Origin of the sequence: Gemmatimonas phototrophica (assembly GCF_000695095.2) — a bacterium.
GTDB classification, from domain to species: Bacteria; Gemmatimonadota; Gemmatimonadetes; order Gemmatimonadales; family Gemmatimonadaceae; genus Gemmatimonas; species Gemmatimonas phototrophica.
In genome coordinates, this window is sequence record NZ_CP011454.1 from 227065 (window position 1) to 284058 (window position 56994).

Annotated in this window: 53 protein-coding genes (1 of these 53 only partly in view); 34 read left to right on the forward strand and 19 right to left on the reverse strand. The window is 65.1% G+C overall.

Features of this window, described 5'->3' with window-relative positions; translation table 11 throughout:
- Positions 1-72: 72 nt before the first annotated feature.
- Genes GEMMAAP_RS01000 through GEMMAAP_RS01010 form a run of 3 tightly spaced genes read left to right on the forward strand, consistent with a single transcriptional unit; the run spans position 73 to position 6161 of the window.
- Positions 73-2583 (forward strand): DUF1592 domain-containing protein, encoded by a 2511-nt coding sequence (locus GEMMAAP_RS01000; RefSeq protein ID WP_053333899.1) that lies wholly within the window; start codon positions 73-75, stop codon positions 2581-2583.
- A 20-nt stretch (positions 2584-2603) separates the two neighbouring features.
- Positions 2604-4007 carry a DUF1552 domain-containing protein gene (locus tag GEMMAAP_RS01005; RefSeq protein ID WP_043580101.1) on the forward strand — a complete coding sequence of 468 codons (1404 nt, stop codon included), beginning with the start codon at positions 2604-2606 and terminating at the stop codon, positions 4005-4007.
- A gap of 15 nt (positions 4008-4022) precedes the next feature.
- Positions 4023-6161, forward strand: a complete 2139-nt coding sequence (locus GEMMAAP_RS01010; protein ID WP_026849070.1) for an ankyrin repeat domain-containing protein — start codon at positions 4023-4025, stop codon at positions 6159-6161.
- Positions 6162-6238: 77 nt separating this feature from the next.
- Here GEMMAAP_RS01010 and GEMMAAP_RS01015 read toward each other — a convergent pair whose 3' ends face one another.
- On the reverse strand, positions 6239-7282 hold the full coding sequence (locus tag GEMMAAP_RS01015; protein ID WP_026849071.1) for a hypothetical protein: 1044 nt from the start codon (positions 7280-7282) through the stop codon (positions 6239-6241).
- A 210-nt stretch (positions 7283-7492) separates the two neighbouring features.
- Here GEMMAAP_RS01015 and GEMMAAP_RS01020 point away from each other — a divergent pair, with 210 nt between their 5' ends.
- The 3 genes from GEMMAAP_RS01020 to GEMMAAP_RS01030 are packed head-to-tail and all read left to right on the forward strand — an operon-like array spanning position 7493 to position 11690.
- Complete coding sequence (locus GEMMAAP_RS01020) at positions 7493-8440, forward strand: creatininase family protein (protein ID WP_082820956.1); 948 nt, start codon at positions 7493-7495, stop codon at positions 8438-8440.
- A 59-nt stretch (positions 8441-8499) separates the two neighbouring features.
- A complete protein-coding gene (locus GEMMAAP_RS01025) occupies positions 8500-11208 on the forward strand; it encodes a DUF5916 domain-containing protein (protein ID WP_053333901.1) in 2709 nt (902 codons plus the stop codon).
- A 29-nt stretch (positions 11209-11237) separates the two neighbouring features.
- On the forward strand, positions 11238-11690 hold the full coding sequence (locus tag GEMMAAP_RS01030) for a hypothetical protein (protein WP_026849072.1): 453 nt from the start codon (positions 11238-11240) through the stop codon (positions 11688-11690).
- A 9-nt stretch (positions 11691-11699) separates the two neighbouring features.
- Here GEMMAAP_RS01030 and GEMMAAP_RS01035 read toward each other — a convergent pair whose 3' ends face one another.
- The 3 genes from GEMMAAP_RS01035 to murB all read right to left on the reverse strand — a co-directional run bounded on the left by GEMMAAP_RS01035 (position 11700) and on the right by murB (position 17844).
- Positions 11700-13022: a hypothetical protein gene (locus tag GEMMAAP_RS01035; protein ID WP_145978934.1), complete on the reverse strand. Its 1323-nt coding sequence runs from the start codon at positions 13020-13022 to the stop codon at positions 11700-11702.
- Positions 13023-13068: 46 nt separating this feature from the next.
- Complete coding sequence (locus GEMMAAP_RS01040; RefSeq protein WP_026849074.1) at positions 13069-16815, reverse strand: TonB-dependent receptor; 3747 nt, start codon at positions 16813-16815, stop codon at positions 13069-13071.
- A gap of 102 nt (positions 16816-16917) precedes the next feature.
- Positions 16918-17844 (reverse strand): UDP-N-acetylmuramate dehydrogenase, encoded by a 927-nt coding sequence (gene murB, locus GEMMAAP_RS01045; protein ID WP_026849075.1) that lies wholly within the window; start codon positions 17842-17844, stop codon positions 16918-16920.
- Between the two features lie 243 nt (positions 17845-18087).
- On the opposite strand from murB, the gene GEMMAAP_RS01050 reads away from it, so the two are divergent.
- From GEMMAAP_RS01050 to GEMMAAP_RS01085, 8 genes are all read left to right on the forward strand, one after another.
- The gene (locus GEMMAAP_RS01050; RefSeq protein WP_053333902.1) at positions 18088-18486 is read left to right on the forward strand and encodes a helix-turn-helix domain-containing protein; all 399 of its coding nucleotides are present in this window, start codon (positions 18088-18090) and stop codon (positions 18484-18486) included.
- The gene (locus tag GEMMAAP_RS01055; RefSeq protein ID WP_026849076.1) at positions 18483-18971 is read left to right on the forward strand and encodes a hypothetical protein; all 489 of its coding nucleotides are present in this window, start codon (positions 18483-18485) and stop codon (positions 18969-18971) included. The genes GEMMAAP_RS01050 and GEMMAAP_RS01055 overlap by 4 nt, the downstream gene beginning before the upstream one ends.
- 130 nt (positions 18972-19101) lie before the next feature.
- On the forward strand, positions 19102-20541 hold the full coding sequence (locus GEMMAAP_RS01060; protein ID WP_053333903.1) for a M16 family metallopeptidase: 1440 nt from the start codon (positions 19102-19104) through the stop codon (positions 20539-20541).
- A complete protein-coding gene (locus GEMMAAP_RS01065; protein ID WP_026849077.1) occupies positions 20538-21935 on the forward strand; it encodes a M16 family metallopeptidase in 1398 nt (465 codons plus the stop codon). Before GEMMAAP_RS01060 ends, GEMMAAP_RS01065 begins: the two co-directional genes overlap by 4 nt.
- 165 nt (positions 21936-22100) lie before the next feature.
- Positions 22101-22814 (forward strand): DUF429 domain-containing protein, encoded by a 714-nt coding sequence (locus tag GEMMAAP_RS01070; protein ID WP_043580108.1) that lies wholly within the window; start codon positions 22101-22103, stop codon positions 22812-22814.
- Between the two features lie 42 nt (positions 22815-22856).
- A complete protein-coding gene (locus GEMMAAP_RS01075) occupies positions 22857-24368 on the forward strand; it encodes a Gfo/Idh/MocA family protein (protein ID WP_026849079.1) in 1512 nt (503 codons plus the stop codon).
- Positions 24368-25879 carry a M20/M25/M40 family metallo-hydrolase gene (locus GEMMAAP_RS01080; RefSeq protein WP_053333904.1) on the forward strand — a complete coding sequence of 504 codons (1512 nt, stop codon included), beginning with the start codon at positions 24368-24370 and terminating at the stop codon, positions 25877-25879. Before GEMMAAP_RS01075 ends, GEMMAAP_RS01080 begins: the two co-directional genes overlap by 1 nt.
- A gap of 48 nt (positions 25880-25927) precedes the next feature.
- Positions 25928-26830: a D-hexose-6-phosphate mutarotase gene (locus GEMMAAP_RS01085; RefSeq protein WP_053333905.1), complete on the forward strand. Its 903-nt coding sequence runs from the start codon at positions 25928-25930 to the stop codon at positions 26828-26830.
- Positions 26831-26865: 35 nt separating this feature from the next.
- On the opposite strand, the gene GEMMAAP_RS01090 is transcribed toward GEMMAAP_RS01085, so the two are convergent.
- From GEMMAAP_RS01090 to hisG, 10 genes are all read right to left on the reverse strand, one after another.
- Positions 26866-27642: a DUF4397 domain-containing protein gene (locus tag GEMMAAP_RS01090; protein WP_026849081.1), complete on the reverse strand. Its 777-nt coding sequence runs from the start codon at positions 27640-27642 to the stop codon at positions 26866-26868.
- Positions 27643-27835: 193 nt separating this feature from the next.
- On the reverse strand, positions 27836-28453 hold the full coding sequence (gene hisIE / locus GEMMAAP_RS01095) for a bifunctional phosphoribosyl-AMP cyclohydrolase/phosphoribosyl-ATP diphosphatase HisIE (RefSeq protein WP_026849082.1): 618 nt from the start codon (positions 28451-28453) through the stop codon (positions 27836-27838).
- Complete coding sequence (hisN, locus tag GEMMAAP_RS01100) at positions 28450-29262, reverse strand: histidinol-phosphatase (RefSeq protein WP_026849083.1); 813 nt, start codon at positions 29260-29262, stop codon at positions 28450-28452. Before hisN ends, hisIE begins: the two co-directional genes overlap by 4 nt.
- Positions 29259-30044, reverse strand: a complete 786-nt coding sequence (gene hisF, locus GEMMAAP_RS01105) for an imidazole glycerol phosphate synthase subunit HisF (RefSeq protein WP_026849084.1) — start codon at positions 30042-30044, stop codon at positions 29259-29261. The genes hisN and hisF overlap by 4 nt, the downstream gene beginning before the upstream one ends.
- A gap of 1 nt (position 30045) precedes the next feature.
- A complete protein-coding gene (locus GEMMAAP_RS01110; protein WP_026849085.1) occupies positions 30046-30594 on the reverse strand; it encodes an imidazoleglycerol-phosphate dehydratase in 549 nt (182 codons plus the stop codon).
- Positions 30591-31304: a 1-(5-phosphoribosyl)-5-[(5-phosphoribosylamino)methylideneamino]imidazole-4-carboxamide isomerase gene (gene hisA / locus GEMMAAP_RS01115; protein WP_026849086.1), complete on the reverse strand. Its 714-nt coding sequence runs from the start codon at positions 31302-31304 to the stop codon at positions 30591-30593. Before hisA ends, GEMMAAP_RS01110 begins: the two co-directional genes overlap by 4 nt.
- Entirely contained in the window at positions 31301-31972 is a 672-nt protein-coding gene (hisH, locus tag GEMMAAP_RS01120) for an imidazole glycerol phosphate synthase subunit HisH (RefSeq protein ID WP_238588169.1), read from the reverse strand. The genes hisA and hisH overlap by 4 nt, the downstream gene beginning before the upstream one ends.
- The gene (locus GEMMAAP_RS01125) at positions 31969-33042 is read right to left on the reverse strand and encodes a pyridoxal phosphate-dependent aminotransferase (protein WP_053333906.1); all 1074 of its coding nucleotides are present in this window, start codon (positions 33040-33042) and stop codon (positions 31969-31971) included. Before GEMMAAP_RS01125 ends, hisH begins: the two co-directional genes overlap by 4 nt.
- Positions 33039-34370, reverse strand: coding sequence for a histidinol dehydrogenase (gene hisD, locus GEMMAAP_RS01130; RefSeq protein ID WP_026849088.1), 1332 nt, complete (start codon positions 34368-34370; stop codon positions 33039-33041). The genes GEMMAAP_RS01125 and hisD overlap by 4 nt, the downstream gene beginning before the upstream one ends.
- Positions 34367-35245, reverse strand: a complete 879-nt coding sequence (gene hisG, locus GEMMAAP_RS01135; RefSeq protein ID WP_026849089.1) for an ATP phosphoribosyltransferase — start codon at positions 35243-35245, stop codon at positions 34367-34369. Before hisG ends, hisD begins: the two co-directional genes overlap by 4 nt.
- A gap of 381 nt (positions 35246-35626) precedes the next feature.
- On the opposite strand from hisG, the gene GEMMAAP_RS01140 reads away from it, so the two are divergent.
- The 8 genes from GEMMAAP_RS01140 (at position 35627) to GEMMAAP_RS01175 (ending at position 41545) form a co-directional block, all read left to right on the forward strand.
- Positions 35627-36127: a plastocyanin/azurin family copper-binding protein gene (locus GEMMAAP_RS01140; protein WP_026849090.1), complete on the forward strand. Its 501-nt coding sequence runs from the start codon at positions 35627-35629 to the stop codon at positions 36125-36127.
- Between the two features lie 69 nt (positions 36128-36196).
- Complete coding sequence (locus tag GEMMAAP_RS01145; RefSeq protein ID WP_026849091.1) at positions 36197-37870, forward strand: GumC domain-containing protein; 1674 nt, start codon at positions 36197-36199, stop codon at positions 37868-37870.
- Positions 37871-37895: 25 nt separating this feature from the next.
- Positions 37896-38330, forward strand: a complete 435-nt coding sequence (locus GEMMAAP_RS20805) for a DUF6992 family protein (protein ID WP_026849092.1) — start codon at positions 37896-37898, stop codon at positions 38328-38330.
- A 42-nt stretch (positions 38331-38372) separates the two neighbouring features.
- Entirely contained in the window at positions 38373-38882 is a 510-nt protein-coding gene (locus GEMMAAP_RS01155; RefSeq protein WP_026849093.1) for a GAF domain-containing protein, read from the forward strand.
- A 51-nt stretch (positions 38883-38933) separates the two neighbouring features.
- Positions 38934-39530, forward strand: a complete 597-nt coding sequence (locus tag GEMMAAP_RS01160; RefSeq protein WP_043580110.1) for an HD domain-containing protein — start codon at positions 38934-38936, stop codon at positions 39528-39530.
- Between the two features lie 231 nt (positions 39531-39761).
- On the forward strand, positions 39762-40070 hold the full coding sequence (locus GEMMAAP_RS01165) for an Ig-like domain-containing protein (RefSeq protein WP_145978935.1): 309 nt from the start codon (positions 39762-39764) through the stop codon (positions 40068-40070).
- Positions 40030-40374: an LVIVD repeat-containing protein gene (locus GEMMAAP_RS01170; RefSeq protein ID WP_145978936.1), complete on the forward strand. Its 345-nt coding sequence runs from the start codon at positions 40030-40032 to the stop codon at positions 40372-40374. The genes GEMMAAP_RS01165 and GEMMAAP_RS01170 overlap by 41 nt, the downstream gene beginning before the upstream one ends.
- A gap of 10 nt (positions 40375-40384) precedes the next feature.
- Complete coding sequence (locus tag GEMMAAP_RS01175; RefSeq protein WP_053333907.1) at positions 40385-41545, forward strand: YncE family protein; 1161 nt, start codon at positions 40385-40387, stop codon at positions 41543-41545.
- 233 nt (positions 41546-41778) lie between these two features.
- Here GEMMAAP_RS01175 and GEMMAAP_RS01180 read toward each other — a convergent pair whose 3' ends face one another.
- Entirely contained in the window at positions 41779-42216 is a 438-nt protein-coding gene (locus GEMMAAP_RS01180) for a hypothetical protein (RefSeq protein WP_158514683.1), read from the reverse strand.
- 246 nt (positions 42217-42462) lie between these two features.
- Positions 42463-43704, reverse strand: coding sequence for a flavodoxin-dependent (E)-4-hydroxy-3-methylbut-2-enyl-diphosphate synthase (ispG, locus tag GEMMAAP_RS01185; RefSeq protein ID WP_026849099.1), 1242 nt, complete (start codon positions 43702-43704; stop codon positions 42463-42465).
- 80 nt (positions 43705-43784) lie between these two features.
- Here ispG and GEMMAAP_RS01190 point away from each other — a divergent pair, with 80 nt between their 5' ends.
- The 6 genes from GEMMAAP_RS01190 to GEMMAAP_RS01215 all read left to right on the forward strand — a co-directional run bounded on the left by GEMMAAP_RS01190 (position 43785) and on the right by GEMMAAP_RS01215 (position 48065).
- On the forward strand, positions 43785-44249 hold the full coding sequence (locus GEMMAAP_RS01190) for a hypothetical protein (protein ID WP_202969175.1): 465 nt from the start codon (positions 43785-43787) through the stop codon (positions 44247-44249).
- Between the two features lie 60 nt (positions 44250-44309).
- Positions 44310-44867, forward strand: coding sequence for an outer membrane protein (locus GEMMAAP_RS01195; RefSeq protein ID WP_026849101.1), 558 nt, complete (start codon positions 44310-44312; stop codon positions 44865-44867).
- Positions 44868-44957: 90 nt separating this feature from the next.
- Positions 44958-46244 carry an FAD-dependent oxidoreductase gene (locus tag GEMMAAP_RS01200; protein ID WP_043580111.1) on the forward strand — a complete coding sequence of 429 codons (1287 nt, stop codon included), beginning with the start codon at positions 44958-44960 and terminating at the stop codon, positions 46242-46244.
- Between the two features lie 9 nt (positions 46245-46253).
- Positions 46254-46856, forward strand: coding sequence for a hypothetical protein (locus GEMMAAP_RS01205; RefSeq protein WP_026849103.1), 603 nt, complete (start codon positions 46254-46256; stop codon positions 46854-46856).
- Positions 46856-47428, forward strand: a complete 573-nt coding sequence (locus tag GEMMAAP_RS01210; protein WP_026849104.1) for a hypothetical protein — start codon at positions 46856-46858, stop codon at positions 47426-47428. Before GEMMAAP_RS01205 ends, GEMMAAP_RS01210 begins: the two co-directional genes overlap by 1 nt.
- Before the next feature lie 70 nt (positions 47429-47498).
- Positions 47499-48065 (forward strand): hypothetical protein, encoded by a 567-nt coding sequence (locus GEMMAAP_RS01215; protein WP_026849105.1) that lies wholly within the window; start codon positions 47499-47501, stop codon positions 48063-48065.
- Here the strand turns inward: GEMMAAP_RS01215 and GEMMAAP_RS01220 are convergent.
- From GEMMAAP_RS01220 to argR, 3 genes are all read right to left on the reverse strand, one after another.
- On the reverse strand, positions 48062-48721 hold the full coding sequence (locus GEMMAAP_RS01220) for an HAD family hydrolase (RefSeq protein WP_026849106.1): 660 nt from the start codon (positions 48719-48721) through the stop codon (positions 48062-48064). The two genes, GEMMAAP_RS01215 and GEMMAAP_RS01220, sit on opposite strands and share 4 nt — an antisense overlap.
- Before the next feature lie 23 nt (positions 48722-48744).
- Positions 48745-50142 carry an argininosuccinate lyase gene (gene argH, locus GEMMAAP_RS01225; RefSeq protein ID WP_043580112.1) on the reverse strand — a complete coding sequence of 466 codons (1398 nt, stop codon included), beginning with the start codon at positions 50140-50142 and terminating at the stop codon, positions 48745-48747.
- 234 nt (positions 50143-50376) lie between these two features.
- Positions 50377-50844, reverse strand: a complete 468-nt coding sequence (gene argR / locus GEMMAAP_RS01230; protein ID WP_026849108.1) for an arginine repressor — start codon at positions 50842-50844, stop codon at positions 50377-50379.
- 161 nt (positions 50845-51005) lie between these two features.
- On the opposite strand from argR, the gene argC reads away from it, so the two are divergent.
- The 6 genes from argC to GEMMAAP_RS01260 all read left to right on the forward strand — a co-directional run.
- Positions 51006-52025 (forward strand): N-acetyl-gamma-glutamyl-phosphate reductase, encoded by a 1020-nt coding sequence (gene argC / locus GEMMAAP_RS01235; RefSeq protein WP_026849109.1) that lies wholly within the window; start codon positions 51006-51008, stop codon positions 52023-52025.
- Positions 52022-52777: an acetylglutamate kinase gene (argB, locus tag GEMMAAP_RS01240; protein WP_053333909.1), complete on the forward strand. Its 756-nt coding sequence runs from the start codon at positions 52022-52024 to the stop codon at positions 52775-52777. The genes argC and argB overlap by 4 nt, the downstream gene beginning before the upstream one ends.
- Positions 52778-52818: 41 nt before the next feature.
- A complete protein-coding gene (locus GEMMAAP_RS01245; RefSeq protein ID WP_145978937.1) occupies positions 52819-54045 on the forward strand; it encodes an aspartate aminotransferase family protein in 1227 nt (408 codons plus the stop codon).
- A 625-nt stretch (positions 54046-54670) separates the two neighbouring features.
- Positions 54671-56257 carry an alkaline phosphatase family protein gene (locus GEMMAAP_RS01250; RefSeq protein WP_026849110.1) on the forward strand — a complete coding sequence of 529 codons (1587 nt, stop codon included), beginning with the start codon at positions 54671-54673 and terminating at the stop codon, positions 56255-56257.
- A 26-nt stretch (positions 56258-56283) separates the two neighbouring features.
- Entirely contained in the window at positions 56284-56874 is a 591-nt protein-coding gene (locus tag GEMMAAP_RS01255; protein WP_026849111.1) for a hypothetical protein, read from the forward strand.
- Between the two features lie 100 nt (positions 56875-56974).
- Positions 56975-56994, forward strand: the beginning of a protein-coding gene (locus GEMMAAP_RS01260; protein WP_053333910.1) for a M20/M25/M40 family metallo-hydrolase. The gene runs 2113 nt beyond the window's last position; the window shows 20 of its 2133 coding nt (coding positions 1-20); its start codon is at positions 56975-56977; its stop codon lies off the right edge, out of view.

The following is a 56994-nucleotide window of genomic DNA, read 5'->3' on the forward strand; positions in this document are numbered from 1 at the left end:
CAGGTAGACGACGCTCGCTGTTGTTCATCGCCCCGCGATGCATGACACGGGCGCACTCTGTGGAGTCGCTGCATGAAGGTTCTGCTCGCATGGTCGGGACTGACGGCATCGGTAACGATGATCTCATCGTTGCTGACGTCCGATCCGTTGCCGCCAACTCGTGAACGCGCTGCCTCCGCCACGCCCGCGCGTGGTCCGGCGGCCGCAACGCATCCGGTACTCTCCCGGTCCATTACGCCGACCCGCGCGCCGGCCAAGTTTGGCGCCCGCGGCATGGCCATCGCTGCCCTCGACAGCACGGTACAGCGCTATTGTGGCCAGTGCCACAATCCCACCATGCGTCGGGGCAATCTCAATCTCCGCGGCTACAGCATTGCCAAGGCCACTGGGAGCGATGCCACCGAAAAGATGATCCGTAAGCTGCGCGCCGAGATGATGCCGCCGCCGGGGTCCAGGCGCCCCACTGGCGACACCCTGCTCGCGCTCGTGGAAACGCTGGAACAGACCATGGACGCCGTGCCCACCAACCCGGGAACGCGCTCCTTCCAGCGGCTCAATCGCGCCGAGTATGAGCGCGTGTTGCGTGATCTGGTCGGCCTCGATGTCGACGCCGGCGACTGGCTGCCGCTCGACACCAAGAGTGCCAACTTCGATAACATCTCCGATGTGCAGGTGCTGTCGCCCACGCTGCTGGAGGGCTACCTCAACGCCGCCGCCGCCGTGAGCCGCATGGCCGTTGGCGATACGAAGACGGGGGTGCAGCAGGTGCTGTACAAGACTTCGCCCTTCGCGTCGCAGCACCCGTGGGACCACGTGGAAGGCACGCCGTACGGCACGCGCGGCGGCCTTGTCATCAAGCACTCGTTCCCGGCTGATGGCGAATACCAGATCCGCGTGAACGTGGGTGGCGGCATTGGTCGCCCCAACGAAGACGTGGATGTCTCCATCGATGGCGAACGCGTGGCGCTGCTGCGCTACGACCGTGGCATCAATCGCAACAGCGAATCGGCCGACCTCCCGTTGGGCGCCGACTACCTGACCACTGAGCCGCTGGCCATCAAGGGCGGTCAGCGCACGGTCACCGTCGCCTTCGCCAGAAACTCCGAAGGGCCGTACGAAGATCTCATCAAGCCGCATGAGTGGTCGCGTGCCTCGCAGGGCAATGGCGCGCCCGGGACCACCGAGCCGGCCTACCTCATGGACGTGCTGATCGCGGGCCCCACCAAGGTGACCGGGCTCTCCGACTCCCGCAGCCGTCGCGCCATCTTCACCTGCGCCCCCAAGGCCGCTGCCGCGCAGCGCGTCTGCGCCCAAAGCATCCTGGAACGCCTCGCCAGCCGAGCCTATCGTCGCCCGCTTACGGCCAACGATCGCCGCTCGCTCATGAGCTTCTACGACAAGGGCGCCGCGGTTGGCGGAACGGAAGGCTTTGAGGAAGGGGTGCGCCTCGGCATGCAGGCCATGCTGGCCAGTCCGCACTTCATCTTCCGCTTCGAACGCACCCCCGCCGGTGTGGCGGAAGGCACCGACTTCCGCATCGATGACAACGAGCTGGCCACGCGCCTGTCGTTCTTCCTGTGGAGCACGATCCCCGACGAACGGCTGCTCACGCTCGCCAAGACGCGCCGCCTGTCGCAGCCGGCGGTGTTCAACGCCGAAGTGCGCCGCATGCTCGCCGACCCGCGTGCCGAAGCGCTGAGCACCCGTTTCGCCGCACAGTGGCTGCGCCTGCAGGATCTCGACAAGGTGAAGCCCGACGCGTTCCTCTTCCCCGACTTCGATTCGCAGCTCGGCGCCGCGATGCAGAAGGAAACGGAGCTGTTCTTCGAGGACCTCACCCGCCGCGACCGCAGCGTGCTCACGGCGTTCACCGCCGACTCCACGTTTGTAAACGAGCGGCTGGCGCGCCACTACGGCATTCCCAATGTGTCGGGCTCGCACTTCCGCAAAGTGGCCTACGCCGACGATCAGCGTCGTGGCATTTTGGGCCATGGCAGCGTGCTCGTGCAAACCTCCCTCGGCAATCGCACGAGCCCGGTGCTCCGTGGCAAGTGGGTCATGGAAGTGCTGCTGGGCGCGCCGCCGCCACCGCCGCCGCCCAACGTGCCGGACCTCGAGCAGACCGTGGGCGCCAAGGACGGCAAGCAGCTCACGACGCGTGAGCGTATGGAAATGCACCGGGCCAACCCCACGTGCAAATCCTGCCACAACTTCATGGATCCCATTGGCCTGGCGCTCGACAACTTCGACGTCACCGGCAAGCTGCGCTTCCGTGAGAACGGCGCCCAGCTGGATACGCGTGGCAATCTGTACGACGGCACGGCCATCACCACCACGGCCGACCTGACCAAGGCCCTGCTGAAGCGTCCGTTGCCACTCATGCGGAACTTCACGGAGAACCTCATGGCGTATGCTCTCGGCCGTCGCGTCGAGGACTACGACATGCCCACGGTGCGCGCCATTGTGCGCGACGCCGGCAAGCAGAACTACCGGATGTCCGCGTTCGTGATGGGTGTGGTGAACAGCAAGGCCTTCCAAACCAAGCGCGTCGAGCCGGTCTCGGCTGACGCGAATCAGAACTGAACCCTTTAGGAGCCTCTCCGATGCAATTTTTGACGCAGAAGACGTTGGAACGCCGGTCGTTCCTGAAGGGGTTGAGTGCGACGGTCGCCCTGCCGTATCTCGACGCCATGGAACCCGCGCGTCGCTTCCTTGCCGGGAGCGGTGCCGCCGCCGCGGCCGCTGGCCATCAGCGGCTGGTGTGCATTGAGTCGGTGCACGGCGCGGCCGGCAGCAACAGCTGGGGTGCCTCGAAGTACCTCTGGGCGCCGGAAGGGGTGGGGCGTCAGTTTGAGTTCTCCGCCGACAGCGCGCTCGCGCCACTGAACGACTGGCGCAAGCATCTCACGATTGTCAGCAACACCGACGTGCGCATGGCCGAGGCGTTTGATGCGCCCGAAATCGGCGGCGATCACTTCCGCAGCAGCGCGGTGTTCCTCACGCAGTCGCACCCCAAGCAGACGCAGGGGTCCGACCTGTTTGTGGGCACCAGCTTCGATCAGATCGTGGCGCGCAAGATCGGGCAGGACACGCCCATCCCCTCCATGCAGCTGTGCATCGAGAATCTCGATCAGGCCGGCGGTTGCACGTACAACTACTCGTGCGCCTACACCGACACGATCAGCTGGGCGTCGCCGAACGATCCGCTGCCCATGATTCGCAATCCGCGCGCCGCCTTCGATCTGTTGTTCGGCGCCGGGTCCACCAACGCCGACCGTTCGTCGCGCCGGAAGGACAACGGCAGCATTCTCGACTGGGTGGTGGACGAAATGAGCGCGCTCAAGCGCACGCTCGGCCCTACCGACCGTCGTCGCGTGGATCAGTATCTCGAAAACGTGCGCGAACTCGAGCGTCGTATTCAGAAGGTGGAAGCGAAGAACCAGAGCGGCGACGAGCGGCTGTTGCCGGAAGCGCCGGTGGGCGTGCCCGACTCGTTCGAAGAGCACGTCAAGCTCATGTTTGACATTCAGGTGCTGGCATTCCAGAGCGACATGACGCGTGTCTTCTCCTTCAAGACCGGTCGTGATGCGTCGAGCCGCACGTTCCCCGAGAGCGGTACGAACAAGGGCTTCCACCCGGCGTCGCACCATGGCGGACGCGAGTCGGCGATCCTCGAGTTCAACATGATCAACAAGTACCACGTCTCCATGCTGCCGTACTTCCTGCAGCGGCTCAAGGACACGAAGGAAGGCGACAGCAACCTGCTCGACAACACGACGATTGTGTACGGGTCGCCCATGGCCGACGGCAACGTGCACAACCATCGTCGCTGCCCGCTCATTCTGCTGGGCGGTGAGAACGGCATGCTTCCCACGAACACGCACCTCAAGGCGCCCGACGGTACGCCCATGGCCGACGTGTTCCTGTCGCTGCTGCACAAGTACAATGTGGACGCGCCGAGCTTCGGCGACAGCGTGGCTCCATTCGCGCTTTACACCAACGCCTGATCGAGGATATCCCGCATGCGGACCCCGTTGCGGATTCATCTCATAGCCGGCGTGGCCGGAGCGGCCAGTCTGGCGCTCCTGTCGGTGCCGGCGCTGGCGCAGGGCACCCGGACTGACAGCAAGCAGCCGGTGCGACTTTCCTCGGTGGGCGCGGCACGGCCCACCAACGCGTCGCCGGCTATTGCCGAAGCGGCGCGTCAGGGCGATCTCGAACGCGTGCGCACGCTGCTGGCGCAGCGCAACGACGTGAACATTCCGCTGGGTGATGGGATGACGGCGTTGCACTGGGCGGCCGAGCGTGGTGATGCGGCCATGGCCAGTGCGCTGCTCAAGGCGGGGGCCAAGCTCACGCCCACGACGCGCAACGGCGGCTACACCCCGCTGCACATTGCGGCGCGCGGCGGCAACGGCGCCGTGGTGCAATCGCTGTTGGCGGCCGGGGCCGATCCCAAGGTGCTCACCACCACGGGCGCCACCGCGTTGCATCTGGCGGCGCAGGCCGGCGATGTGGCTTCGGTCAATGCCCTGGTGGCCAAGAAGGCGGACGTGAACGCCCCGGAACGCAACTGGGGGCAGACGCCGCTCATGTTTGCGGCGTCGGCCGATCGCCCCGCGGTGATTGCCGCGCTCATCAAGGCGGGCGCCAGCACGCAGCTCAAGTCCAACAAGGTCGATCTCACCGAAGAACTGGCACGGCAGCAGGCGGCCGCCCGCAAGCGGAACGAAATGCTGTTCTCGTTCCTGCCGGAGAAGGTGCGCGACTCCGCGCTCAAGGCCATCTCCAAGCAGGAAGCGGAGCAGGCCGCGTTGCGTCGGCAGTTTGGCATTGGCGTTGAGCCGGTGCCGGGTGCGGATACGGCCAAAAAGGCGGCGCCGGCAGCCGGTGCTGCGACTGGTGCTGTTGCAACGGCGGCGGCGCCGGCATCGACCGTACCGGTACGCCCGCCCGCGCCCAAAGCTGACAGCGCCAAGGCCCCGCGCATCGGGCTCATTGCGCCGCCGGTGGCGTCGCTTACGCCCAAGCAGATTGAAGAAGCCATTCTGGCCGGGCGCGCGATGTACGAAAAGAAGGACATCGACAAGACCACCGAAACGGTGGTGCCGCGCGATACCACCAATGGCTTCAACGCCAACTACGAAGCGTCGGTGGGGAGCATGGGTGGCATGACCGCGTTGCATCACGCGGTGCGTCAGGGCAACATCGCGGCGGCCATGGCGCTGGTGGATGGGGGTGCCAACATCAATGAGATGTCGGCCAGCGACAGCACCACGCCGTTGCTCCACGCCGCCATCAATGGCCACTTCGATCTGGCCATGGAGCTGGTGAAGCGTGGGGCCGATGTGAAGCTGGCCAGCATTCACGGTCTGACGCCGCTGTATGCCGCCATCAACACCTTCTGGCATCCGCGGTCACGGTATCCGCAGCCGCAGGCGGTGCAGCTGCAGAAGACGACGCACTACGAACTCATGGGCGCCCTCATCAAGGCCGGTGCCGATGTGAATGTGCGCATGAAGAAGAACATCTGGTTCTTTGGCTACAGCAACTGTGGCAACGCCAACTGCGGCCTGGAGCTGCTCGATGGCACGTCGCCGTTCTGGCGTGCGACGTACGCGGTCGATCTCGAGGCCATGAAGATGCTCAAGAAGGCCGGCGCCGTTGATACCATGCCGTCATTCCGTCCGCCGCAGCTGGGACGTCGCCGCGCCCCGACGCAGGGTGAAGGTGGCGGATTTAAGCCCGACGCGTGGCTCGACTCCGCGTCCAAGGCGGTTCCGGTGGGTATTGGCACGTATCCCATTCACGCCGCGGCCGGCGTGGGTTACGGCAACGGTTTCGCGGGTAATGCGCACCGGCATGCGCCCGACGGCTGGATGCCCGTAATGAAGTATCTGGTGGAAGAGCTGGGGCACGACGTGAACAAGCGCGACCTCAACGGCTACACGCCGTTGCATCATGCGGCCTCACGTGGCGACAACGAGATGATTCAGTATCTCGTAAGCAAGGGCGCTGACCCCAAGGCCGTTGGTCGCGACTTCCGCACCACCGTGGACCTGGCCAACGGGCCGGTGCAGCGTCTGCGCCCGTTCCCGGAGACGATCTTGTTGCTCGAGAAGCTCGGGGCCCGCAACAACAACCGGTGCGTCGGCTGCTGATTCCACTGGCTGAATGAACAAAACGAAACGGGGGCGATGCCATTGGTATCGCCCCCGTTTCGCACGAAGCCAGCGCGCTACTTCTTTTCGCCTGCGATCAGCAGTTGCACATGTTCCTGCGCCTGCTGCAGTCCGCCTTCGCCATTGCCCCAATCGACCCGACCATCGGCGTTGGTATCCGCACCATTGGCGAGCTGGTTGCACAATGACGCCAGCTGCGAAATGAGCGACGAGGCCTCCTTGGCGTCGGTGGCGCTCTGAATCTGCTTGATGAGCGCGATGGCGGCATCGACGCGCGTCAACGTGCCGCGCGCGGCGGCGGCAATGTGTGTGGCGTGAATCTTCACGCCCCCTGACGCGCCGGTTTCCTTGGCCGCCAGCTCGATGTGCTGCGCCACACCACCGGCCGCCTTCCTGAGTCCGTAGCCTTTGCCCGGCCCCTCTTTCATGAGCGACGGGTCGAGCGCGTTGAGCACATGACCGGCGTGCATCTGCATCGCGGCGAGATTGGTCGGCGTGCGCGTCGCGAGCGCGGCGTGCTGACTGGCCACGGCCGCCTCGGCGAAGGCCATGGGAAGCAGCCCCATCTTTTCGGGCGTGTCCACGTAGGACGTGGTGACGTGGCCAATGTGCGTCCCCACGAGTCCGGGCGGGAGCTGTGCAGCCGGCACGAAGCCGGGCGCGGCAGCCACCGCCATACGTCCCGGGATGGGGACACCGGTGATCTTGGCCACGACACTGTCGAACTGCGTACGCAATTCGAGGTTGGTGCTCACGACGAACCGCCGACGTTGGTACTCGTCTTCGGTGAGGCCGCGGGCGGTGAGCACCTGAGCGACCGCCTCGCGCTTTTTCTGCGCGAGTTCGAGCTGGGCGTCCTTGGTCTTGTTCTTCGACTGTGCCGAGCGGGCGTCGGCGGAGTCATGAACCAGACCGATGGCGATGTGTGTTTCCGCCAGGAGCTTGACGTCAGCTGGTGTGAGTGAGGACACCGGTGGTTGGGCGCCGGCGGTACGGTTACCGGTGCTTCCGGTGGACGATTGGGCGTGTGCCGCGGCGGGGATGGAGACCGTCAGCAGAGCGGCGACAACGTACGGCGGGAGGGAGGGCGAACGGGTCATGCTGAATGCTCGTGCAAAACCTGCTCCGACGCAAATGAACGGGAGGATGTATGTCTGCGTATTACGCTGCAGGGGATACCGGCGTTGTTCGTGAGCTCTCCGTTCCCAGTCCTCTGGCGCCATGGCGCGTGAGGGCGCATCCTCTGGGGATCCGGATGCTGTTCCCACCGTGGCCCCTCTGTCCTTCCTTCCTCCCCGGGAGCCCCCCGCATGTCTCCGATGTTCACCTCCAGTCTTCGCCGCGCCCTCGTGGCGGCGGGTGCACTCACCGTCATGACCAGCGCGCTCGCCGCGCAGCAGCAGCGCCCGCCGCGCGATCCGCGCAACATGGGCGGCGGCAACTGCCCCGATAATCCATACAACTGCAAGGACGCCGCCAATCCGCTCCCGGCGCCCAACACGGTGTGGCTGGAAGAAATGACGTGGATGGATATCCGTGACGCCATCAAGGCGGGCAAGAAGACGGTGATCATCCCCACCGGTGGCATGGAGCCCAACGGTCCCTGGCTGGTGACGGGCAAGCACAATTACGTGCTGCACACCAACTGCGAAGCGATTGCCCGCAAAATGGGCAACGCGCTCTGCGCACCCATTGTGAAGTTCGTCCCCGAAGGCAGTTATGACCCGCCCAGCGGCCACATGACATCGCCTGGCACGATCAGCATGCGCGAAGAAACGTTCCGCATGCTGCTCACCGACATCACCGGCAGCCTCAAGGCACACGGCTTCGAGACCATCATCTACATTGGCGATAGCGGCGGGAATCAGGGCGGTCAGCGTGCCGTCGCTGATTCGCTCACGGCGCTCTGGAAGGGGGCGCCCATCGTGGCCCACGTACAGGAGTACTACGACTACGCCAGCGTGGCCAAGCACATGGAAGCGAAGGGCGTGAAGCAGACCAAAGCCGACGGACTGCACGACGATGCCGAAATCTCGCTGAACATGTTCATCGACGATCCCAAGAGCATTCGCTACGATGAGCGCGTGAAGGCCGGCCTGGCCACCATCAACGGCGTGTCGCTGACCAACCGCAAGCAGATCACCGAGTGGGCCAAGGAAGTGGTGGCGTTCCGGGCGCAGGTCACGGTTGACGCCATCAACAAGGCCGTGGCCAACAAGGGCACGCTCCCCGCGCCGCCACGTCGTCCGGGAAACTGATGCGGCGCTGACCGCGCAGGACATGTTTCTGTCTGTACGGTGCGTGGCTATTCTTCGGAATGGTTACGCACCGTTTGCGTCTTGTACGCCCGGCGATCGCCGCCTCCGTGCTGCTGCTCGCGACTCTCTCCGTTGTACCGCTTTCCGCGCAGCCGTCGCCGTCGTCCCTGCAGCCGTCGCCGTCGCTCCCGGCGCAGTGGCTTACGGCTCCCGTAACGCTGGACGGCAAGCTCAATGAACCCGTGTGGCGCACGGCGCCGGTGGCCACGAACTTCGTGCAGCGCGTGCCGCGCGATGGCAGTGCCGCTTCGCAGCGGAGTGAGGTCCGCATTGCCTACGATGCCGACGCGCTCTATGTGGGCGTGCGCAACTTCGACAGCGCCCCCGACAGTATTGCGCAACAGTTGGGGCGACGTGATGCCGACGATCTCTATGCCGACTGGTTCTACGTGGGCTTTGACAGCTACGGTGACAAGCGCACGGCGTTTGTTTTCGGGGTGAATCCGCGTGGTGTCTTGAGCGACTCCTATACCACCAACGACAGCTTCGAGAACGACGACGAAAGTTGGGATGCGGTGTGGAATGTGGTGGCGCGCATTGATAGTGTCGGCTGGACCGCCGAGTTTCGCATTCCGCTGTCGCAGTTGCGGTACGATGTGCTGAATGGCGTTGGTGCCGTGCGCCCGTGGGGGCTCAACTTTTCGCGAGTCATTGCGCGGCACGGCGAAGAGTCGTTCTGGTCACCCACACCCGCCAACGCGCCGGGCTTCGTCTCGCGCTTTGGCAGTCTGGTGGGACTGGATTCGCTGCGTCCCCCCTCGCGCACGGAGTTCATTCCGTATATCCGCACCCAGCTCGAAGCACAACCGGAGGGGGTGCGAAATCGGTTTGTGCCTGGCCAGAAACTGGCCGGTGCGCTGGGTGGCGATGCCCGCATCAAACTGCCGCAGTCGCTCACGCTTACGGCCACCATCAATCCCGACTTCGGGCAGGTGGAAGCCGACCCGGCGGTCGTGAATCTCAGTGCCTTCGAGGTGTTCTTCCAGGAGCGGCGTCCGTTCTTTCTCGAGAACGCCGACGGTTTTGGCTTTGGCACCACCCGAACCATCAACGACAACGACCCGCCGCGCTTTTTCTACAGCCGCCGGGTTGGTCGCGCTCCGCAGCGTCAGCCGGGTGGTGACAGTGTGGAGGCGGTTCGTATCACGACCCAGACACCCATTGTTGGCGCCGTCAAACTGTCAGGCACCACGCCGTCGGGGTGGCAAGTGGGGGTGCTCAACGCCGTCACCGCCCACGAGCACGCGGACGTGCTGCGCCGGAACGGTCAGGTCGTGCGCGAGGCCGTGGAGCCCCGCTCCAACTATCACGTGTCACGCGTGCGTCGCCTGTTGCGCGGCGGCAATACCGGCGTGGGCGGCTTCCTCTCCGATACCCGACGGTCGCTCGGCGATTCCGTGCTCGCCATACGGCTCCCGACATCGGCTACCGTTGGGGGCGTGGACTGGGAGCACGCGTGGAACAACCGCATGTACGCCGTGAGCGGTGTCTGGTCGGGGAGCAGCGTGACCGGCTCACGCGAAGTCGTGCAACGGCTGCAGACGGCCAACTACCGGGCCTTTCAGCGCCCGGATGCGGACCACGTGGAATTTGATCCTACCCGCACACGACTGACCGGACACTTCGGCGCGCTGTCCGTCGCAAAGCTGGCGGGACAGCGGGTGTTGGGCAGCCTCACCTACGAAGAGACCAGCCCGGGCTTTGAGGTCAACGACCTTGGCTTTCAGGTCCGCTCCGACGTGCGCTCGCTGTCGTCGGCGCTGCGCTATCGCAATCCGTTTCAGAACCGCTGGTCACGCGAGTGGGGCGCCAGTGTCTTTCAAACACTCGGCCAGAACTTTGACGGCGAACGCATTGAAACCCGCACGAGTGTGCTGGCTGATGCCACGTTCCTCAACTTCTGGTCGGCGTCGTACCGCTTGTCGTATTCGCCGGAAACCTTCAACGACCGATTGCTGCGTGGGGGCCCTCTCGCGTTGCGCCCCACGCAAACGCTGCATTCGCTTCAGGTAGAGAGTGATGGCCGCCGCACGCTGATTCTGTCGGCCAATGTGCAACAGACCAGCGATCCGACCGGTCGGTTGACGCAGAGCGCGTCGGTGGAACTGGATTGGCGTCCACTGCCGCAGGCGCGCATTCGTGTAGGCCCCTCGCTCGAAAGCGGCCGCACTACCGATCAATACGTGCAGGCGGTGTCTGACACGCTGGCCCGTACCACGTTTGGCCGCCGGTATGTGTTTGCCAACGTGCAGCAGCGCGAAGCGCGCCTCAACACGCGCGTGGACTGGACCTTCTCGCCCTGGCTCTCGCTGCAGCTGTTCCTGCAGCCTTTTGCGTCGTCGGGGGAGTTCTCCCGCTACAAGGAGTTCACGACGCCGCGTGAGTTTGCGTTTGCCGAGTACGGACGCGACCGGGGACGCTTTTTGCCCACCACAGGGAGCGGGATCGCGATTGATCCCGATAGCGACGGGCCGGCGCGGCCCTTTGTGGTTCCCATGCAGGATTTCACGGTGCGGGCGCTGCGCGGGAACGCCGTGGTGCGCTGGGAATACCGCCCCGGAAGTTCGCTCTTCTTTGTGTGGACGCAGCAGCGCGAGGCGGAGCTGGAAGCGGCCAACTTTGATATCGCCAATCAGGTGGGCCGCGCCTTTGCCGACCCCGGCCGTCACGTCTTTCTGATCAAGTACTCGCGATGGATTGGGCGGTAGAGCTTCAAATACGATATTCTTCACTTATCATGACACCAAAGACGCTCGGCATTCTCGCTGCCTTCCTGCTCTGCAGCGCCTGCTCGGATGCGCCATCGGATCAGGTGGCAGACACGGCGCTACCGCCAACTGACGCGGTCGCCTCGGCGCTGCCCACGCTGCCCAAGTTTGGTGACGTGGTACCGGACAGCGGCCCTCCGGTGCAGCAGGTGCGGAGCGCAGCTGGTGTACGCCTTGTGATGGACCCGGCGCCGGGGGATCAGATCAACGCGCTGCAGCCGCCGGTGCTGGTCTTGGCAAACGGCCAACGCCTGCTGTTCGCAGGGTCGGCCGTCACCAAAGACAGTGCCTATTTCGTGGGCGAGGTCGCGTTGTCCGTTCCCGCTGCCACCCTGCCACTTCGCGGCGAACTCACCACCAGCTATTGCCGGAAGGGTGAGAACTTGTGCCGGACCGCGAAACGGCAGATCGCCGCCGAGTAGCTGCGTGCGCTAGCGCACCGTGGCGCGCTCAATGACGGTGCTGGTGGGCGTGCGCTGCGCGAGGTATACCACGCCGCCCGGGCCGAAGCCCAGAATGGTACGTCCTTCGGGAATGAGTACACGCTCCGTGACCACGCCCTGACTGTTGATCACGTCGTACACTGAACCCGCCGGCTGCGGCTTGGTCGCAATGGTCAGCACCCAGATGTTGCCATCGGCGTCGGCGCGGGTGTTGTTGGCAAAGAACGGCGGCTGGTAGTCGGGAATCTCACTGGCCGACACCACGTTGATCTTGGGGGCGGAAATCTGCGGCGCGCGCGCCGGCGCACCACCAGCCGGGCCGGCACTGGCCTCGAAGCGCATCACCACCTGCGGGCGGGCGCCACCAGCACCGCCCATGGCCGCCCCAAACGCCGACGCCATCGCTGCGCCCTGCGACGGATTCGCGGCTGCCTGCTTGTCGAGAATGGTCTTTACGCTATCGACCAGCTTGGTCTTGTCTTCGTCGGTCATGCGCTTCCAGTCAAACGCCATCTTGGGGGACTCGCGACGCGTGCCGTTGGCGTCCACCCAATCCACGTGGTAATCGCGACCGCGCAAGAAGCCCACGGTTCCATTGGGGAGCACCGCCCAGTCATCGATGGTGGGGAGCGGGTTGACCTCAATGGAGATATTCATTTTGCCATCGTCGGTGCGATTGATGCTGGTATTCGTCTTGGGGATCTTCACGAAACCCAGCGTATCCACCACGCGTGTCTGCAGATTGACGCGCGTAATGGCCATCGTGTCGGCCATGGTGGGCATCTGTGGTGTGCCCGTGCTCGACATCTGCATGCGCATGCCGGGCATGCCGCGGTACACCAGGTGCCCTTCGCTGTAGTACGCGCCCGCCCCCATGCCACCGGCGGCCAGCATCATGGCGTCCTGCGCACGCGGCACCGACATGACTCGCTGTACTTCACCGTTGGCGTCGATGACCAGCATGGAGAGCGACTGCGCGTCCACGAACAGGGTGGAGTCGCCGCGGAAGGCGATCAAACTCGCCAACCCGCCGCCGTACGCGTTCGGATTTCCGGGGGTCGTATCCGCCACCACCTTGAGCACCGCAAACGTGGAGTCGAGCAGCAGCACCCGCTTGGCCGTGATGTCGTTCACCAGCAACTTGCCGCCGGGGAGCGCGCGAATGTTGTTCACCGTGCCCAGCGAATCCTTGGAAACGGCCTTCACGCTCCCCAACGGGCGGATTGCTGGACGGCTGGAGGATGTTGGAGCCTGCGCGCGCAGGGTGGGGGCAGCGAGGGCGAGGGCGGCGAGAAGGAGGCGAGGGTACATATGAGTATGATCGGAAGGTTTGTGGTGCTGAGTGCGTTCAGGGAGCCTATTGCCGCATGATGATCGTCTGCGCCCCACCGCCCATGCCGCCGGCCATCATCATGCCGGGGTTGAGCATCATGCCACCACCACCACCGGCGGTGCCGGAGCGGATGGTCTTGAGATAGCGGTCGTCAAGCGCGAGGGCGATGAACGGCGGGAGTTTCCGGAACTGCTGCGCCGTGAGCAGCTTCTTCACCTGTGGCGCGTAGCCACGCAGCATATCAATGCTGGCTTCACGCGCGCGCACATACTGGAAGTAAATGCGATCCTTGTCGTAGCCGTCGGGGAGCGCCGCAAACTGTGTGGCAATGGGAGCCCAGATGGAATCGAGACGCACCAGATAGCGACGGTTCATCGTGGCCATGGCGTCGGCCTGATCGGAGCTCAGCTTGAGTGTATCCTGATCACGCAGAATGGTACCCAACGGGTTGGGCACGCCACCGTTGCCGAATTGGGCCTTGATGAGCGGGGCCGTGGCCTTCACGCCGTCGGTGCGACGACCACGGTCGAGCGCCTGCGTGAGCACCTGCCGTTCGCGCGTGGGGCCAATATCGTAGCGCACCGACGCCGTGACCGTGACCGGGGCTCGGAACTGCTGGAACTGCGGGTTGGTGGCGGCAAAGCGCTCGTTCACTTCGTACTTGTAGCGGCGCGTCACCGGATCAAAGCCGCGCACATACAGCAGCGACTGATCGAGGAACGGCTGCTGTCCCCAGCCGCGCAGGTTGTTTTCGCCGTGCAGCAGCAGATCTGCCGCGCCAATGGGGTTGGACACGTTGAGCGAGATGTTCATCCGCTGCGGCAGGCGCAGCTTGAGCGGGTTGAGGCCAATGCTCAAATTGGCCGTGGTGATCCACGGACCCTGGCAGCTGTTGCGTGCCGCCAACGTGCCCAGCTGACGTGTCAGGCATTCCTTGGCTACCCGCGACCCGTTCTGCAGCAGCGCTTGCATGCCGCTGGCCACCACGGCATCGGCGGTAGCGGCCGGATTGAACACGAATGCCCGGTCATTGGCAAAGCCATCACCGTTCACATCACCACCAATGGTGGGCGTCAGCGGTGTGCCGGAGCGGATCTGCCCGAACCAGCCAATCCGCACCACATCAAAGGCGTTCCAGTTGATCGTGTACGTGATCTGGTGTCGGGAGTCAAACCCTGAGCGCGACCAGTCTACGTCGAGTGGATTACCCGCCGTGCTTTGGAAGCCGCGGAACTGCTCGCGCACGTTGCCATATGTGTAGCTGGCGTTCCAGCTGAAGTTGGTGTTGAACGCCAACGGTGACAGGCGCACGCTGAACTGCCCGCTGCGCGAGCGCAGGTCACTCACCTGTTCCGACACTCGCTGGTACTGTGCCACCTGACGGCCGTCGCCGGCGGCAATACCACCCGTGAGTGGTACAATGCTGGACACATTCACAAACACCGGACGGTTGTCTTCGTTGTCGAGGGCGAAGCGCTGCGCGCCGCCAAAGTTGCGATCAATGAAGCTGGCCTGTTGGGTGTTGAGCGAGTACGTCGCGTCAAACGATGCATTGAAGCGGTTCCAGAGCACCGGGCCGCTCCAGCTCAGGTTGCTGCGCACACTGCGCGCCGGGGCAAAATTGCTGCTGAACAGCGTCACGTTGGGGACGCTGTTGTTGAACAATGATCCCGTGCTGCCATCGGCGCAGCGCGACGGAATGTTGGAGAGCGACGTATACGCATTCCAGTCGGGCGAGGGCACCGCGCCACCCACACATGCCAACTGCTGAATGGCACTGGCCAACCCGGTGTTGTCGATCGCCGATCCAATCGTGGTGGCCTGCGGCGTGTTCTGAAAGACGCCTACGCCGCCGCGCACCACGGCACGCGGGCCGCGGAAGGCGCCTTCAAAGGCCCCGATTTGCGGGCCTGTGCCATACTGCCACGAGAAGCCAATGCGCGGGCTCACGAACACCCCGTTGGGCACTCGATCGTTGCGAAGGCCCAAGCGCGCTTCGAGGTCGGTGTTCCGCGTTGGCGTGTTGAGAAACTGATTGGCGTCCACTCGCACGCCGTACTGAATTTGCAGCGTTTGCGAGCGACGGTACGAATCGCCCAGCGAGATGGCCCCAATCACCACACTGGCATCACGCTCCCGCGGCGACAGCGTGCGCGTATACGACAGCGGCAACCCGGCCTGCAAATCGGCCAGTGAGTTGTAGGTAAACGTGCCCAGCCGGTTGGTCGTCTGATCCTGCGCCGAGCCGTCACGACGGATTTCCGTGCCCAGCTTGAGACGGTGTTTGTTGTTGCCGCTGAACCACGACAGCGTATTGTTGGCCATCAGGCTCGTGCTCTGCTGCGTGGTGTTCAGAAACTGGTTGCCACCAAACGACAGCACCTGCACCCCACTGCTGCCGTCGGCAAAGGTGGAGTTCACGCGCACACGTCCTGCCGGCAGGTTGAGATACGGGTCGCCTTCGGCGTTGGAGGCACTGAAGCCGGCGCTGGTTTCGGTGAGCATTCCCACACCGAAGAGCGTGAAGTAGCCACTGTGTCGCCCCTGCAGGCCACCGTTCCAGCTGGTGCGTTCTGCCCCCGTATTGGGCAACGACGTGGTGAGCGGCGTGAACGCCGGGTTCTGCTTGTTCCACCCCGCGTTCACCGTGAGGTTGTACGCGGCGCCACTGCTGCTGGAGGGCGGCGCAAAGTCGATGGCCCCCAGCAACGAGCCCTGGTCGGTAAGCCGACTGCCGGGAATGCCGCCGCTGGTAATGGGGACACGGTTCGACCCCAGAATGCCCACGAGACGGGTCACCGAATCACTGCTCACGCCACTCGCCTGCAACCCCGACGACGACGTGTTGAGCAACGACTGCAGGTCGCTGCTGCGACGCCCCAGCTGATACGACACATTGTAGAACGCCTTGTCGAACACCAGCGGGCCGGAGACACTGCCCCCCAGCGACCCATTGGTGTACTCCTGCCCGGTCGCGCGCGCCGCCGCATCGGTCCACTGCAACTGTGGGGCGTCACCTACGAGACTCAGCCCGCGATTGCTGAAGTTGGTGCCCGAGCGCGTACGCAGCTGAAACTGCCCGCCGCTGAAGCCACCGCGTGATACATCGTACGGCGAGGTAATGAGCGAACTGAGCACGCCGGCATCGCGCGGCAATCCCGCGCCGCCGAACATCATGCCGTTGAGCGTGGTGTTGTTCTGATCGGCACCCAGCCCCAGCACCGAAAACCCATTGGCCCCACCATCCTGACCGGGGACCAACTGCACGCCGGGCAAGGTGGCGGCCATGGCGGCGAGGTCTCCCATCTGGTCGGGGGGCAGCGCGGCCAGGTTGCTGATGGTCCGCTCGGTGCCACCAATATCCTGCGCCACTTCCCCACGCGACACGCGCTGTCGTTCGGCGGTCACGCGCATGGCATCGAGCACCGTCCCCACCTTGGTGAGCTTGGCGTCGGCCAGCAACACATCTTCGTCGGCGGCCCGCTTCACTTCAAAGCGGCGCTGCGCGAAGCCCACCGCGTTGATGGTGACCATGTAGTCGCCATCGCCGTTGGGGAACGTGACCGTAAAACGCCCGGCGCGATCGGTACGTGCGGTGCGGTTTACGTTGCCCGAGAGCGACGTGATCACGATGGACACGTTTTCGAGCGGTTCGTTGTCCTGGCCGGTGATGCGGCCACGGATGACATCAAGCTGTTGGGCGAACGCCGGCGGGGCACAGAGCGCCAGCAACGCGAACAGGAGAGGGATCAGCGAAAAACGACGGGGCACGTCGGGAGGTGTCAGAGAAACAAAGGGGTGACTCCCTAGAGCTACGGGAAATCACGTACCAGCGTTTCGACACCGAGGACGCGTCCGAGCGTTTCCGCCCAATCAGAATTCCCCGATGAACCCGATCTCCGGCTCCAGCTGGTATCCGAACCTCTCCCGAACCGCCTGCTGGGCGTGGGCAATGAGCGCACGCACGTCGGCCGCGGTGGCGTGGCCGAGGTTCACCAGAATGTTCGCGTGGATATGCGAAATCTGTGCGTCGCCCACGCGGAACCCCTTGAGCCCACACTGATCAATGAGCCGGCCGGCCCCCACGCCCTCGATCTTCTTGAAGATGGAGCCAGCGCTGGGGTGTACCTGCAGCCACGGGTGCCGAGAGCCGCGCCACGACAGATTCTCCTGCAGAATCTGATGGAGCCGAGCCGGGTCGGCGCGCTCGAGTTGAAAGCGGGCACTCAGCACCACGTCGCGCCGGTGATGAAACACCGTATCGTCGTAGCCGAACTGGATGTAGTCGGCGTTCACCGTGCGGCGTTCCCCCTCTTCGGTGAGAATGTCGCAGTCGGCGAAGACTTCGCTGATGAACATGGTGCGTTCCCGCTCGGGGGCCGGCGACAGAAAGTGGAGATTCTGCCAGAGCGCGCCGCCCACCGTACTGGGAATGCCGATGTAGTGCTCGAGCCCCGACCAGCCGGCGCGGACCGTGTCGAGTACCAGGTCGCCAACCACGGCGCCGCTTTCGGACCAGAGCACGCCGTCGCTGCTGAGCGTGTGGGCGGCGGCGCAGTTGCGAATGACCAACCCGGGCACGCCCTTGTCGCCCACCAGAATATTGGCCCCCAACCCCAGCACGAACCACGGCATGCTGGCCGAGCAGGCCGCCGTGATGGCCGCGGCCAGGTCGTCGGCCGATGTGGCCTCATACAGCCATTCGGCCGGCCCACCAATCTTGAAGGTGGTGTAGGGGGCGAGCGGTGCGTGTGCCGTAAGACGCGAGGACGTGAGCGAGGAAAGCGCCGAAGGGACCATTAGGAATGCACGGTGAGTGGCAAGTCGTCGGGCACGACGGATAGGCCCGCGGCGCGCGCGCTGGTGCGGACCCAGTGCAAGAATACACCAGCTGCTGGACAGCTGGGTGAGGTCGTGCGGGACGGCGAGCGATTCCACGATGTGGTCACCGGACCCGGCATCCACCAAGAGACCAGCAACGAATCCGTTCCCGGCGCATCAACTATCAGTTGAAAAACATATGGCAATGGATATACTGATACTATGTACAATATATCAACCATTCACCGCGCGGTCCGTGAAGCGCGTCAGGCCGCTTATCTGACCCAGCGGGAGCTGGCCGATCGCGTCGGTACGTCGCAGTCGGCAGTCGCCGCCCTCGAACGTGGCGACGGCAATCCTACGGTGGAGACGCTGGCGCGCCTCGCGGCGGCGGTGGGCATGCAGCTGCAGGTCACCCTGACCCCGGTGGCGCCCCCAGATCCGGTGGTTGCGCTGTACAAGCAAGGCGTCGATCGGACGCTGCTACGGGAGAATCTGCGCCGCTCCGTTGACGAGCGGCTGCGCACCCTCGGCGAGTGGCAGGAGAATGGGCGGGCCCTTGCCGAGGCGACTGCGCGGGCAAAGCGGGCGCGCCACACGCCACGGGCCGGCGAACCATGACCCAGCTTGAGCAACTGCTACGGGCCCTCCACGAGGCCCGCGTGGAGTTCATCGTGGTGGGTGGGGTCGCCGCCCGCGCGCACGGCTCCTCCCGGCTCACCGACGACCTCGACATCTCGTACGCACGCTCGCCAGCGAATCTCGCTCGCCTGGTGGAGGCGCTTGGGCCGCTCAATCCCTACTTGCGTGGCGCACCACCGGGGCTGCCGTTCGAGTGGTCGGTGGCCACGCTGCGGGCGGGGCTGAACTTCACCCTCACCACCAGCGCGGGGGCCATCGATCTGCTCGGCGAAATCACCGGCGGCGGTCACTATGAAGAACTCCTCGCGCATACCCTCCCGATTACCATCTTCGGCTGCGACCTGCAGCTGCTCGACCTGCCGTGGCTGGTGCGTGTGAAGCGCGCCGCGGGTCGCCCCAAGGACCTCGAGGTAATCGCGGAACTCGAGGCGCTCCAGGAAGAAATCGACGCGCAGGATACGTGAGACGCTGTCCGGAACGGCGCACCGTCGGACCATCTTCTTTTGTGTGCGGACCCCGGCGCTAGCGAGCGCGGTAGCAGGGGTGGCATCCTACCCTACCAGAACTCCGCGTCGGCTTCCTTTCACCTTCGGTATGACTGCTTATTCGCTTGCCCGTCGGCTCGCTGCCGCGTGCCTAACCGCGACCACGTTGGCTACCGCGGCGCTCGCCGTGGCTGCGTCGCCCGCACCCGCGCACGCCCAGTCCCGCGCCGAGCTCGACAAGGTGTTGCGGCGCAAGGTGTTGGCCAACGGCATGGAAGTCATCGTGGTGGAGAACCACGGCGTGCCCATTGCCACGCTGGAGATCAATGTGCGCAACGGCGCCTTTACGCAGTCGCCCGAGTATGCCGGCCTGGCGCACATGTACGAGCACATGTTCTTCAAGGCCAACAAGGACCTGCCCACGGCCGACGCGTTCAACGACCGCGCCGGTGAACTGGGCGCCGTGTTCAATGGTACTACTCAGGAAGAGCGGGTGAACTACTACCTCACGCTGCCGGCTGATTCGGTGGCCGGAGGGCTGTCGTTCCTGGCCAGTGCGCTCATCAACCCCAGCTTCCGCGACGACGAACTGGCGCGCGAGAAGGAAGTGGTGCTGGGCGAGTATGATCGCAACGAAGCGCAGCCGGGGTTCCAATGGCAGCAGCGGGCCAACGAACTGCTCTACCCTGGGCAGTCGAGCCGCAAGAACACCATTGGTGATCGCAAGGTGATTGCCAATGTCACCCCCGCGCAGATGCGCGAAATTCAGCGCAAGTACTACGTACCCAACAACTGCGCGCTCATTGTGACGGGTGACGTAAACCCCGAAGCCATCTTCGCGCTGGCGGAGAAAGTGTTTGGGGCGTGGCCGCGTGGTGAAGATCCCTTCAAGCTCGATCCCATTCCGCCCATTCCGGCGCTCGACGGCAACAAGTCGTCAATCAGCGAAGAGCCCATCAACGCCGTTGCGGTATTGATGCAGTGGCAGGGACCCAGCGTGGGGAAAGATCCCGGCGCCACTTTTGCCGCCGACGTGTTCAGTGATGTGTTGAATACGCCCGGCTCCACCTTTCAGAAAAATCTGGTGGATAGCGGCCTCTGGTTGGCGGTTGGCGTGAACTACTACACGCTCAATCAGGTGGGTCCCATATCGGTGAGTGGACAGACCACCCCCGACAAATTCCGCGCGGCCATGGCGGCGCTGGAACGTGAGCTCGCCCGCTTCAACGATCCCACATACGTGTCCCCGCGCGAACTGGAAGCGGTGAAAGCGCAGCGCACGGTGTCGAGTGCCTTCGGCATTGAGAAGGCGTCGGAGATTGCCCACACCATTGGCTTCTGGTGGAGCGTGGCCAGCCTCGACTACTTCATGAGCTACACCGATCGCATGGCACAGCAACGCATCACGGATCTCATGCGCTATACCAGTACGTATATCATTGGAAAGCCACGCGTGACCAACGTGTTGCTCTCCAGTGACGCCCGTCGTGCCATTGGGCTGACGGAAAAAGAGTTGCTGACGCCGTTCAAGGCGGGGGTGAAGCAGTGAGCGCGCGTCGACTTTTCGTCGCGGTGGCAACCGCCGCCTCGCTGTTGCCACTCGGTGCGCATGCCCAGGCCACGCGCGCGCCGGTCCGGCGTCCGGTTGCCAAGCCAGTCGCCAAGCCAGTTGCGGAGCCGCCGGCATCGCCGGCCATCATGGGCGACGACTCGCTCACCATGAAGTTCGAGGTGAGCGGCATTCCCGTCATTCTGCGTCGTGTCACGGCCAACAACGTGGTGGCGGCCAATCTGTATCTGCTGGGTGGCGCCCGACAGCTGACGCCGGCCACGCAGGGCATTGAGCTCATGCTGCTCGAAGCCAGCGAGCGCGGTACGCAGAAATACCCGCGCGATCTGCTGCGCAGCAAAATGGCGCGGTTGGGGAGTGCCATTGGTGTAAGCGCTGGCGCGGACTGGACCAGCATGGGGTTGCGCGCCACCACGACGGGCTTTGACAGCACCTGGGCCATTATGGCGGATCGCGTGGTTGCCCCCCGCATCGACGCCCCCGATGTGGAGTTCGTGCGGGAGCAGTTCGTGACGGCGGTGAGCCAGCGCAAGGACAGCCCCGATGCGCTCCTCGATTTTCTCGCCGACAGCATGGCGTTTGCCGGCCATCCGTATGCGCTCGAACCCACGGGCTCCGAAGCGTCACTCAAGAGCATTACGGCCGCTCAGCTGCGCGACTATCACCGTACACAAATGGTGACGTCGCGCATGCTGCTGGTGGTGGTAGGCAATGTGTCGCGCAGCAAGGTGGAGAAGCTGGTGCGTGAGAGCATTGGGCGCCTGCCGCGCGGTACGTATGCCTGGTCGCTCCCCGATCCGCCGGCCGATTTGCCCAGCGGCTATGTAGTGGAAAAGCGTGCACTCCCTACCAACTACCTGCAGGGGTACTTCCACGGACCCAAGGCTACCAGCCAGGATTACGCCGCCCTGCGCCTCGCCTGCGCGGTGTTGTCGGGGCGGCTGTTTGGCGAGGTGCGTCAGCGCCGCAACCTGTCGTACTCGGTCAACGCGCCCTTCGTGGAACGCGCCTTCTCACTGGGTGGGCTCTACGTCACCACCACCCAGCCCGACGAAGTGCTCTCCATCATGCTGCAGCAGATCAAGGCGCTGCAGGAGGGCATCATTACAGAGGAAGGGCTGGAGCAGCTGGTGCAGCAATTCATTGTCACGTACTTCCTCGACAACGAAACCAACGCCGACCAGGCCAACATGCTGGCGCGCGCCGAGCTGTATCAGGGTGACTTCCGCCGTGCGTCGCGTTTCGTGCAGGAGCTGCGCGCCGTAACCCCCGAAGAAATTCAGCGCGCCGCCCGCACCTACATGCGCAACGTGCGCTGGGCGTACGTGGGCGACCCGGCCAAGGTCACGGGTGCGCGGTTGCTGCGCTTCTGACTTAAGGTGTAGCCTGGAGCACGTTGAACCGATGGCACGGAGGTATCCAAGGCATCCGAGGCATCCAAGAACAGCAATGTTGTTTCTTGGATGCCTTGAATGTCTTGGATGCCTTCGTGCTATCAGTTCAAATCAACTTGCACCAAACAGGTCTCCGTGAATGCCATGCCCCGTATCCTCTCCGTCGATCTCGCCTACAAGCACTACCGTGATGTCGGCGTCGCACTGCTCGAGGCCACGCCACGCGGCATCGCCGTCACGCTGCTCGATATTCCACTCAGCGGCGCACCAACGCCGGATGCACTCTGCGAGTGGTTGGTCCTCAGCGCTGCGGAATACGCCGTCAGTGGCCTCTGCATCGATGGCCCGCTCGGCTGGAAAGCCCCACACACCGACGCGGTACACAGCCGCGTGAGCGAAAAGGCCGTGCGTGCGCCCGGCAAAACCGGACTGCCCCCCAATGGCGTGAAGCCGCGCGGCTATCTGGCGTTCACGCAGTTCTCCATTGCCCTCTTTGAGCGGCTCACCATGCGCGAGGGGTTCGTGCTGCCTGGGGACGAATCGCCGAGCGATGGATTGTTCGTCACCGAAACGTTCCCTACGGCGGCTTGGCGGGCGCTCGGACTCACGGCGCTGCCGGGCAAGGCGGCCACGAAGCCGCACGGCATGGACGCCGCGCGCGAGCGGTTGGCCCTGGCCACCGGCATTGAGCTGCCCTCACACATCACGCACGACCAGCTGCAGGCCGTCGTGGGTGGCATTGCGGGGGTGCGCTGGGCCGGCGGCGAGCGCGATGCCGTACAGTTGGCTGGTTTACCGCCCTTTCGCCTCGACGGATGCTGGCGCGAGGGCTATATCATGGTTCCAGCGTCCGCGTGATCGCACGCGCCTGACGCCCTCCCCGTTTTCTCCCCGCCTGCCATGTCTGATTCGTTCTCCCGCCGGGACTTTGTCGGCACCAGCGCCACTCTGGCCATGGGTGCCATGTTCGTGCCGAGGCATGTGCTCGGTGGTCAGGGCTTCCGGGCCCCCAGCGACAAGCTCAACATTGCCTGCGTGGGAATTGGCGGCATGGGCATGAGCAACATGTCCCAGATGCTCACCGAGAACATCGTCGCGGTGTGCGACGTGGACTTCGGCTACGTGGAGCGTTCGCTTCAAGGGCGGCTCAAGCCCCGCGAAGGGCAGCCCACGCCGCAGAATGTGAAACTGGGTGAGGCGTACACCAAGGCGGCCAAGTACGCCGACTTCCGTGTCATGCTGGAGAAGCAGAAGGACATTGACGCGGTGATGATTGCCACCCCCGATCACCTGCACGCCACCATTGCGCTGGCCGCGATGTCGCTGGGCAAGCATGTGTACGTGCAGAAGCCGCTGGCCTTCTCGGTGTACGAGTCGCGCTTGCTGGCCAAGGCCGCGGCCAACAACCCCAAGATTGCCACGCAGATGGGTAATCAGGGGCACTCCATGGACGGCTCGCATCGCGTCACGGAAATCGTGCGTTCCGGCGTGCTGGGCAAGGTGCACGAGGTGCATGTGTGGACTGACCGTCCGGTCCGCTATTGGGCGCAGGGCATTCCGCGTCCGCGGGCGGCAGGGTCGGCGGTGCTCAACACCAATCCGCGTCCGCAGTGGAACATGGGCACGGTGGACAACGCCGTGCGCGCCGCCATGGCCGGCAACGATCATGCGCCGCCTGAGGGGTTCAACTGGGACCTGTACCTTGGCCCCGCCCCGGAAATTCCGTATCACCCGGCGTATCATCCGTTCGCCTGGCGCGGCTGGCTGGACTTTGGCGTAGGCGCGATTGGCGACATGGGTGCGCACCTCATTGATCAGGCGTATACCGCCCTCGAACTCACGTACCCCACCAGCATCACGGCCAGCTCCAGCCCGTGGGGCGGCGGCGAAAAGAATCCCGCGACATATCCGCTCGCGATGATGGCGCAGTTCGAATATCCGGCGGTGGGCAAGCGTGGACCGGTGGATCTCTACTGGTACGACGGCGGGCTGTTGCCGCCGCGCCCGGCCATGCTCCCCGATGACGCACCCATCTCCAACCCCGGAAGCGATGGTGGCGGGTCGATGATCATTGGTGACAAGGGGATGCTCATTCACGAGACGTACGGCAATCGTCCGCGCATCTATCCGGAAGGCACGTCCAAGAAGGCCGAGCAGGTGGCCAAGAGCATTCCGCGCATCACGGTGTCGCACGAGCAGAACTGGATTCAGGCCTCCAAGGGGGAAGCCAAGGCCAGCTCGCCGTTCTCGGTGGCGGCGCCACTCACGGAAACGATGCTGCTGGGTATTGCCGCGTTGCGTGCCGGTCAGGGACGCAAGGTGCTGTACGACGCGGAGAAGGTGCAGTTCACCAACGCGCCCGAAGCCAACCAGTACCTCACGCGCGCGTATCGCAAAGGCTGGGAACTCTGATGCCTTTCGCTCACGTAACGCGCGCCCGGACTCCGGGCGCGCGTGTCGTTTCTGCCACGCTTGCGACGCTCACGATCGCGCTGGCCACGCTCGCCGCACCGGTGCACGCCCAGAGCACCCCGTGGACCGTCACGACGCCCGCGCCGGCCGGCTTTGACCGCGCCCTCGCCCAGCGGGCGTCGCAGGCGCATCTCACCGCGCTCATCGGCCTCAACACGCAGAACCCGCCCGGGAACGAGCTGCTCACGGCGCGCTACTTCGACAGTGTCTTTGCCGCCGTGCCCGGTGTGGAACGTCATGTCCTCCCCGTCGCCAACGGTCGCGCCAACTTTGTGGCGCGTCTCAAAGCCACCAACCCCACCAAACGTCCCGTGCTCGTCATGGGGCACATGGACGTAGTGGGCGTGGACAGCACCAAGTGGAAGACCAATCCGTTTGCGGCCACGATCGTGCAGGAAGGCGACGTGTCGTATTTGTACGGGCGCGGCGCCATTGATGACAAGGGCATGCTGAGTACGGCGGTCGCTGCCCTGCAGCAGTTGGCGCTCAAGCGCGATCAGCTCGACCGCGATGTCATTTTCATGGCCACCGCAGCCGAAGAAGGCGGCCCGGAAGTCGGCATCGATGAAATGGTCAGCACGCACTTTGCGCTCATAAAAGACGCCGAATTCGCGCTGAACGAAGGCGGACGCGTGCGTGTGTCTGACGGCATGGTGAAGTCGGTGAATATCCAGACCACCGAGAAAGTCTCCTACAACGTGGTGGCCAAAGCCACGGGGCAGAGTGGTCACGCCAGTGTGCCGCTCGCCGGCAACGTGCTGGCGGCGCTCGCCCGCGCGGTGTCGCGTGTGCACGAATGGAAGGCCCCGGTGATGCTCAACGAGACGACCCGCCTCTACTTTGCGCGCCTCGCCCGGATTGAGCAGGATCCCGCCATGAAGGCCGCCATGCTCCGGGTCTCGGTCCCCGGCGCCAGCGCCGTGCAGATCAACGCGGCGGCAAAGGTGCTGTCGCGCGAGCCGCTGCACAACGCGGTGCTGCGCACGGGGCAGTCACTCACGCTCCTGAATGGTGGGATTCGCAGCAACGTCATTCCCAGCGAGGGGAGCGCCACCTTCAACGTGCGCGTCCTCCCCACCGACGACATCACGCGTACGGTGGCACAATTCAACCGGGTGGGTGGTGAATCGCAGGTGGTGTTTACGCTCGATGGCACGCCGCGCACGTCGCCGCCGGTGTCACCGGTGAGCACGGCGCTGTATCAGGCCATGGAGCAGGCGGCCACGGCCATGGTGCCCACCACAACGGTCATTCCGTTCATGAGCACGGGGGCCACCGACGGCGCCGCACTGCGGGCCAAAGGCATCCCCACGTACGGCATTCTCCCCATGCCATTGCCGATGGTCGATGAATTGCGGATGCACGGAGACAACGAACGGGTTCCGGTGGCCGCGCTGGGATGGGCCGCGGAATTCCTCTATCGCACACTGGAGCGCGTCACCGCGCGCTGAGCACACACCGCGTACCGCACACCGCTGTCGTCACGCCCAAGGAGTGTCATGTCGTTGTCTCCGATCCTCACCGCCAGCACGGCGCCGTTCGTTGATCTCGCAGCGCCTGACGGTGCCCGCGCCCGCGTCTATCTCGACGGGGCGCAGGTGGCATCCTGGATTCCGGCCGGATCACACGAAGACCGCCTGTTTGTCAGTGAGCGGGCGCTCTACGGACCGGGGCAGAGTCTGCGCGGCGGCATCCCCATCTGTTTTCCGCAGTTTGGTGCTTTGGGGCCGCTCAAGCAGCACGGCTTTGCCCGCCATTGCCGGTGGAACGTGGAACAGCACACGACCGATGACGAAGGGGCACGGGTGGTATTGCAGCTGGTCGATAGCGCCGAGACACGCGCTCTGTGGCCGCACCCGTTTTGTGCCGCGCTGTCGGTCTACGTGAGCGGCGCCACCCTCTCGGTTGACCTGACGATCACCAATACGCAGGACTCGGCGTTGGAGCACACGGTCACGTCGGATGCACCCTTTGCCTTTACGGTGGCGCTGCATCCGTACTTCCGCGTGCAGAACGCGCTGGCCACCACCGTGGTGGGGCTGGGTGGCACGCGCTACCGGGACGCGCTGCGCGACGGCGCCCTGTTTGAAGAAACGCGAGATCCGCTTCCCATTGATGGTCCGCTCGATCGCATTTTTTACGACACCGGCGATACGCTGGACATGGTGGAGCCGCACCGGACGCTGCGCATTGAGAAACGGGGGTTTCCCGACGCCGTGGTGTGGAATCCGGGGGCCGCAGGCACCTCATCCCGCCCCGATTTCCTCGCGGGCGATGAACGGCACATGCTCTGCGTGGAGGCGGCCGCGATTGGTACGCCGGTGGTGCTGGCCCCGGGGCAGCAGTGGATCGGGACCCAGGTCATGACGGCTGTCTCGAGTGCAGCACCACCGGTGTCTTGACGCACCGTCCACCGACACGCGGCCATCACTAGCGATCAGCGCTCGCTGCGCTTGCTGGTGTCGCTCAGGTTCATGGCGCCTTTCTCCGTAGCCATGACGCGGTCGTCAACCACCACGGCTTCCACGCGCTGTGCACTCCCCTTGGCGGCGCCACCGGTCAGTACGAGCGTGTACGAATGCCCCGCCTCAAAACGGATCTGCTTGCGAATAACCTGCGTGCCACTGCCGTCCAGCTTCACCACCACCGTGGCGGCACCAATGTCCACATCTGCAAAGCCCGCTTCCGATGCCGGGTTCATGTTGTCGAAGAGCTCGCCGCTTTTGCCCAGCAGCGACACGTCAATTTCACCCACGCCGCTCACGCCATGCACCACGCGGAGACGCGCCTTGGTGGAGTCCAGATCGAATTTGTCGTTCAACACGCGCAGTCGCACTTTCCCATCCGCTTCAGGCAACGCGAGAATCGTGTAGCGTGACCCATCCAGCATGATCTCGTTGTTGCCGGCAATCGTGGTGTCGAGGCCGGTGCCCATGAGACGGAAGCGCGTGATGTTGTCGCGCACTTCGGTGTACGGGGTTACCGTCTTGTAGTCCACGCTCGAGAAGAGCTGGCGATCGTCCGCGCTTACCGTGGCCCCACCGCCAGTGGGAAGCGCATTGATCATACGGACCAGCGATGTCCCTCTCGCTTCGGTGGCGCCTTCCGTGGCTGACCCGAGCATCCCGTCAGACGTCTCGGTCTTTACCGCTGTATCGTCCGACTTGTCTCCCGAACACGCGGCCGCGCTCGCCGCCGCGGCCAGTGTAAGCATTAGAATCGTGGTTCTCATGCAGTCTCCTCTTCAGTTGGACTGAAGGGGCGGTGCGCGGTGGAGTCGCAGAATGCGCCAGCCCAACGCTCAGTCCCTCAGCCGGTGATGTGCCAGCTGAGGGAAGACAGTGCATGGTGCGTGCCGTGTGCTGCACGCGGTGATCCACGTCGCAGCATATGCCCCGCCCGGGCGATTACCGCTGACGGCTGGCCAACACCTCGCGCACATCCTGCAGCGACCCACCGGCCGCCCGCAGCGCCACCAGCGCATGGTACAGCAGATCCGCCGTCTCTTCCGCAGCGCGCGCAGCGTCCTGATCCACACACGCCGTCGCCAACTCAACCGCCTCTTCACCCAACTTCTTGAGGCGCAAGTTCCGGTCGCTGAGCAGGCGTTGCGTATAGCTGGGCTTCTCTCCGTCCGTTACCGGAGTCTGCTGGCGCAGCGCAATGGTGGCATCGAGCGCCGAGAACACATCACTGCGCAACGCCTCATTGCGGAAACAGGACGTGGTGCCGTTGTGGCACGCCGGGCCCGCGGGAACGACCAGCGCCAACACCGCATCCTGATCACAGTCCGCCGTGAGTGACACCATGCGCTGCACATTGCCACTGGTTCCGCCCTTGTGCCACAGCCCGCGACTGCGGGAGTGATAGTGCATTTCTCCGGTGCGCTGCGTGTGTTCCAGCGCTTCCCGATCGGCGTGCGCCACCATGAGCACGGCACCGCTGTACGCATCCTGCGTCACGACGGTTACCAGGCCATTGCCTTTGGCAAAGTTGAGCGTGTCGAGATCGAGTGTCGTACTCATGCAGAGACATCCAGTGAGGGAACGTCGGATTCAAGCAGCCGGCGACGAGTGGCGTTGGCCAACGTGCTGTTGGTGGCGATAATGTCGCCTCCGAAGGCCGTGTCGCGGCCCTTCCAGTCACTGAAGCGCCCGCCGGCTTCGGTGATGAGTGGATACATGGCCGCGGCATCCCACGGATTCACGATGTCATCCACCATGATCTCCGCCCGCCCTGTCGCGACAAGCAAATAGCCGTAGCAGTCGCCCCACGTGCGACACACTGCCACCTCTGAGGCCAACGACTGCCAAGGGTCACGGCGATGCGGCCGTTCAAGAAAACGATCGTCGGTCGTCAACAGCGTCGCCTCGCCGAGTGTCGCGACCGTGGAGACCGCCGCGCGTGTGCCGTTCCACCAGCACCCTTCACCCGCTGCGGCCACCACGAGTTCATTCACCACCGGATAGCAGGCCGCACCGGCCAGCACGGTATCACCTTCGCAGCAGGCCACGAGTGTTCCCCATAAGGGCACGCCGCGCACAAAGGCCTTGGTGCCGTCAATGGGATCGAGAATCCAGCGCCGGGCGGCCTCGGGGCGCACGGCATCAAACTCCTCACCAAACAACCCGTACGCGGGAAAGCGCGTGGCCAGCCACTCCCGCGCCTGACGCTCGGCCTCGCGGTCGGCCACCGTCACGGGCGACCCATCGCCCTTGGTTTCCACCGATACATTGGTGTGGTACCACCCCATGGCGACGTTGGCCGCAAAGCGTGCCACCTCGGCGGCCGCCTGCATGAGCATCGCCGGCGACTCCGTAAGCGACGGGCTCATTCACTCACTCCGGCCACGCCCGCCGTCTCACGGACGAGCAATCCGGCGTCGCGCATGACCTGCTTGAGCGCGTGCACCGTGGTGAGTCCATCGTGCAGGATACCTGCCACCAGCACCGCGTCGGCGTGCGCCTGCTGGACCGCATCCACGAGGTGCTGCGCATTGCCGGCGCCCCCCGACGCAATGACCGGCACATGCACCGCCTCGGCCACGGCCCGGGTGATCTCCAGGTCGTAGCCAATGCGGGCGCCGTCACGGTCAATGCTGGTGAGCAGAATTTCCCCGGCCCCACGCGCCACGCACTCCTGCGCCCAGGCGACGGCCTCCAGTGGCGTTTCCTCGCGCCCTCCCTTCACCCACACCTTATACACGCCATCGGCGTTCTTCTTGGCATCAATGCTGGCCACCACGCATTGCGCGCCAAACCGATCGGCCGCCGCCGTGAGCATCTCCGGGTTGGTCACCGCCGCCGAGTTCACCGAAACCTTGTCGGCACCAGCCCGCAGGGCCCGCGCCACATCGTCGGCGGTGCGGACACCACCGCCAATGGTGAGCGGGATGAACAGCCGTTCGGCGGTACGACGCGCCACATCCAGCAGCGTGGCGCGCTCTTCGGCGCTGGCGGAAATGTCGAGGAACGTGATTTCGTCGGCGCCCTCCAGTTCGTACCGCTCGGAGAGCGAGACCGGGTCACCCACATCGCGGAGTCCCACGAAGTTCACGCCTTTGACCACCCGTCCCCCTTTCACGTCCAGGCAGACGATTACACGACGCGTCAGCATCTCACGCCGTCCCGGTGATCTCGAGCTTCACGGACCCCTTGGTGCTGAACACCGCCCCACTTTCCACCAACGCCTCGCGCAGCGCGAAGCCCAGGGCCTTGAACGCGGCCTCAATGATGTGGTGCTTGTCGGTGCCGCGCAGGACGCGCAGATGCAGCGTAGCCTTGGCGTTGTCGGCAAAGGAGCGCATGAAGTGATCGTAGATGCCGCTGGGCAACGGGCCGCGGTAGTAGGGGCGCCCGCCCAGATCAAGCACCACCTGCACGAGCGCATCATCCATGGGCACCGTACGCTCGCCGTAGCGCGCGCAGGTGGCCGGTGCATGCGCCGCCATCGCTGCGCCCAGCGCAATGGCCACGTCCTCAATGAGATGGTGGCGCAGGTCACCCTTGGCCTGCACATCAAAAGTCACCCCCGAGTACTTCGAGAGCGCCACGAGCATGTGATCGAGAAACGGCTCGGTGGTGTTGATGGAGGGCAGTCCCGGCGTGGGCTCGTTGAGCGCAATGCGGATCTGCGTTTCGTTGGATTCCCGGACGACGACGGTCATGCGCCAAACTCCTCGGCAAGACGGCGCGGATCAATCGCGCCCGTGTACAAAGCCATGCCCAACACCGCACCGGCCAGGCCGCGATGTTCGAGCGCTCGCATATCTTCGAGACTGGTCACTCCACCCGAGGCAAAGACAGGCCAGGCACTCGCCTCGGCCACGTCTTCCATGAGCGGCAAATCGGTGCCCTGCATCTTGCCTTCAAGGTGAACTGCCGTGACCAGCACACCGGCCAGCGGAAGCACGGAGAGCTCCTCCACGAAGTCCACCACATTCAGGCGCGATGTTTCCGCCCATCCCTTGGTGACCACGTAGCGCTCCCGTACATCGGCCGCAATGATGAGGCGACCGGGAAAGCGATTGGCCATCTCCTCGCGCCAGTCCTCGTCTTCCACCGCACGGGTGCCAACGACAACCCACGAGGCGCCTTCATCGAGCAGCCGCTCAATGCACGATTCGTCGCGTACACCACCCCCCACCTGCACGGGCACGTCGGCGGTGCGGAGAATCTCGCGGATGATCTCCATGTTGTGCCCGCGTCCTGTGGCGGCATCAAGGTCTACCACATGGAGTCGGGTGAATCCTTCGCGGACCCACTCGCGCGCCACCGATGGCGGATCTTCCAACCGGATCTTCTCGGCGTCGTAGTCTCCTCCCACCAGCTGCACACACTTGCCGCCGCGCAGATCCACGGCCGGAATGGCGATCATACAGAGCTCCGGTTGTGCGTCGCCACGGACGACGCGAAATCAAGAAAGCCTTTCACGAACGCCACACCAGGCGCGCTGGATTTTTCAGGGTGGAACTGCGTGCCCACCACGTTCCCACGACGTACGGCGGCGGCGAACCGGTCGCCTTCATGCTCACTCCACGCCGTGACAAACGGCGCCCCGTCGCTGGTCGGGCGACAGACGAAGGAATTGGCATAGTACGCCACATTCAGCGCGGCTGCTTGCAGCAGCGGATCGTGTACCTCGTCGAGGTGGTTCCAACCAATCTGCGGCACCCGTTCGGCGGCCAGCCGCGTCACGCGCCCGGGGACAATCCCCAGCCCGCTCCCCGGCCCTTCGTCGCTGGCGTCGAACAGCAGCTGCATGCCCAGGCAAATGCCCAGGGCGGGTAGTCCGCCCAGCAACGCTGTGCGCATGGCGATCAGTCCGGGGGCCAGTCGTTCGGCCGCCGGCGCGAAGGCGCCCACCCCGGGCAAAATGAGGGCATCGGTGTTGGCCACGGCAGCCACCGGGTCGACGTTCACCGTGACCGAGGCTCCACCAGCCTCAATGGCCTTGATGAGCGAATGCAGGTTCCCGGCCCCGTAGTCGAAGATCGACACCCGGAGCGGGAGCGCCGATGCCACACTGTTCATGACTTCACTCATGCCGCGGTACCTCCGTTCACGTCCATGGTGGCAGCATCGAATGCTTCCAGAAACCGTTCCACCATCTCCCACGGGCCCACGCTGATGCGCAGCGTATCACCCACGTGCGGCAGTGCGGCAAACGGGCGCGCCGCCACACCACGGGCCCGCAGTGCCTGACCCACCTCAAGGGCGTTGGCCACCGGCACGCACACGTAGTTGGCGTGCGACTCGAGCGGGGTATAGCCACGCGTACGCAACGCCGCCGCGAGGCGGTTGCGGTTCTCCACCGCCAGCGCCACGTGGGCATGCACCCAGTCCATGTCGTGGCGCAACGCCGCCAGCCCCATCTGTTCCGCCACGCTGCTCAGCTTGTAGGGACCACGAGACTTTTCCACGTCACGCACCAGCGATGGCGCACCAATGCCGTAGCCAATGCGCAGACCGGCCAGCCCGAAAGCTTTGGACATGGTGCGAATGACGAGCAGGTTGTCCACGCGCATGGCGAGGTCGACCGCCGACACGCCGCTGAACTCGGCGTAGGCTTCGTCCACGAACACCACGCCCGGCGCTTCGCGCACCGCACGTTCAAGGGTTTCGCGCGTGAGCAGGGCACCGGTGGGATTGTTGGGCGAGCACAGATACAGAATGCGCGGTTTGGCCGCGAGCAGCGCATCGAGATCCGGCTGGTGATCGGCGCGTTCCGTAATGCCCACGTACTGCAGCCCATTCATCTGTGCAAAAATGGGAATCATGGCAAAGCTGGGCTCACTGCCAGCCACTACCGACCCCGGCTCGCCAAACGCACGCATGGCGCTGTCGAGAATGTCATCAGAGCCACAGCCGGTGACCAGACGATCCGCGGTGGCGCCCACAAACGCGGCCAGCGCCTCCTTGAGCTCCGCGGCATACAGCGACGGATAGCGTGTAACCTTGGCCACTGCCATCTCGCGCAGCGTGCGTTCGGCGGTGGGGGGCAGCCCCCACAGATTGGTGTTGTCTGTGAGATCGAGATCAACCGGCGTACGCTTGGGGTCGTACAGCGGCACCGCATCATAGAGCGCGCGGGCGAAGGCTAAACGGTCGCTCATGTGGTACCTCCCTGTCCCCAGGCTCGGGCCGCCGCTGCGTGCCCGGGCAACCCTTCGGCGTCGGCAAAGCGACCCACGTCGTCGGCCAACGCCGCCGCGGCGCTGGGGGTGACTTCCTGCCACGTAGTCCAGCGCACGAAGTCGAGCGTGCTGAGCCCCGAGTAGCTGCGACCGGCGCCGGCGGTGGGCAACACGTGATTGGCCCCGGTCATGTAATCGCCGTAGGCTACACTGCTGGAGGCGCCCACGAAAATGGTGCCGGCGCTGCGCAACGCGGCCAAGGTGCGGTCGCGCACATCATCGCTCACCACCAGCAGCAGATGTTCGGCGGCCCACGCATTGGTGAACTCAATCGCGTCGTTGAGCTCGGGCACCGTCACAATGGCGCCTCGCGCCGCCAACGACGCTCGCACCACCTCCGCGCGTGGTGCCGTGGCAAGTTGTGCGTCCAGCGCGTCCACGATCTCGGTGGTGAGCCGATCCACCTTGGGGCCGGTGAGCACCGCGATGACGGCCGCATCGGGGTCGTGCTCCGCCTGGGCCATCATTTCGCGCGCAATGGCATTGGCGTTGGCCGTTTGATCGGCCAATACCAGCAGCTCACTGGGGCCGGCCGGCGAATCGATGGCCACACGGTTGACCAGTTGCAGCTTGGCTTCGGCCACATAGGCGTTGCCAGGGCCCATGATGCGATCGACTTGTGGCACGCTCTGTGTGCCTAGCGCGAGGGCAGCAATGGCGCCCGCGCCACCCAGGGAAAACACCCGGTCCACATTGGCCAGCGCGGCGGCGGCCAGCACTACGGCCGACGGCTTGCCATCAGCGCCCGGTGGGGAACAGACAATGACTTCTTGTACTCCTGCCACCCGCGCCGGAATGGCGCCCATGAGCAGCGAACTCGGGTAGGCGGCGCGTCCACCGGGGGCATAGATCCCCACACGCTGCAGCGCATCGGGGCGCCGCCCCACCGTAATGCCAGGTTCGGGCGAGCACACCGTTTCAACCGGCAGAAACGCTGTGTGCACCGACGCAATGTTGCGCGCCGCGCGCTCCAGCGATTGCCGGAGATCAGGATTGAGCGACGCCAGCGCCGCGTCCCAGTCGGCGCGCGGTACTTCGAGTGCCGTGAGCGTCACGCGGTCTAAGTCGCGCGCGAACTCGAGCAGCGCCGCATCACCGCGCGTGCGCACCTGCTCAATGATGGCGGCCGTGCGCGCCCGCACCGTGGTATCGGTGGTGGACGATCGATCAACAATGGCGCGTCGCGTCTCGGTGTCGAGCCGCGACAACGGACCACACGCACGCAGCTGGACCGACGTCGTGCTCACGGCACCAGCCTCTCGATGCGCGTGACAAGAATGCCTTCACCGCCCAGCGCGCGCAGTTGCGAAATGGTGCGATAAATCGTGCTGGCGCTCACCACGGCGTGCACCGCCACAAACTGAGAGGACTCGGCGATCTCGATGACCGTGGGGCCGTTCAGTCCGGGCAACACCGTGCGCACCTGATCGAGCGAGGTGCGCGGTACGTTGGCCATGAGATAGCGCTGGCCGCGGGCCCGGATGACCGACGCGAGGGCGGTCACGAGATCGTCGAGTTCCTGCTTGCGTTCGGGATCGCCCTGGCGTGGGCCTCCCTTGGCGGTAATGAGGTGGGCGCTGGAGCGCAGCACGATATCCACTTCCCGCAGTCCATTCACGCGCAGCGTGGAGCCTGTGGAGGTGAGATCCACCACGATATCGGCAATGCCCAGGTGGGGGGCAATTTCGGCGGCGCCGGAGACCGGCACGACATCCACCGGGCAGCCGCGCTCTTCGAAGAAGCGGCGCGTGATGTTGGGAAATACCGTGGCCACGCGCATGCGGGTGCCGGTGCGGCCAATGTCCTCAATGGAGCGAATGCCTGATTCCTCGCGGGCGGCCACCACCAGGCGGCACTTGCCGAAGCCGAGGTCGAGATGGGAGGACAGGTCCCGCCCCGACTCGTTGACGAGGTCCCAGCCGGTCACGCCGACGTCGGCGGCGCCGTCGGCGACGAACTCCGGAATGTCCTGGGCGCGCACGAAGATGGCCTCGAACTCCCCGCCCAGTGAGGCGGTGAGGGCGCGTTCACCGGACGAGCGGACTTCGAGCCCGGCGTCGTTGAACAGCTCGCGGGTGTCTTCGCTCAGGCGACCCTTGTTGGGGAGGGCGATTCTCAGCATCCAGGCCTTCTTGTAAGTGGAAACGAACGAATTGAGGGGCAACGTGGAGCGCGGGCAACAAAAAAGGCCCGTCCGGAGAGGACGGGCCGCAGGAAGCTTTGGCGCGGGGTGTTACAGCAGAGCTACCCCACCACGCAACAAGCGCCCCGACCCGTCGGGCCGTGACCGTGATGCGTATGATGGTGGGTGGGGCGGCAGCAAGGCATAGGACAGGGAGGCTAGCGGGGCGAAGTGGGGCCGTCAAGTGTGGAAATCCTGGACGGGGGGTTGGCGCCGAGCTCGATTGTGAATAGTTTCACAAGGCTTGCAGGGCCCTGCGAGCTCGGGACCAAGCGTTCCGGTTGAAAGGAATTTTCCGAATAGGCTCTGGAGGCCTACAACATGCGGTTTCTCGGTTTTGCAGTAGTCGCCGGCGCGGCGATCCTCATGGGCGCGTGCGGCGGTGGTGACACGGCGGCGACGGATTCGGCAGCGGCGCCGGCGATGGACACGGCGGCTGCGGCCCCGGCGGCGGCTCCGGCTGCTGGTGCGATGGCCCCGATCACGGGCACCACGCACACGGTCAACATGGTGGGTGACGGTCAGGGCTACCGCTTTGAGCCGGCTGAAATCACGATTGCGGCCGGCGACGGCATCAAGTTCGTGATGGTCTCGGGCGGCCCGCACAACGTGGCGTTCGATCCCGCCACGCTGGCCCCGGAAGCCAAGACGGCCCTCATGGCCAACATGCCGGAGCAGGCTGGTGAGCTCTCGGGCAAGATGATGCTGAACGCGAACGAAGAGTACACGATCTCGTTCGCTGGCGTTCCGGCTGGCACGTACGATTACCACTGCACGCCGCACCTTGCCATGAACATGAAGGGCAAGATCACCATCAAGTAACACTTGATGTGATATGCAGGACGGCGGGGGCTGGCGCGATGCGCTGGCCCCCGTGTTCGTTTGTAGCACATGACTTCTCCGCGCGCTCGTTGGCTCGCCGCTCGTACGCGGAACGCCGCCCGACACGGTCTCATCATTGCCGGCGTAGGCGCCATGGTGATGATTGCGTCGCTGCTCGCCTTCGTGCTGCTCCCCCGGCAGGCTGATCGCGCGCTCACCGCGGCCATTGCAGCGCTGCCCCCGTTGCGCGATACCCTGCGTCTGCGCGCCGACTCGGTGCGCGCGGATAGCGTGCGCTCCCGTGCGCGCTCACAGCAGCGCGACGCCCTGTCGCTGCTCGCGGCCGCGACGGCCGCCGATTCGCTTGCGAATAGCATGATGTCGCCCCTGGTCTTTCGCGACACCCTCCTGCGCGACCTGTATCAGCAGCTCGTGCGGGCCCGCCGCACGCCCCTCGTGGAGAGCTATCGCGCCCTCGCCGATGCGCCCGCGCTCCAGCGGGACCCTGCCGTGCAGCGCACGGTGCGCGCACTGCGCGACTCCATTGAGCGGCTCAACCGGGATCGCGAAACGTACGCCTCGCTCAGTGGTCCTGATGCGCTGTACGCCATCATGACCACTCGCCTCACCCGATTGGGGGCCACCTTGGTGCAGGTGGCGCAGGCGGCGCTGACGCCGCCCCCCGTATCGGGGGCTGTTTCCGACACCATGGCGGCCACCGCCCTCCGCACCGACAGTACTACGCCCCCGATCATGCAACGGGCGCTGCTCCCCGACTCGCTCCTTGAGGCCATGGTGCTGGCGGCCACCGACACCGTGCGGCAGGCCACGCAGGCTCTCGACAGTGCTCGTCAGTACAATGAGGCGTTGGAACAACGCAAGGCCGCGCTGCGCGCACGCCTGCAGTTGCAGATCCCCCCGCTGGCCATGTTGCTCGCCTCGCTGGTGCTCGGGCTCACCAGTGGCTTCGTCGTCGCCCTCTGGCGTGAGTTGCGCCGCCCCACGGTGGGCGATGCGCAGGAGCTGGAGCAGCTCACCCGCTCGCGCGTCATCGTGCACGCGCGCGACGACGCGCGCCGCTTCCGGCGCCGCATCCGCAAAGGCGAAGCCGTGGTACCGGTGCTCTCCCCCAACGATGACGCCTGGCCTCTGCTGCACCTTACCCTCTCGCACATCGGGGATATGTCGCGGCAGGTGCAGCTGCTGGCTGATCAGCCGCTGGTGGCCGGTGCCGTGGGGCTCAACCTCGCGTCGGTCGCGGCCCGTGAATCACGCGCCACCATTGTGGTGGATGCGGCACTCCGGACCGGGGCGCTCGTGCCGCTGATCCCGGCCGCGACGCTCACCATTGCCACCGGCGGTCATCCGGTGCCTGTGGCCGCTCATGAACAGTGGGACAGTTCGCGCGCCCTTCCGCTGGGCCGGGATGCCAATGTGGATCTGCTGCTCCCTCGCGGTGTCCGGGGAATCGGCGCCGGTGCCAGAGGCTCGGGACACACCGATGCCGCGCCGGGTGCCCGGACCACTGCCGCCGATCATGTGCGCCACTACGACTTTGTGGTATTCGTGACGGACACGCTGGCCGCTCCGGCCGTCCCGCCCGCCACGGACCTGGTGCTCTGTGCCAAGCTGGGGGTTACCCCCCTCTCGTGGATTGCGCGGGCCGTGCGCACGGCCGATGAGCAAAAGCAGCGGGTCCGGGCGGTTGTGCTGTGGGCCGACACGGTCCCGCTGGCCGGTTAGCGCGCACTCGGCTAGTCTCCGCCATATGTGGGCAGATACGCTGTTGACGCTGGAGCAGGGCCATCTCCTGAGACTGGGACTGTGGGCCGGAGTGAGTGTGCTGGGCGGCACCGCCCTGCTGGCTTGGCTCATGGTTCGACAAGTGGCCGCGCCGCTGTTGCGGCACTTCGCCATCCAGACCGCCGCCTGGGGCGCGGTGAACGCCCTCATTGCCCTCTGGGCGTGGCGTGGCCTCACCATGCGCGATTTCGCCGGCACCCAGAAGCTGCTCAACATCCTCTGGCTGAACACCGGACTCGACGTGGGGTACGCCGCCGTCGGGCTTACCCTCGTGATCGTCGGGTGGCGCTGGGAGCGGCGGCTGGGCGCCGTGGGCGCCGGCCTCGGGGTGGTCCTTCAAGGGCTCGCCCTGGCCCTGCTCGATCTCCGACTCATTCTGCTGATCGGTCCGCTGCGCTGACGCGCGGGGCACCGTCGTTGATTCCGTCACGTTCAGTCCATCATGGAACCTGTCATCCCCGATCTCCGAGAGACGCCGCGCACGGACGCCTACGCCCGACTGCTGGAGATGCAGGAGCTGTTACTGCACGACAGCACCGACGCGATAGCCGGCATGGCCACCCTGAGTGCGTTGCTCCATCACGCGTTCGGCCATCTCTGGACGGGCTTTTATCGGGTCGTTGAACCGGGGACGCTGCTGCGCGTTGGTCCCTACCAGGGATCGCTTGGCTGTCAGGACATCGCCTTTGGGCGCGGGGTCTGCGGCACGGCCGCGGCCGAGGGGCGCACGGTGGTTGTCGCTGATGTGCACGCCTTTCCCGGGCATATTGCCTGCGACGCGCGCTCCCGCAGTGAGATCGTGGTGCCGGTCTTTGACGCCAAGGGCGCTCTGATGGCCGTGCTTGACATTGATTCACCCGTGCTTGACGCCTTTGGTGAGGCCGATGTTGCCGGTCTTGAGCGTTTGGTAGCTTGGTTCACCCGGACGACGTATGTTCCCGTCCCTGCCTGACGCCTGCGCTCCCCGTCAGATCCGCCATTGCCCGTCGCCGTCTTGCCGACCATGACCGGATACTCCGATCGGATCAATCATGCCTTCGCCTTCGCGGCGAAGCATCACGACCAACAGGTTCGCAAAGGCACGCGCCTGCCCTACCTCACCCATCCGGCCAATGTCGCGCTGATTCTCACGCGCTACGGATGCAATGAGGAAACGGTGGTGGCGGGGATCCTGCACGATGTGATCGAGGATTGCGTGCGTGAAGGGATGACGCGCGAGATGCTCGAGGAGCGCATTGGCCACAAGTTCGGCAACAGTGTGCTGGCCACCGTTTTGGCGGTCACGCACCGCAAGATGGATGATGACGGCGTCGAGATGTCGTCCGACGAGCGCAAGGAGGATTACCTCGCGCGGTTGTCGCTGGCGAACGAAGACGCCCTCTGGGTGTGCGCCGCCGATAAGGTGCACAACGCCAACTCCATTTTGTCCGACCTGCGCCGCACGGCGTTCCCCGAAACGGTGTGGGGACGGTTCTCCGTGGGTCGCGACGGGACGATCAAGTGGTATGCGCGCGTGGCCGAACGCCTGCGCGAATTGCAGTTCGACGCGCCGATCGTGGCGGAGTTGGAACAGGCCGCCGTGGGATTGGGAGCGGCGTAGTACCACTGCAGTTCCTGCCGTCTGCCAACTGAGTGGCTGCCGTCTGCGGTCTGGCGGTTGGCGGCCAAGGTGCAAGACGGCAGACCGCAGCCACACAGATGGCAGTGGTCAGGTCCATCAAATCATCACGGAGATTTTTGCATGCTGTGGACTGTCCCTCTCCTCGCGGTCGCGGTAGTCTAGCCGCCGCGCGCGACCCGTCTGGAAATTTCGCCCGCCGACCCGGTGGTGGTGGCCGAAGACACGCTGCGTTTCTCGGCGCGCGTCCTGGATGCCAATGGGCAGGTCGTTCCTGGCGCCACCATTCGCTTCATTGCGGCCGGTGGCCGCTTTGAAGGGACCGTCGAGCCGTCAGGGTTGGTGCGCTCCGGAAGCACCGGCACGTTGCCGGTGACGGTGGTGGCCCAGATGCCCAACCAGCCCACCATTACCCAGCGTATTGAAGGGCGCCAAGGATGCCTCGGCCGGTCGCGCCTACGGTCGCCTGCAGGTGATCGACGTGAGCGACATCGCGAAGCCCAAGAGCGTGGCGTTCTATGAGCCGGAGTACGGCGGCGTGCACAACGTGTACGTGGCGGGCGATACGCTGTACATGAGCGCCTACAACGCGGGCTTCCGCACCTTCGACATTTCGGGAGAACTGCGCGGCGATCTGCGTGCGCAGCAGCGTGAGATGGTGCACGTGAACACTGCCGACATGGACGGATTTGTGAAGAACGCGGCCATGACCTGGGGTGTGGTGGTGCGCAACGGGCTGGCGTACGTGAACGACATGTACAACGGCCTTTGGATTGTGCGTATGGATCCCAAGCCGGAACCGAAGAAGAACGCCATCGTTCCCTGAGGATCGCGTGATGCATCGGGTGGGTATGGCTCTGCTGTTGTGCGCGACGAGTGCGGCCCCGGTGGCCGCACAGTTCCCGTCGCGCACCTACACCGCGCTGGTGGCCAGCGAGAGCGCGGACCGCGTGGCAGTTATCGAACTGGGGCCGCAAGGCGCCAAGGTCGTGCGGCAGCATGACGTGGGGGTGATGATTGCCGACCCCGACGGCCCGCACGGCTTGGCCCTGGAGCCCGGCGGCAAGTACTACTACGTGAGCACCGCGCACGGAACGCCCTACGGCGTGCTTTGGAAGTTCGAGACGCGCACCAACACGTATGCGGGGCAGGTGATGCTGGGAAATTTTCCGGCCACCGCGCAGGTGACCCCCGATGGCAGCAAGGTGGTGGTGGTGAATTTCAACCTGCACGGCGACATGGTGGCCAGCGACGTGAGCGTCGTGCGCACCGACAGCCTGCAGGAGATTGCCCGCATTACCACCTGCGCCATGCCGCACGGGTCGCGGGTGAACAGCGCCGGCACGCGGCACTACAGCGTGTGCATGATGGACGAACAGCTCGTGGAGATCGATCTCGACGGGCTGCAGGTGGCGCGGCATTTTCTGCTCACCAAGGGGGCAGAGCAGGGGATGACCGGCGCGCCACCGGTGCGTGGTGCCATTTCGGCTTCCGCTGATGCGGCGCACGCCGGCCACGATATGAGTGGCCATGGACTCGCGCAGCCGGCGGCGGGGAGCACGACCTGTTCACCTACCTGGGCGCAGCCGAGCCCCGACGACAAAACGGTGTGGGTGGCGTGCAATGGCACGAGCGACCTGGTGGAGGTCGATGTGGCCTCGTGGAGTGTGCGTCGCCGCATTCCGGCAGGGAACGGCGTGTACAACCTCGCGGTCACGCGCGACGGCACGAAGCTCGTGGCGTCCAACAAGCGCGGCCAGAGTGTGTCGGTGATTGACGCGCGTACGGGCGCCACGCTGGCGGTGTTGCCAACACAGCGCCGCGTGGTGCACGGAGTGGCCATCACGCACGACGATCGCTACGCGTTCGTGTCGGTTGAGGGGGTGGGGAGTGAGCCGGGCACGGTCGAGATTATCGACCTTGTGTCCTTGAAGACCATCGCGCGCGTGGACGTTGGTCAGCAGGCTGGTGGGATTGACGTGGTGCCGCCGCTTTAAGCTGCGGTTTGGGTTTGGTGTGTGCGACCCGCGTTCAGCGTCCGCGCGCGGGGCGCTCGCCATTTCGGGGCGGCCGGGCGCGCATGCGCGCCGGCGTCGCCCCTGCCAAGTACTCGCCCCCCGCGCACGGCCGCCGAACGCGTCCACATCCCGGCGAACCGCGTGGTCGTGGTGCCTACGGGCGGGGACTCGTGCCGAGTGCGGCGCTGACAACGGCGATGGCTACGGCGCTACTACGGCGCGCTGAACGGCAACGTCACACGCCGCACGAGAGCACTGCCGTCGGGCTGCTGAACCTTGAGGGTCACGCTGCGCGCCGGTGCCGCGGCGAGCGTGTCGGCGGCCACCAGCCGCGTGGGCATGGCGAGGCAGTCGCCATTTTCTGATTCGGCGATGAACCGCACCGCGAGTGTGTCCGGCGCCCGGTTCACGCGTTCCGTGCGTAGCAATCTGCTGCAACTGTTGCCGCCGACCAGCCCGTGGTACGTGGCAATGGCGCCACCACTCGCGAACGGTGCGACGCTCACGCTGTCCACGCGCACCACGTATTGATCGCGCCCGAACACGTCCCACAACCCGCACGCCGACAGAAACGGCACCAGCAGCGCGATGCCAGCTACGGCCACTCGTCGGCCTGCCGGCCGTGATGCAATGCATTGGGAATTGCACATGCCGAACGCTAGTACGGCGCCAGCCGCGGCGGCACCACGATCCTGCGGCTCACCCCAACGCGAGGCGCTCAGCGGGACCGCGCCGGGCGCGAGTACTTGGCAGGGGCGACGCCGGCGCGCCACGCGCGCGCGGCCGCCCCGAAATGGCGAGTGCCCGGCGCGGTCCCGCTGAGCGCCGGTCGAACAAGAGTGCCCGCTGCGATACCGCCCGGACGCCGGTCGAACAACACCAAGCCAACCCCAGCGTCAGACGCCAGCCAACGTCCCGTACGTCCGCTCCACGTACTCGTTCAGAATCACGAGGAACTCGGGCACGATATTGTCACCCTTGAGCGTCGTGAACAGCTTGCCGTCCACGTAGACCGGGGCCTTGGGCTCCTCGAACGTGCCCGGCAACGAGATGCCGATGTTCGCGTGCTTGGACTCACCCGGGCCATTCACCACGCACCCCATCACCGCCACCTTCATTTCCACCACGCCCGGCTTCGACTCGCGCCACACCGGCATCTGCTCACGCAGATAGCCCTGAATGTCTTCCGCCATGCGCTGGAAGAACGTGCTCGTGGTGCGGCCACACCCCGGGCACGCCGTGACCTGCGGGGCGAAGGAACGCAGCCCCAGCGACTGCAGAATCTGCTGCGCCACAAACACTTCTTCGCGGCGATCCCCACCCGGCTTGGGCGTGAGCGACACACGAATCGTGTCGCCAATGCCCTCGCTCAGCAGAATGGACAACGCGGCCGCCGACGCAATGACGCCCTTGTTGCCCATTCCCGCTTCCGTGAGCCCCAGGTGCAACGGGTAGTCGCAGCGCTTGGCCAGACGGCGATAGCACTCCACCAGATCCTGCACCACCGAAATTTTGGCGCTCACGATGATCTTGTTGTGCGCGAGTCCCACTTCTTCGGCCAGTGCCGCCGACCGCAGCGCGCTCTCCAGCATCGCGTCCATGTACACGTCCTTCGCGTCGCGCGGCGTTGCCGAGCTGGCGTTGGCGTCCATCATGTCGGTGAGCAGGTTCTGGTCGAGCGAGCCCCAGTTCACCCCAATGCGCACCGGCTTGCCGTGATCGATGGCCGCCTGCACGATGGTCGTGAAGTTGGTGTCGCGGTGCTTTGTGCCCACATTCCCCGGATTGATGCGGTACTTGTCCAGCGCCGCCGCCGTCTTGGGGTACTTGGTGAGCAGCAGGTGCCCGTTGTAGTGGAAGTCGCCAATGAGCGGGACATCGAGCCCCAGGTCATCGAGCCGCTGCCGGATTTCCGGGACCGCCTGCGCCGCTTCGTCATTGTTGACCGTAATGCGCACCTTCTGCGAGCCGGCCTCGAACAGCGCCGCGACCTGTTCGGCCGTACCGGCGGCGTCAGCCGTATCGGTATTGGTCATCGACTGCACCACAATGGGCGCCGACGAACCGACCGGGACATTGCGGACCATGGCCGTGACCGTGGGGCGACGACGACCGAAGTGCGAGGCAGATGACGACACGAGGCAAACCTTGGTGAAAGTGGCAGACAGGACGCAGGGGAAAGCTAGCGCGGCCCCCGGGGGTCCCCCAAGTTCCGGATATGGCTGATCCTATCCCAGACGAACACGACTCGACCGCCGCCGGTGCCGAGTCAGCCCCCGCGACGGTGGCTGAGGCCCCCCGGAAGTCCTTCTTTCGCCGCCATTGGCTGGCGACGACGGTGGTCACCCTGATTGCGCTCCCCACCCTCGGGTTGGGAGTCTGGGCGGCCGCCGCGCTCTCGTGGAGCTACTCCGACGGGACGCGGGCAGGCTTTGTGCAGAAGATCTCTCGGAAGGGCTGGCTGTGCAAAACGTGGGAAGGCACGCTGTACACGGATATCGCCAAGGGATTCCGCTCGGACAGCTTCTCGTTCACGGTGCGCAACGACTCCGTGGCCAAAGCGATTGCCGACCTCAGCGGCAAGCGGGTCACGGTGACCTATAGCCAACATATCGGGGTACCAACATCGTGCTTTGGTGAAACCGAATACTTCGTGACCGCCGTACAGGAGTCACCGGAGTAAGCGGGAGGGTTACGTCTAACCTGGCCCGGCACTCCTTTTCGAACTTTTTGGAGGATGACTATGAAACGCGCACTTCGTGCATTGGGTCTGGTGGCGGCGCTCGCTGCCCCGGCCGCGCTTTCGGCGCAGAGCAGTGACAAGCCAATCTCCCTTGGGGTGAGCGGTGGGTTGTCGCTGCCCATGGGCGACTTTGGAGAGGGGCTCAGCTCGGGCTTCAACGTCACCGGCCACGTGTATTTCAAGCCGGCCTCGCTCCAGTCCCTTCGCTTGCGTGGTGATGTGAGCTATGACCGCTGGACCGCCGACGGCAACAGTGATTTCAGCTTCCGCAGCCTTGGAGTTGCCGGCAACGTCGTCTACGACTTTCCTACGGAATCGTCGTCGATGGTGAAGCCGTACGTCCTTGGTGGCCTCGGCTTGTACAACGGCAAGACTACGGCGGACTTTGGCAGCGCTGAAATCTCCGGCAGCGACACCAACCTCGGCCTCCAGGCCGGCGCCGGCGTCGCGTTCCAGCTGTCCGGTTTCTCCACGTTCGCGGAAGCCCGCCTGGTCAACATCTTCTCCGACGGCAATAGCTCGCGCTTCGTGCCCATCGTCTTCGGCGTGCGCTTCTAACACGTCCGCTGCAGTCCGGACCAGGGGGCGATCCAATCGGGTCGCCCTCTGTTGTTTTACCCAACCCTGCAGCGGATTAGTGTTCACGTCATGAGTGCTCCCATTGTCATCGTCGGGGCCGGCGTGGCCGGTCTGGTGGCCGCCATTGAACTGCAGGCCGCGCAGCGAGAGGTGCTGGTGCTTGATGCGGCGGCAGAGGTGGGCGGCCGCGTGCGTACCACCATGGTGAATGGACTGGTCATCGACCACGGCTTTCAGGTGCTGTTCACGGCGTATCCCACGCTGCGGCGCTATCTCAATTTCGAGACGCTGGCGCTGCGCAAATTCACGCCAGCGGCGCGCATTGCCCGCGATGGACAGACGTCGCTCATTGGCGACGCGCTCGCCGATCCGGGGCTGTTGTTCGATACGATTTTTGCCCGCGCCATTGGTGTGGGTGACAAGTTGCGGCTGCTCGCGCTGCGCCGCTTTGCGCAGCAGCTCACCATTGATGACTGCTTCAGCGCCCGCTTTGCCGGCATCAGCACGCGCGACTTTTTACGCGGTCGCGGCTTTGGGCCGGCGGTGATTGATGGGTTCTTTGCCCCCTTTTATGGCGGCATTCTGCTGGACCGCACCCTCGCGACCAGCGCCAGCATTCTGCTCTTCACCTTCAAAATGCTGGCCGACGGCGACACCGTGGTGCCGGCCGGTGGCATTGGCGCACTGACCCGGCAGATGGCCGATCGCCTCGCGCCGGGCACGGTGCGCACCGGGCAGGCCGTGCGCGCGCTGGTGGTGACAGAGGGAAGGGTGACCGGGGTACGGCTCACTGATGATCGTGTGCTTGACGCGGCTCAGGTGGTGCTGGCCACCGATGCGCCCATGGCGGCCACTCTGGCTGCTACGGCCGGGCTCACGCTTCCCGAACCCACCGGCGCCCGTGGCTGCACCACGCTGTATTTCACTGCCCGCACCACGCCCATTCCGGGCAAGGCCCTCTGGCTCAATGCCAACCCGGATGCCGTCGTGTCGCACGCCGTGACGCTCACCGACGTGGCCCCTGAGTACGCCTCCGGTGGCCGCACGCTCATTGCCGCCACCATCCTTGGCGATGCCGCGACCCTCCCGGATGACACGCTGGATGCGGTCGCTCGCCGGGAACTGTGCGCCATGGGCAGTGTGTCGGAAGCGCGCGTCGCGCTGGAGCGCGTCGCGCTCTGGCGCGTGCCGTATTCACAGTTTGAACAGGCACCGGGGTGGCGTAATCAGCGCCCCAGTATTGCCTGTGGTGTGCCGGGACTGTGGCGCGCCAGCGAAACGCTGCACTCCAGCTCGCTCGAAGGCGCCGCTCGCGGCGGTGAGATGGCGGCCAAGGCACTTCTCCACGCAACCTGAGCTAAACGCATGTTCACTCGTTCGGTACGTACCACGGCGCTGGCTATGGGCCTCGCGACGCTCGCCCTCACGGCCGGAGCCCCGCGCCCGCTGCGCGCACAACCCCAGACAGCGGCCACGGCCACGGTCTCGTCGCCGCGCCATGTGTTGTCCATCAACCCCTTTCTGCCACTGGCCGGATACTTCCAGGGGGAGTTCGAAACCAAGCTCAAGGAAAATGTGGCGCTGGCCGTTTCCGGCGCGCACGCGCGGCTTGATGACTACTACACCAGCCTTGATGTGAAGCTGCGGCTTTATCCGCAGGAACGTGGGCTGGAAGGGTTTGGTCTGGCCGCGGGCGGTGGCTTTGGCCGCATTCGCGAGGACAGCTATACGGAACCCTTGGCGTGCATCGCGCTCGTGGGTGTCGTTTGCCCGGACGTCGGCCGCCGCTCGGTGAGCGGCGCCACCTTCTCGGTGGAAGCGCACTATCAGTTCCTGCTGGGGCGCGCGCGCAAAACGAGCGTGGCGTTTGGCGCGGGGGCAAAGCGCTATTTCGTGGATACGCGTTCCAACGAAAGTTTCCAGGAACTGGTCCCCACACTGCGGCTGACCATTGGGTACGCCTTCTGATGCGTTCCTCGGCGGTGCTGGTCATCGCGGCGTTGAGCACCCTGCCGAACGCAACGCGCCTGTCGGCGCAGTCGCCGCGCCGCATTATGTCGATCAATCATGTCCTGCTGATCACCGGGAGCGTGCAGGGCGAAGTTGAGCAGCGCGTGAGTCCTCGGGTGTCCGTAGCGCTCAGCGGTTCTGCGGTGCGGTTGGCCGATCGCTATACCAACGCGGACCTCAAGCTGCGCTACTATCCCAATCCCCGAGGGCGCGTGCTCGACGGCGTGGGCTTTGCCATTGGCGCCGGTTATGGACACGTGACCGATCGGAACGTCGGCGTCATCTGCGCGTCCAGTCCTCCAGGGGGAGGCGGGGGCGGATGCTACGACTTTTCCGAGAGCTACGCCGGACCAACCGTGACGGCGGAAGTGACGCACCAGTGGATCGCCAAGGCGCCGCACCACATGGTGTTGACTGTCGGTGCGGGCGTGAAGCGGTACTTTGTGGAGGAGCGGTTACCCGCCACACTGCAGGGCTTTCCGCAACTCACCGGAACCGCGCGGGTCAGCGTTGGGTACGCCCTCTATTAAGCGGTGGCGCTGCCACCCTGTTGGCACGGTACACCCCCCGACAGCTTCTCCCTTCACACCCCACCGCACTATGCCCATCACCCGTCGTCACGTCGCCGCCCTCGCACTTGGCGCCCTGGTCCTCACTCTTCCGGCCACGCCTGTGTTGGCGCAGGGCCCCGGCAAGGTGGTTTCCATCAATCCCTTCCTGCCACTCGCCGGGTTTTTCCAGGGCGAGTTCGAGGGGCGGATCAAGGACAACCTCGCCGTGGCGGTGAGTGCTTCGCACATCCAGTTCGACGACATCTACACCAACGCCGACGTGAAGCTGCGCCTGTACCCGCAGGAGCGCGGTCTGCAGGGCTTCGCCATTGCCACCGGGTTGGGATACGGGCGCATTCGCAACGAGAACATCGACGAATTTTGCACGGGGATTCCCAACGTGGATTGTGCGGCGCAGACAAAATCCACCAGCGGCGCCACCTTCTCCGTGGAAATGCACTACCAGTGGCTGCTCGGCAAATCGCGCAACACCGCGGTCACGCTCGGCGGCGGCGCGAAGCGCTACTACATCGGCGAAGAGACGAAGAACGGGTTTGACAACTTCCAGGAGTATCTGCCCACGTTGCGCCTTACCGTGGGCTACGCGTTCCGCTAACGGATGAACGCCAGCAGTTCACGCAGGTTGAACACGGTGTGCACCGCCCCGGCGGCCATGAGCCGCTCGGGCGACACCAGTTCGGCGTAGCCAATTACCGTCATCCCGGCGGTGCTGGCGCCAAAAACGCCGAGCGGACTGTCTTCCACCACAATGGTGCGCGACGGGGCAAAGCCCAGTTGCTGGGCGGCGTGCAGAAACAGATCGGGGGCCGGCTTGGGGCGGGCCACGTCTACGGCCGAAAACCGTCGCCCTTCGAAGCGGGACAGCAGCCCGGTGGCGCCCAGCGTCGTTTCCATCTTTTCGTGTTCGCCGTTCGAAGCAACGCCGTATCCCACATCGGCCGCATCGAGCGCATCGAGCACCTCAACAATGCCATCAACGGCGACGACTTCGCTGGCCAGCGCCACCTTCACCTGCGCATAAAAATCGGTGAGCAGGGAATCGGGTGGTGTGTGCCCCAACTGCTCGGTGACAATCTCCAGGCAGCGCGCCATGGAATTGCCCAGATACGTCGCAAGCGACTGCTCCGTGGTGGTGGGGAGCCCAATGTTGGTCAGCAGCCCGGCCCACACGCGACTGGTAATGCGTTCGCTGTCCACCAGCACCCCGTCGCAATCGAACAGGATGCCATCGTAGCGGGCGCCGTTGAACACGACCCCCGTCTCCGGCGTGCCGCTCACAGTGCGTGGGCAGCCAGCGCCGCGTGCGCCTGCGCAATCTGCACCCGCACGGCTTCGGGGCCGGTGCCGCCGGCAATGTTGCGTGCGGCCAGCGATGCTTCGGCGCCCAACGCATCACGCGCATCATCGCCAAAGAGTGCGTGCGCCGTGCTGAACGCGGCGGCAGGCAGTTCGGTCATCTCAATGCCGGCTTCTTCGGCTTGACGCACCAGTGAGCCCACGGCGCCGTGCGCTTCGCGGAAGGTGGCACCCTTCTTTACCAGATAGTCCGCCAGATCGGTGGCCATCATGGCGCTCGATACCGCGCCACGCATGCGCTCGCGATTGAAGCGCAATTCTCCAATGGCGCCGGCCATGGAAGGCAACACCAAGTGCAGCAGATCCACCGCGTTGAACATGGCGCGCTTGTCGTCTTGCAAGTCCTTGCTGTAGCCGCTGGGCAGCCCCTTGATGGTGCCGAGCAATGATACGAGGTCGCCCAACACCCGGGCACCGCCGCCACGCGCGAGCTCAAAGACATCGGGATTGCGCTTCTGCGGCATCATGCTGCTGCCGGTGCTGAAGCCATCGCCAAACTTGATGAAGCCAAACTCGCTCGAGCCGTAAATGATCATGTCTTCGGCAATGCGCGAGCAGTGCACGGCCACCATGGTGCACACGAACATCGTTTCCGCGACAAAGTCACGATCGCCGGTGGCGTCGATGCTGTTGGGGGAGATGGCCAGAAAGTCGAGTTCGTCGCGCAGCACATCGCGTGGCACCGGGAACGCCGAACCGGCAATGGCGCCGGAGCCGAGTGGCAAGGTGGAAGTGCCACGTAGTGCATTGGCCAGGCGGGCGCGATCGCGCTCGAGGGGCCAGAAGTGCGCCAGCAGCCAGTGGGCGCCGCTGACGGGCTGGGCCCGCTGCAGGTGCGTGTACGCCGGCAAAATGGCGTCGGCAATCTGTTCGGCCTGCGTGAGCAGCGCCTGCTGCAGCTCACGGATGGCCACGTCGAGCTTGCGACAGGCGTCCATCGTCCAGAGCCGTGAGGCGGTGGCCACCTGATCGTTGCGCGAGCGGCCGGTGTGCAGCTTGGAGGCCACGGTTCCGGCCTCCTCGTGCAGCAGCCGGTCGATCATGGTGTGGATGTCCTCGTCGGTGGCGATGGGCTGCGCACCGTCGGCAATGCGCGCCGCTACGCGATCGAGCCCACTGCGCAACGCGTCCGCTTCGTCCATGGTGAACACGCCGGCCTTGGCCAGCGCGAGCGCCCACGCCCGGGACAGCCGGATGTCGTGCGGCCAGAGCCGGAAGTCGGTGCCAATGGAGCGGTTGATCGCGTCGAGCAGCGGCGACGGGCCACCGGCAAAGCGGCCCCCCCAGAGTTTATGCGTTGCGGCGTCGTTGGACATCAGAGCACGAAGATTGATGAGAGCACCGGAAAGCAGCGGTTGCCGGTGCGGGGTTCAAGTTGGGGGGACTTTGACTGACGACTGAAAACTCTAACTGAAGACTGAAAACTCCAACTGAAAACTGACAAGTTGCCCGCCCACAGGCGGAAGGGCAGACTTTGCGTACGGGAGAGAAGTTTTCAGTGGTCAGTCTGAGTTGTCAGTTTTCAGTTCGAGTTTTCAGTTTTCAGTTCCTTACACCCGTATATACGCCCGGAGCTTCCGCAGCACCCGTTCGGTTCCCTCCGGGCTCCGGCAGATAATGAGCACCGTATCATCGCCGGCAATGGTGCCGGCCACGTCGGGCCACTCCAGCTGGTCGAGCACCTCGGCGACCGGCTGCGCGCCCGATTTCATGGTACGGGCCACGACCAGCGCCTGCACGCCCTCCACCCCGGTGAGCAGTTCCGGCAGCATGCGTTCCAGCCGTGCGAGCGCCACTTCGCCCCCGGCCGTGGTGTTCTCGGGAAAGGCATATCGTGCCCGCCCCTGGCCACCGGGAATGCGCGCCAGCCGCAGCTCGCGCAGGTCACGGGAGAGGGTGGACTGCGTGACGTCCCAGCCGCGTTTGGCCAGCTTCCGGCGCAGCTCTTCCTGGCTGGCCACTGCATGTGCCGACACGATGTCACGAATGACAGCGTGCCGGTCGGATTTATCGGACACGGGTACTCCACGGACAAACGGGAACGTCAGGCGATGTCGCACACCGGACCGGCATAAATACTTCGGAGACGAACGATGATTGACAGCGCGTGCATGCAAAATTATGCATTAATACTGCATAGTATGCCATCCTGAATCAACCGTCTTCCGTATCGTCGATCGTGCCTCAGTCTGCCGTTGCTCCGACCTATCGCGTGGGTGTCCTTGGCGCGTCCGGCTATTCCGGGCGTGAGCTATGCGCCCTCGTGCTGGGCCACCCGAACCTGACGTTGGCGTTTGCCACGGCCAATTCGCAGCGCGGCACCACGCTGCGCGTGCGGGCGGGCGGGCGCGTGCACGACGTGCCCATGGTGGCGCCGGAGGAGGCTGACCTGGCCGGTGTGGATCTCGTGTTTGCGGCGCTGCCGCACGGGGCGAGTGCGGAGTGGATTGGCAAAGTCATCGCGGCCGGCGCCCGCGTGGTGGATCTGTCCAGCGATCTGCGCCCGGGACACGGCGGCGTGACCCACGCGCTCCCCGCGGGCGTGCCGGCCGACGCCCCTTATGGCATGCCAGAGCTGTTCCGCGCCGATATGGCGAACGCGCGCGTAGTGGCCAACCCCGGGTGCTACGCCACGAGCATTCTGGTGGCGCTCGCCCCGCTCGCGAAGTCCGGACTCATTGCGCCGGGTGCCACGGTCAACATCTCGTCGGCCAGTGGTGTGAGTGGAGCCGGGGCCAGCCCCAAGCTCGAACTGCTCTTCGCCGAAATCACCGAAGACTTCCGCGCCTACGGCGTGGGCAACGCGCATCGCCATCTGTATGAAATGCGGGCCACGCTGGCACGTCTTGGCGCCGACTGCGACCTGCTGTTCACGCCGCATCTGCTGCCGGTGGACCGCGGTATTCTGAGCACCATTTCAGTGCCGCTGTCACGCCCGCTCAGCGATGCGCTGGCGCCATACCGCGAGGCCTACGCCAACGAACCGTTTGTGGAGCTCACCACAGGGTTGCCGGCGCTGGCAGATGTACAGCACCGCAACGTGGTGCGCATTGGCGCCGTCATTCCCACGGGTCTGCGACAGGACACGCTGCTGGTGTTCAGCGCGATCGACAACCTCGTAAAGGGTGCGGCGGGGCAGGCGGTGCAGAACGCGAATATCATGCTGGGCCTGGATGAAGGAGCGGGGTTGCAGGCATGATTTGCATCAAGCTCGGTGGCCGCACCCAAAACGATCCACTGCTCCCCGCTGCCATTGCTGCCTTGTGGCAGTCAACGGGCGGCCAAGTGGTCGTCGTGCACGGCGGTGGCGATCAGATCAGCGCGCTGCAGCGGCTGCGCGGGGAAGAGCCGGTATTCATTGGCGGACGGCGTGTCACCACGGATACGGCGCTGGAACTCGTTCGCATGGTGCTGAGCGGCCTGGCCAACAAGCAGATGGTGAGTGCGTTGGTCGCGGCGGGAGCGCCGGCGGTGGGGATCAGCGGCGAAGACGCGGCGCTGCTGCGCGCGACCCCTATAGATGTGGCCCAGTTCGGGCACTCCGGCACGCCCTCGGTGGTGAACCCCGGCGTGGTGACGGCGCTGCTCGCCGCCGGGTATCTGCCGGTCATTTCGCCGGTGGCGGCGCGCGAGCATGAGGGTGAATCGGGCGCGTACAACGTGAACGGCGATGATGCCGCCGCGGCGATTGCGGCAGCGTTGGGGGCCACGGAGCTGTTCCTCATGGCCGATGTGCCGGGCGTGCTCGATGGCAACAAGCAACAGCTGGCGCAGCTCACGCTCGATGAAACGCGGGCGTTGGTGGCAAGTGGTGTTGCGGGCGGCGGGATGGCCGCCAAGCTGGACGCCTGCGCGACGGCGCTGGCGGGTGGTGTTTCACGGGTGCGCATCGGCGATCTCGCCGCGCTCACCGTTCCCCAAGCGGGAACTGCGATCGTCGCGCGCGCCTAACGACGTCTCCTTTTTCGTCTCATTTCTTTCCGGTAGCTGCCATGACGTCAACGATGATCCCGCCCGTGTCCCCATCGGCCGCCGCGCCGACGGCGACTCCCGCTCCGTTGCCCGCCATTCTGGGCACGTACAAGCGACAGGCGCCGCTCTTCGTGCGCGGCGATGGCGTGTACATGATTGACGAGACCGGCAAGCGCTATCTCGACTTTGTGGCCGGGATTGCCGTGACGTCGCTGGGGCACAACGACGCCGGTGTGAACAACGCGCTGCAGGAGTCCATTGCCTCGGGGCTCATTCACACCTCCAACCTGTACCGCACGGCACCGGGTGAGGCGCTCGCGCAGTGGCTCGTGGATCACTCGTTCGCGAGCAGTGTCTTCTTTTCCAACTCGGGCGCCGAAGCCAACGAAGGCGCCTTCAAGTTTGCGCGGCGGTGGGCCAGAAGCACGCCGCACGTGGCCAAGCACGAAATCATTGCGGTGCGTGGCTCCTTCCACGGTCGGCTGCCGGGCACGCTCGCGGCCACCGATCGCCCGGCATACCGGTTGCCGTTCCGCCCGCTCATGGGTGGCGTGAGCATCGTGGAGCGCGACCTCGACGAGCTGCGCACGGTGCTCGATACACAAACCGTCGCGGCGGTCATTGTGGAACCCATTCAGGGCGAAGGCGGGGTGCGGGTCGTGGATCCGGAGTTCCTGCGGGGACTGCGGGCACTCACCGCAGAGCGCGACGTCCTGCTCATTCTCGACGAAATCCAGTGCGGGCTGGGACGCACGGGGAGCTTCTTTGCTTACGAGCAGCTGGGCATTGAGCCGGACATGCTCACCATTGCCAAGCCGCTCGCGAACGGCCTCCCCATTGGCGCCATTCTGGTGAACGAAAAAGTCGCGCGCACCATGCAGCCGGGCGATCATGGCACCACGTTCGGCGGTGGCCCGCTGCTGGCGCATGTGGCGCACCACGTCGTACAGCGTCTGTCCGACCCGGCGCTGCTGCAGCATGTCCGCGAAGTGGGCGCCTGGTTCGGTGAACAGCTGCAGGGGATTGCCGACCGCACCGGTTCCGTGCGCGCCATTCGCGGCAAGGGCCTCATGTGGGGCATGGACGTGCATGAGCCGGCCGCGGCCATCATTGGACGCGCCTTCGACCGCGGCCTGCTCATGGTGAGCGCCGGCGAACACACGCTGCGCTTCTTGCCGCCGCTGGTCATTTCGCAGGCCGAGTTGGCGAGCGGACTGGAGATTCTCGAAGCGGCAATGAAGGGCTGAAAGCAAAAGCTCTCACAGAGGCCTCGGAGGAAACAGAGGCCACAGTGCGAACAACACGAGATCTACGGAGTAGGCTTTGTATCCTCCGTTGCCTCAGTGACCTCTGTGCGATTGCTGTTCAAACCACGCCAGCCTGATGCAACGTGAACGTGCGTGCGCCAAACTCGGCGTACGCGCGTTTTGCTTTGCCTCTAGTGCAAACGCGTGGAATGCACAATATTGACGGCGCCATCACGTGCCTCCGTGATCGGTGCGGGACGCCACGCGGTGTTTGCGTGTGTGCACTCCGCGATGTGCACCAGCCCGTGTGTCGTTGTTGTACCGGCGGTGTTGGCCCTGTCCTGGCGCGTCGATCCGGCGACGTGCACGAGGCCGGACGGGCTGGCTGCCGTTGCGTGGCGGGTTCGCGTGAGCGACTTACTGCAGACGGCAGACCGCAGCAAGCACAGACGGCAGTTGGCAGGAATTCTGAAACGGGGGCCACGACCACGTGGCCCCCGTTTTCATTTTCCCTCCGCCCTTCCTGCCCCCTGATCTCTGCCCCCTGCCCCCTGCCCCCTGCTTCCTGTTCGTTCGTCACGAGCACGTTACCCGCCCCGCCGCACCCTCGCGCTACATTTCCCGCATGACCTTCCGAGCCCTCGCCGCCGCTGCGGCCCTCGCGCTGCCGACCGCCGTGTCGGCGCAGCAAAAGCCCACGCTCGTCGTGCAGATCACCGTCGACCAGCTGCGTCCCGACTATCTCGACAAATGGGGGCCGCAGTTTACCGGTGGCCTCAAGCGCTTCCTCACGAAGGGCGCCTTCTTTACCCAGGCGTTCCACGATCACGCCACCACGGAAACTGCCCCCGGGCACGCGACCCTCTGGTCGGGGCGCTTTCCGCGCAACACCGGCATTGTCATCAATGACCTCGGCGTTGCCGACGCCCAGTCACCGCTGTTGAGCGGGCGCGGTGGTGGTGCCTCCCCCTGGCGCTTCCGTGGGTCGGCGCTGTTCGATTGGGTTCGCGCCCGCGACCAGTTCTCGCGCGCGCTCTCCGTGTCACGCAAGGATCGCGGCGCCATCCTGCCGCTCGGCAAAGCCAAGCAGCAGGTGTACTGGTACGGCCTCGACGGTCGCTTCATTACCAGCCGGTACTACGCCGACACGCTCCCCACCTGGGTGCAGCAGTTCAATGCGCGCGACGGGGCCGCCAAGTGGCTGGGACAAACCTGGTCGCCGCTGCTGCCGGCCTCGGCGTACACCGAACGTGACAGCATCGACTACGAGCACGAAGGGCGCGACATCGCCTTTCCGCATACGCTCAACAAAGATCGCCGCCTGGGCTTTGATTCACTCGCCTCGTTCCCGTGGATGGACGAGTACACCGTAGACATGGCGCTTGCCGGCGTGCAGGCCATGGACCTGGGCAAAGGCCCCACCACCGACGTGCTCGCGGTGTCGCTGTCTACCACTGATGCCGTGGGCCACGCGTGGGGACCCGACTCCAAGGAGCTGCATGATCAGGTGCTGCGTGTGGATCGCGCCCTTGGCCGGCTCATCGATTCGCTGTACAAAATGCGTGACTCTACCCGCATCGTCTTTGCCCTCGGCTCCGATCACGGGGTGACGCCGTATCCACTCGCCACCTTTGCCGGCACCGACCCCAATCGTGGTCGCGTGGATGTTCGTCCGGTGATGAGCGCGGTGGGCAGCGCCCTCGTGGCACGTGGGCTCGAGACCGACGCCCTCGAGTATCAGGACAAGATGGTCATGCTCGACCGGCGCCGTTTTGCGGCCAAGGGGATCAACGCCGACTCCACCATTGCGGCGCTGCGGACCGCTCTGCTGGCCCTTCCCGGCATGGCCCGCGTGGACCGCGTCACCATGCTGGCGGCCAACGCGGCCAAGGGCGACAAGATTGCCCGACGCTGGTACAACTCGTTGCCGCCGGACATGGAGGTCGTGCTCACGGTGACGTTCAAGTCGGGCTACTATGTGGCCACCACGCGCTACGCCACGCACGGCACGCCGTACGATCTCGATGCCCATATCCCTGTGCTCTTCATGGGCCCCGGCATCAAAGCGGGACGTTTCACCACTCCCATTCGCTCTGTAGATGTCGCCCCCACGTTGGCGTACCTGCTGCACGTGGAGCCCATTGAGCCAATCGATGGGCGTATTCTCACCTCCGTGCTCACGTCGCCGCCGTCGCCGCGCGCGCGCCGCTGACCTCCGGGAACGCGTCACCTCACCGCATGACCAGCCTCGACCGCGCCTTCGATGACCTGCGCTTTGGCAGCAGCCGCACGCTCAACTTGCGTGCGCTGCAGCCTACGGCATTGCAGGCCACGGCGCTGGCCGAACGCTGGCTGCGCGAGCAGCAGGTGCTGGGCGCCGACGAGGCGCTCGTGATTACGGGACGTGGCAACAACAGCGTGGACGGCTATTCGCCGGTCCGCGAATCCATCGTGAAGCTGCTGCCGTCGCTCCGCCGCCGGAACGTGATTGCCGGCTACGCCGAGCATACGCCGGGATCGTTTGTGGTCACGTTCGCGCCGGTGACATCGCTCTTCGAAACGCCAAAGCGGCGTCGCGAAAAGCCCGGCCCCGTCCCCCGTCCGCCGTCGCTGCAGGGGCTCGACGACGAAACGGTGCGCCAGCTGCGCGACCTCGCCGTCATGTCGCTGGCCGTCCTGGGGCTCAATTCCCCCACGCGGGTCCAGCTGGAAGACGAAATGCTGCGGCAGTTTACGGTGCTGTCGGCGGCGCTTCCCGATGGAGTGGACCGCGAGGCCTTGCTGCAGCAGGCCATGCTGCGGGCGGCGGAGGAGTACGAGGCGGGATAAACAACGAGGGAGCAGGACGCAGAGGGGGCAGGAGGCAGGGTGCAGAGGGGGGTGAGGTGGTAGTTTGGTACAGTTCACCTACCCCTACAGGAGACCGTTTGTGATTGGTCGCTTCCGTGC

Bases quoted from the DNA above. Each gene is read 5' to 3' on its own strand.
- GEMMAAP_RS01000 (WP_053333899.1), top strand. From the start codon at position 73: ATGAAGGTTCTGCTCGCATGGTCGGGACTGACGGCATCGGTAACGATG.
- GEMMAAP_RS01005 (WP_043580101.1), top strand. From the start codon at position 2,604: ATGCAATTTTTGACGCAGAAGACGTTGGAACGCCGGTCGTTCCTGAAG.
- GEMMAAP_RS01010 (WP_026849070.1), top strand. From the start codon at position 4,023: ATGCGGACCCCGTTGCGGATTCATCTCATAGCCGGCGTGGCCGGAGCG.
- GEMMAAP_RS01015 (WP_026849071.1), bottom strand. From the start codon at position 7,282: ATGACCCGTTCGCCCTCCCTCCCGCCGTACGTTGTCGCCGCTCTGCTG.
- GEMMAAP_RS01020 (WP_082820956.1), top strand. From the start codon at position 7,493: ATGTCTCCGATGTTCACCTCCAGTCTTCGCCGCGCCCTCGTGGCGGCG.
- GEMMAAP_RS01025 (WP_053333901.1), top strand. From the start codon at position 8,500: ATGGTTACGCACCGTTTGCGTCTTGTACGCCCGGCGATCGCCGCCTCC.
- GEMMAAP_RS01030 (WP_026849072.1), top strand. From the start codon at position 11,238: ATGACACCAAAGACGCTCGGCATTCTCGCTGCCTTCCTGCTCTGCAGC.
- GEMMAAP_RS01035 (WP_145978934.1), bottom strand. From the start codon at position 13,022: ATGTACCCTCGCCTCCTTCTCGCCGCCCTCGCCCTCGCTGCCCCCACC.
- murB (WP_026849075.1), bottom strand. From the start codon at position 17,844: ATGGTCCCTTCGGCGCTTTCCTCGCTCACGTCCTCGCGTCTTACGGCA.
- GEMMAAP_RS01050 (WP_053333902.1), top strand. From the start codon at position 18,088: ATGTACAATATATCAACCATTCACCGCGCGGTCCGTGAAGCGCGTCAG.
- GEMMAAP_RS01055 (WP_026849076.1), top strand. From the start codon at position 18,483: ATGACCCAGCTTGAGCAACTGCTACGGGCCCTCCACGAGGCCCGCGTG.
- GEMMAAP_RS01060 (WP_053333903.1), top strand. From the start codon at position 19,102: ATGACTGCTTATTCGCTTGCCCGTCGGCTCGCTGCCGCGTGCCTAACC.
- GEMMAAP_RS01070 (WP_043580108.1), top strand. From the start codon at position 22,101: ATGCCCCGTATCCTCTCCGTCGATCTCGCCTACAAGCACTACCGTGAT.
- GEMMAAP_RS01075 (WP_026849079.1), top strand. From the start codon at position 22,857: ATGTCTGATTCGTTCTCCCGCCGGGACTTTGTCGGCACCAGCGCCACT.
- GEMMAAP_RS01080 (WP_053333904.1), top strand. From the start codon at position 24,368: ATGCCTTTCGCTCACGTAACGCGCGCCCGGACTCCGGGCGCGCGTGTC.
- GEMMAAP_RS01085 (WP_053333905.1), top strand. From the start codon at position 25,928: ATGTCGTTGTCTCCGATCCTCACCGCCAGCACGGCGCCGTTCGTTGAT.
- GEMMAAP_RS01090 (WP_026849081.1), bottom strand. From the start codon at position 27,642: ATGCTTACACTGGCCGCGGCGGCGAGCGCGGCCGCGTGTTCGGGAGAC.
- hisIE (WP_026849082.1), bottom strand. From the start codon at position 28,453: ATGAGTACGACACTCGATCTCGACACGCTCAACTTTGCCAAAGGCAAT.
- hisN (WP_026849083.1), bottom strand. From the start codon at position 29,262: ATGAGCCCGTCGCTTACGGAGTCGCCGGCGATGCTCATGCAGGCGGCC.
- hisF (WP_026849084.1), bottom strand. From the start codon at position 30,044: ATGCTGACGCGTCGTGTAATCGTCTGCCTGGACGTGAAAGGGGGACGG.
- GEMMAAP_RS01110 (WP_026849085.1), bottom strand. From the start codon at position 30,594: ATGACCGTCGTCGTCCGGGAATCCAACGAAACGCAGATCCGCATTGCG.
- hisA (WP_026849086.1), bottom strand. From the start codon at position 31,304: ATGATCGCCATTCCGGCCGTGGATCTGCGCGGCGGCAAGTGTGTGCAG.
- hisH (WP_238588169.1), bottom strand. From the start codon at position 31,972: ATGAGTGAAGTCATGAACAGTGTGGCATCGGCGCTCCCGCTCCGGGTG.
- GEMMAAP_RS01125 (WP_053333906.1), bottom strand. From the start codon at position 33,042: ATGAGCGACCGTTTAGCCTTCGCCCGCGCGCTCTATGATGCGGTGCCG.
- hisG (WP_026849089.1), bottom strand. From the start codon at position 35,245: ATGCTGAGAATCGCCCTCCCCAACAAGGGTCGCCTGAGCGAAGACACC.
- GEMMAAP_RS01140 (WP_026849090.1), top strand. From the start codon at position 35,627: ATGCGGTTTCTCGGTTTTGCAGTAGTCGCCGGCGCGGCGATCCTCATG.
- GEMMAAP_RS01145 (WP_026849091.1), top strand. From the start codon at position 36,197: ATGACTTCTCCGCGCGCTCGTTGGCTCGCCGCTCGTACGCGGAACGCC.
- GEMMAAP_RS20805 (WP_026849092.1), top strand. From the start codon at position 37,896: ATGTGGGCAGATACGCTGTTGACGCTGGAGCAGGGCCATCTCCTGAGA.
- GEMMAAP_RS01155 (WP_026849093.1), top strand. From the start codon at position 38,373: ATGGAACCTGTCATCCCCGATCTCCGAGAGACGCCGCGCACGGACGCC.
- GEMMAAP_RS01160 (WP_043580110.1), top strand. From the start codon at position 38,934: ATGACCGGATACTCCGATCGGATCAATCATGCCTTCGCCTTCGCGGCG.
- GEMMAAP_RS01175 (WP_053333907.1), top strand. From the start codon at position 40,385: ATGCATCGGGTGGGTATGGCTCTGCTGTTGTGCGCGACGAGTGCGGCC.
- GEMMAAP_RS01180 (WP_158514683.1), bottom strand. From the start codon at position 42,216: ATGTGCAATTCCCAATGCATTGCATCACGGCCGGCAGGCCGACGAGTG.
- GEMMAAP_RS01190 (WP_202969175.1), top strand. From the start codon at position 43,785: ATGGCTGATCCTATCCCAGACGAACACGACTCGACCGCCGCCGGTGCC.
- GEMMAAP_RS01195 (WP_026849101.1), top strand. From the start codon at position 44,310: ATGAAACGCGCACTTCGTGCATTGGGTCTGGTGGCGGCGCTCGCTGCC.
- GEMMAAP_RS01200 (WP_043580111.1), top strand. From the start codon at position 44,958: ATGAGTGCTCCCATTGTCATCGTCGGGGCCGGCGTGGCCGGTCTGGTG.
- GEMMAAP_RS01205 (WP_026849103.1), top strand. From the start codon at position 46,254: ATGTTCACTCGTTCGGTACGTACCACGGCGCTGGCTATGGGCCTCGCG.
- GEMMAAP_RS01210 (WP_026849104.1), top strand. From the start codon at position 46,856: ATGCGTTCCTCGGCGGTGCTGGTCATCGCGGCGTTGAGCACCCTGCCG.
- GEMMAAP_RS01215 (WP_026849105.1), top strand. From the start codon at position 47,499: ATGCCCATCACCCGTCGTCACGTCGCCGCCCTCGCACTTGGCGCCCTG.
- argH (WP_043580112.1), bottom strand. From the start codon at position 50,142: ATGTCCAACGACGCCGCAACGCATAAACTCTGGGGGGGCCGCTTTGCC.
- argB (WP_053333909.1), top strand. From the start codon at position 52,022: ATGATTTGCATCAAGCTCGGTGGCCGCACCCAAAACGATCCACTGCTC.
- GEMMAAP_RS01245 (WP_145978937.1), top strand. From the start codon at position 52,819: ATGACGTCAACGATGATCCCGCCCGTGTCCCCATCGGCCGCCGCGCCG.
- GEMMAAP_RS01250 (WP_026849110.1), top strand. From the start codon at position 54,671: ATGACCTTCCGAGCCCTCGCCGCCGCTGCGGCCCTCGCGCTGCCGACC.
- GEMMAAP_RS01255 (WP_026849111.1), top strand. From the start codon at position 56,284: ATGACCAGCCTCGACCGCGCCTTCGATGACCTGCGCTTTGGCAGCAGC.